The 55,487-nt window shown below is 65.4% G+C and carries 51 protein-coding genes and 1 pseudogene (2 of these 52 only partly in view); 24 read left to right on the top strand and 28 right to left on the bottom strand.

All coding sequences use genetic code 11. The features are described 5' to 3' along the window. The 3 genes from ACNJYD_RS19135 to ACNJYD_RS19125 form a co-directional block, all read left to right on the top strand. Positions 1–231, top strand: the end of a protein-coding gene (locus ACNJYD_RS19135; protein WP_212257103.1) for an ABC transporter ATP-binding protein. 870 nt of this gene lie to the left of the window's left edge; the window shows 231 of its 1,101 coding nt (coding positions 871–1,101); its start codon lies beyond the left edge, outside the window; the stop codon is at positions 229–231. Between the two features lie 30 nt (positions 232–261). Continuing rightward, positions 262–1,251 (top strand): hydroxyacid dehydrogenase, encoded by a 990-nt coding sequence (locus tag ACNJYD_RS19130; RefSeq protein WP_212257104.1) that lies wholly within the window; start codon positions 262–264, stop codon positions 1,249–1,251. A gap of 167 nt (positions 1,252–1,418) precedes the next feature. Beyond that, on the top strand, positions 1,419–1,910 hold the full coding sequence (locus ACNJYD_RS19125) for a hypothetical protein (RefSeq protein WP_212257105.1): 492 nt from the start codon (positions 1,419–1,421) through the stop codon (positions 1,908–1,910). A 140-nt stretch (positions 1,911–2,050) separates the two neighbouring features. On the opposite strand, the gene ACNJYD_RS19120 is transcribed toward ACNJYD_RS19125, so the two are convergent. Together ACNJYD_RS19120 and ACNJYD_RS19115 are read right to left on the bottom strand one after the other, a co-directional pair. Next, positions 2,051–3,679 (bottom strand): hypothetical protein, encoded by a 1,629-nt coding sequence (locus tag ACNJYD_RS19120; protein WP_439363002.1) that lies wholly within the window; start codon positions 3,677–3,679, stop codon positions 2,051–2,053. Next, entirely contained in the window at positions 3,676–4,185 is a 510-nt protein-coding gene (locus ACNJYD_RS19115; RefSeq protein ID WP_439367495.1) for a DUF1993 domain-containing protein, read from the bottom strand. The genes ACNJYD_RS19120 and ACNJYD_RS19115 overlap by 4 nt, the downstream gene beginning before the upstream one ends. A 116-nt stretch (positions 4,186–4,301) precedes the next feature. Between ACNJYD_RS19115 and ACNJYD_RS19110 the strand changes: the two genes are divergently transcribed. The 3 genes from ACNJYD_RS19110 (at position 4,302) to ACNJYD_RS19100 (ending at position 6,648) form a co-directional block, all read left to right on the top strand. Continuing rightward, positions 4,302–5,093 carry a transporter substrate-binding domain-containing protein gene (locus tag ACNJYD_RS19110; RefSeq protein WP_172789615.1) on the top strand — a complete coding sequence of 264 codons (792 nt, stop codon included), beginning with the start codon at positions 4,302–4,304 and terminating at the stop codon, positions 5,091–5,093. Positions 5,094–5,260: 167 nt separating this feature from the next. Then, positions 5,261–6,121: a DUF2147 domain-containing protein gene (locus ACNJYD_RS19105; RefSeq protein ID WP_439367409.1), complete on the top strand. Its 861-nt coding sequence runs from the start codon at positions 5,261–5,263 to the stop codon at positions 6,119–6,121. Positions 6,122–6,291: 170 nt separating this feature from the next. Next, positions 6,292–6,648, top strand: coding sequence for a hypothetical protein (locus ACNJYD_RS19100; protein WP_212257107.1), 357 nt, complete (start codon positions 6,292–6,294; stop codon positions 6,646–6,648). Positions 6,649–6,789: 141 nt separating this feature from the next. Here the strand turns inward: ACNJYD_RS19100 and ACNJYD_RS19095 are convergent, their stop codons facing one another. Together ACNJYD_RS19095 and ACNJYD_RS19090 are read right to left on the bottom strand one after the other, a co-directional pair. Beyond that, the gene (locus ACNJYD_RS19095) at positions 6,790–7,194 is read right to left on the bottom strand and encodes a (R)-mandelonitrile lyase (protein WP_212257108.1); all 405 of its coding nucleotides are present in this window, start codon (positions 7,192–7,194) and stop codon (positions 6,790–6,792) included. Between the two features lie 23 nt (positions 7,195–7,217). Continuing rightward, entirely contained in the window at positions 7,218–7,916 is a 699-nt protein-coding gene (locus tag ACNJYD_RS19090; RefSeq protein WP_028136365.1) for a ribonuclease activity regulator RraA, read from the bottom strand. Between the two features lie 258 nt (positions 7,917–8,174). Between ACNJYD_RS19090 and pxpB the strand changes: the two genes are divergently transcribed. Genes pxpB through ACNJYD_RS19075 form a run of 3 tightly spaced genes read left to right on the top strand, consistent with a single transcriptional unit; the run spans position 8,175 to position 10,743 of the window. Next, complete coding sequence (pxpB, locus tag ACNJYD_RS19085) at positions 8,175–8,906, top strand: 5-oxoprolinase subunit PxpB (RefSeq protein ID WP_439367408.1); 732 nt, start codon at positions 8,175–8,177, stop codon at positions 8,904–8,906. Then, complete coding sequence (locus tag ACNJYD_RS19080; RefSeq protein ID WP_212257110.1) at positions 8,903–9,940, top strand: biotin-dependent carboxyltransferase family protein; 1,038 nt, start codon at positions 8,903–8,905, stop codon at positions 9,938–9,940. Before pxpB ends, ACNJYD_RS19080 begins: the two co-directional genes overlap by 4 nt. Positions 9,941–9,972: 32 nt before the next feature. Then, positions 9,973–10,743, top strand: a complete 771-nt coding sequence (locus ACNJYD_RS19075; protein ID WP_212257111.1) for a LamB/YcsF family protein — start codon at positions 9,973–9,975, stop codon at positions 10,741–10,743. A 108-nt stretch (positions 10,744–10,851) separates the two neighbouring features. Here the strand turns inward: ACNJYD_RS19075 and ACNJYD_RS19070 are convergent, their stop codons facing one another. The 7 genes from ACNJYD_RS19070 to ACNJYD_RS19040 form a co-directional block, all read right to left on the bottom strand. After that, entirely contained in the window at positions 10,852–11,004 is a 153-nt protein-coding gene (locus ACNJYD_RS19070) for a hypothetical protein (RefSeq protein ID WP_036028094.1), read from the bottom strand. 144 nt (positions 11,005–11,148) lie between these two features. Beyond that, a complete protein-coding gene (locus ACNJYD_RS19065; protein WP_439367407.1) occupies positions 11,149–12,375 on the bottom strand; it encodes an IS110 family transposase in 1,227 nt (408 codons plus the stop codon). A gap of 338 nt (positions 12,376–12,713) precedes the next feature. Further along, a complete protein-coding gene (locus ACNJYD_RS19060; RefSeq protein WP_172783777.1) occupies positions 12,714–14,318 on the bottom strand; it encodes a sulfite reductase subunit alpha in 1,605 nt (534 codons plus the stop codon). Next, entirely contained in the window at positions 14,315–16,096 is a 1,782-nt protein-coding gene (locus tag ACNJYD_RS19055; protein ID WP_439367406.1) for a NirA family protein, read from the bottom strand. The genes ACNJYD_RS19060 and ACNJYD_RS19055 overlap by 4 nt, the downstream gene beginning before the upstream one ends. Positions 16,097–16,429: 333 nt before the next feature. Continuing rightward, positions 16,430–17,593 (bottom strand): CmpA/NrtA family ABC transporter substrate-binding protein, encoded by a 1,164-nt coding sequence (locus ACNJYD_RS19050; RefSeq protein WP_212257113.1) that lies wholly within the window; start codon positions 17,591–17,593, stop codon positions 16,430–16,432. Then, a complete protein-coding gene (locus ACNJYD_RS19045) occupies positions 17,590–18,180 on the bottom strand; it encodes an ANTAR domain-containing response regulator (protein ID WP_036012463.1) in 591 nt (196 codons plus the stop codon). The genes ACNJYD_RS19050 and ACNJYD_RS19045 overlap by 4 nt, the downstream gene beginning before the upstream one ends. A gap of 232 nt (positions 18,181–18,412) precedes the next feature. Further along, entirely contained in the window at positions 18,413–18,976 is a 564-nt protein-coding gene (locus ACNJYD_RS19040) for a hypothetical protein (protein WP_439367494.1), read from the bottom strand. Between the two features lie 284 nt (positions 18,977–19,260). Between ACNJYD_RS19040 and rimO the strand changes: the two genes are divergently transcribed. Next, entirely contained in the window at positions 19,261–20,580 is a 1,320-nt protein-coding gene (gene rimO, locus ACNJYD_RS19035) for a 30S ribosomal protein S12 methylthiotransferase RimO (RefSeq protein ID WP_439367405.1), read from the top strand. Between the two features lie 98 nt (positions 20,581–20,678). On the opposite strand, the gene ACNJYD_RS19030 is transcribed toward rimO, so the two are convergent. The 3 genes from ACNJYD_RS19030 to ACNJYD_RS19020 all read right to left on the bottom strand — a co-directional run bounded on the left by ACNJYD_RS19030 (position 20,679) and on the right by ACNJYD_RS19020 (position 22,556). Beyond that, positions 20,679–21,074: a carboxymuconolactone decarboxylase family protein gene (locus tag ACNJYD_RS19030; RefSeq protein ID WP_212257115.1), complete on the bottom strand. Its 396-nt coding sequence runs from the start codon at positions 21,072–21,074 to the stop codon at positions 20,679–20,681. Continuing rightward, a complete protein-coding gene (locus ACNJYD_RS19025) occupies positions 21,007–21,438 on the bottom strand; it encodes a MerR family transcriptional regulator (protein WP_439367404.1) in 432 nt (143 codons plus the stop codon). Before ACNJYD_RS19025 ends, ACNJYD_RS19030 begins: the two co-directional genes overlap by 68 nt. 170 nt (positions 21,439–21,608) lie before the next feature. Further along, on the bottom strand, positions 21,609–22,556 hold the full coding sequence (locus tag ACNJYD_RS19020; protein ID WP_260379205.1) for a hypothetical protein: 948 nt from the start codon (positions 22,554–22,556) through the stop codon (positions 21,609–21,611). A 123-nt stretch (positions 22,557–22,679) separates the two neighbouring features. Here ACNJYD_RS19020 and ACNJYD_RS19015 point away from each other — a divergent pair, with 123 nt between their 5' ends. Further along, the gene (locus tag ACNJYD_RS19015; protein WP_439367403.1) at positions 22,680–23,633 is read left to right on the top strand and encodes a tetratricopeptide repeat protein; all 954 of its coding nucleotides are present in this window, start codon (positions 22,680–22,682) and stop codon (positions 23,631–23,633) included. Positions 23,634–24,010: 377 nt separating this feature from the next. Next, a complete protein-coding gene (locus ACNJYD_RS19010; RefSeq protein ID WP_439367402.1) occupies positions 24,011–25,201 on the top strand; it encodes an acetylornithine transaminase in 1,191 nt (396 codons plus the stop codon). A 115-nt stretch (positions 25,202–25,316) separates the two neighbouring features. Here the strand turns inward: ACNJYD_RS19010 and ACNJYD_RS19005 are convergent, their stop codons facing one another. From ACNJYD_RS19005 to pcsA, 3 genes are all read right to left on the bottom strand, one after another. Next, positions 25,317–26,291, bottom strand: coding sequence for a quinone oxidoreductase family protein (locus ACNJYD_RS19005; protein ID WP_439367401.1), 975 nt, complete (start codon positions 26,289–26,291; stop codon positions 25,317–25,319). A 75-nt stretch (positions 26,292–26,366) separates the two neighbouring features. Continuing rightward, positions 26,367–27,101 (bottom strand): TerC family protein, encoded by a 735-nt coding sequence (locus tag ACNJYD_RS19000; protein ID WP_172783767.1) that lies wholly within the window; start codon positions 27,099–27,101, stop codon positions 26,367–26,369. Continuing rightward, positions 27,098–27,877, bottom strand: coding sequence for a phosphatidylcholine synthase (gene pcsA, locus ACNJYD_RS18995; RefSeq protein ID WP_172783766.1), 780 nt, complete (start codon positions 27,875–27,877; stop codon positions 27,098–27,100). Before pcsA ends, ACNJYD_RS19000 begins: the two co-directional genes overlap by 4 nt. Positions 27,878–27,964: 87 nt before the next feature. Between pcsA and ACNJYD_RS18990 the strand changes: the two genes are divergently transcribed. Next, positions 27,965–29,149 carry a UbiH/UbiF family hydroxylase gene (locus tag ACNJYD_RS18990; protein WP_439367400.1) on the top strand — a complete coding sequence of 395 codons (1,185 nt, stop codon included), beginning with the start codon at positions 27,965–27,967 and terminating at the stop codon, positions 29,147–29,149. 22 nt (positions 29,150–29,171) lie between these two features. Here ACNJYD_RS18990 and ACNJYD_RS18985 read toward each other — a convergent pair whose 3' ends face one another. Then, positions 29,172–30,125 carry an AEC family transporter gene (locus tag ACNJYD_RS18985; RefSeq protein ID WP_172783764.1) on the bottom strand — a complete coding sequence of 318 codons (954 nt, stop codon included), beginning with the start codon at positions 30,123–30,125 and terminating at the stop codon, positions 29,172–29,174. Positions 30,126–30,231: 106 nt separating this feature from the next. Between ACNJYD_RS18985 and hspQ the strand changes: the two genes are divergently transcribed. Continuing rightward, the gene (gene hspQ, locus ACNJYD_RS18980) at positions 30,232–30,564 is read left to right on the top strand and encodes a heat shock protein HspQ (RefSeq protein ID WP_008564941.1); all 333 of its coding nucleotides are present in this window, start codon (positions 30,232–30,234) and stop codon (positions 30,562–30,564) included. A 74-nt stretch (positions 30,565–30,638) separates the two neighbouring features. Here hspQ and ACNJYD_RS18975 read toward each other — a convergent pair whose 3' ends face one another. Next, entirely contained in the window at positions 30,639–31,466 is an 828-nt protein-coding gene (locus tag ACNJYD_RS18975; protein ID WP_439367399.1) for an invasion associated locus B family protein, read from the bottom strand. Between the two features lie 260 nt (positions 31,467–31,726). Here ACNJYD_RS18975 and ACNJYD_RS18970 point away from each other — a divergent pair, with 260 nt between their 5' ends. From ACNJYD_RS18970 to ACNJYD_RS18960, 3 genes are all read left to right on the top strand, one after another. Further along, complete coding sequence (locus ACNJYD_RS18970) at positions 31,727–33,571, top strand: extracellular solute-binding protein (RefSeq protein WP_439367493.1); 1,845 nt, start codon at positions 31,727–31,729, stop codon at positions 33,569–33,571. A 4-nt stretch (positions 33,572–33,575) separates the two neighbouring features. Further along, positions 33,576–35,078 carry a class I adenylate-forming enzyme family protein gene (locus tag ACNJYD_RS18965; RefSeq protein ID WP_271506866.1) on the top strand — a complete coding sequence of 501 codons (1,503 nt, stop codon included), beginning with the start codon at positions 33,576–33,578 and terminating at the stop codon, positions 35,076–35,078. A gap of 86 nt (positions 35,079–35,164) precedes the next feature. Next, on the top strand, positions 35,165–36,388 hold the full coding sequence (locus ACNJYD_RS18960) for a GGDEF domain-containing protein (protein WP_439367398.1): 1,224 nt from the start codon (positions 35,165–35,167) through the stop codon (positions 36,386–36,388). A gap of 130 nt (positions 36,389–36,518) precedes the next feature. On the opposite strand, the gene mfd is transcribed toward ACNJYD_RS18960, so the two are convergent. Together mfd and ACNJYD_RS18950 are read right to left on the bottom strand one after the other, a co-directional pair. Continuing rightward, positions 36,519–40,037, bottom strand: a complete 3,519-nt coding sequence (gene mfd / locus ACNJYD_RS18955) for a transcription-repair coupling factor (protein WP_439367397.1) — start codon at positions 40,035–40,037, stop codon at positions 36,519–36,521. Further along, the gene (locus ACNJYD_RS18950) at positions 40,034–40,324 is read right to left on the bottom strand and encodes a succinate dehydrogenase assembly factor 2 (RefSeq protein WP_212257125.1); all 291 of its coding nucleotides are present in this window, start codon (positions 40,322–40,324) and stop codon (positions 40,034–40,036) included. The genes mfd and ACNJYD_RS18950 overlap by 4 nt, the downstream gene beginning before the upstream one ends. A gap of 395 nt (positions 40,325–40,719) precedes the next feature. On the opposite strand from ACNJYD_RS18950, the gene ACNJYD_RS18945 reads away from it, so the two are divergent. From ACNJYD_RS18945 to recG, 3 genes are all read left to right on the top strand, one after another. Next, positions 40,720–41,910, top strand: a complete 1,191-nt coding sequence (locus ACNJYD_RS18945) for an RNA ligase RtcB family protein (protein WP_439367396.1) — start codon at positions 40,720–40,722, stop codon at positions 41,908–41,910. Beyond that, entirely contained in the window at positions 41,907–42,530 is a 624-nt protein-coding gene (prfH, locus tag ACNJYD_RS18940; RefSeq protein WP_439367395.1) for a peptide chain release factor H, read from the top strand. Before ACNJYD_RS18945 ends, prfH begins: the two co-directional genes overlap by 4 nt. Positions 42,531–42,659: 129 nt before the next feature. Then, a complete protein-coding gene (gene recG / locus ACNJYD_RS18935; protein WP_212257128.1) occupies positions 42,660–44,768 on the top strand; it encodes an ATP-dependent DNA helicase RecG in 2,109 nt (702 codons plus the stop codon). Positions 44,769–44,838: 70 nt separating this feature from the next. Here recG and ACNJYD_RS18930 read toward each other — a convergent pair whose 3' ends face one another. The 5 genes and pseudogenes from ACNJYD_RS18930 to glmS form a co-directional block, all read right to left on the bottom strand. Further along, a complete protein-coding gene (locus ACNJYD_RS18930) occupies positions 44,839–45,210 on the bottom strand; it encodes a VOC family protein (protein WP_439367394.1) in 372 nt (123 codons plus the stop codon). A 95-nt stretch (positions 45,211–45,305) separates the two neighbouring features. Next, positions 45,306–45,995: a helix-turn-helix transcriptional regulator gene (locus ACNJYD_RS18925; protein WP_439367393.1), complete on the bottom strand. Its 690-nt coding sequence runs from the start codon at positions 45,993–45,995 to the stop codon at positions 45,306–45,308. Positions 45,996–46,061: 66 nt separating this feature from the next. Continuing rightward, a pseudogene (locus tag ACNJYD_RS18920) lies at positions 46,062–46,918 on the bottom strand (DUF1932 domain-containing protein). A gap of 103 nt (positions 46,919–47,021) precedes the next feature. Beyond that, positions 47,022–47,792, bottom strand: a complete 771-nt coding sequence (locus ACNJYD_RS18915) for a DUF502 domain-containing protein (protein ID WP_172783754.1) — start codon at positions 47,790–47,792, stop codon at positions 47,022–47,024. An 84-nt stretch (positions 47,793–47,876) separates the two neighbouring features. Then, positions 47,877–49,703: a glutamine--fructose-6-phosphate transaminase (isomerizing) gene (gene glmS, locus ACNJYD_RS18910; RefSeq protein WP_439367392.1), complete on the bottom strand. Its 1,827-nt coding sequence runs from the start codon at positions 49,701–49,703 to the stop codon at positions 47,877–47,879. A 224-nt stretch (positions 49,704–49,927) separates the two neighbouring features. Here glmS and ACNJYD_RS18905 point away from each other — a divergent pair, with 224 nt between their 5' ends. Continuing rightward, positions 49,928–50,146 (top strand): hypothetical protein, encoded by a 219-nt coding sequence (locus ACNJYD_RS18905; RefSeq protein WP_212257132.1) that lies wholly within the window; start codon positions 49,928–49,930, stop codon positions 50,144–50,146. 33 nt (positions 50,147–50,179) lie between these two features. Here ACNJYD_RS18905 and ACNJYD_RS18900 read toward each other — a convergent pair whose 3' ends face one another. Then, entirely contained in the window at positions 50,180–51,193 is a 1,014-nt protein-coding gene (locus tag ACNJYD_RS18900) for a zinc-dependent alcohol dehydrogenase family protein (protein ID WP_439367391.1), read from the bottom strand. A gap of 112 nt (positions 51,194–51,305) precedes the next feature. Here ACNJYD_RS18900 and ACNJYD_RS18895 point away from each other — a divergent pair, with 112 nt between their 5' ends. Beyond that, a complete protein-coding gene (locus tag ACNJYD_RS18895; protein ID WP_439367390.1) occupies positions 51,306–52,229 on the top strand; it encodes a LysR substrate-binding domain-containing protein in 924 nt (307 codons plus the stop codon). Between the two features lie 73 nt (positions 52,230–52,302). Here the strand turns inward: ACNJYD_RS18895 and glmU are convergent, their stop codons facing one another. Further along, a complete protein-coding gene (gene glmU, locus ACNJYD_RS18890) occupies positions 52,303–53,658 on the bottom strand; it encodes a bifunctional UDP-N-acetylglucosamine diphosphorylase/glucosamine-1-phosphate N-acetyltransferase GlmU (RefSeq protein WP_439367389.1) in 1,356 nt (451 codons plus the stop codon). A gap of 175 nt (positions 53,659–53,833) precedes the next feature. On the opposite strand from glmU, the gene ACNJYD_RS18885 reads away from it, so the two are divergent. Together ACNJYD_RS18885 and ACNJYD_RS18880 are read left to right on the top strand one after the other, a co-directional pair. Then, positions 53,834–55,210, top strand: coding sequence for a hypothetical protein (locus ACNJYD_RS18885; protein ID WP_439367388.1), 1,377 nt, complete (start codon positions 53,834–53,836; stop codon positions 55,208–55,210). Positions 55,211–55,322: 112 nt separating this feature from the next. Continuing rightward, positions 55,323–55,487: the 5' end (the start) of an MgtC/SapB family protein gene (locus tag ACNJYD_RS18880; RefSeq protein WP_439367387.1), read on the top strand. It continues 276 nt past the right edge of the window; 165 of the gene's 441 nt are visible here — the first part of the coding sequence; the start codon lies at positions 55,323–55,325; its stop codon lies off the right edge, out of view.

Genomic DNA, 55,487 nt, shown 5'->3' with positions numbered 1-55,487 from the left:
CTCACGGAGTCGCACGCGCATCTGGGCCCAGGGGTCGAGACCTTCGACACCGTGCTCGACGTTACCGAACCGATGGGCATGGAGACGCTGGTCTATTTCGGGCTCGACGGCACGCCGGTCTGCGGCCGTGTCGATCCCAATGCCGGCGCCAAGGACGGGGCACCCATGCGCCTGGCGATGGACCTCAACAACATGCACCTGCTAAATGAGGAGACCGGCGTCGTGCTGTGACGCCGCCTCAAAAAGCGCAGGCAGGGGGCGATGGCGACCAACAAGAAGAAGATTTTCGTTACACAAACCTTATCGCAAGGGGCACGTGCCCTCCTCACCCAGCGGGATGATATCGAGCTCATCGAGTTTCCGAACCTGATCTCGGCGAGGGATTTCGAGGCCTTGCTAAAGAGCCATGCGCCGGTTCATGGCGTGGCACTCGGCGCCACCGCCTTCGGCGAGACCGAGCTCGAGGCCGCCCGCGACATGAAGGTGGTGACCCGCATCGGCGTCGGCTACGACGCCGTCGACGTGCCCGCCCTCTCCCGCCGCAAGGTGCCGCTGATGGTCGCCGGCAGCGCCAACTCGCCCTCGGTTGCGGAGGCGGCGCTGTTCATGATGCTGACGCTGGCCAAGCGCGCACAGGAGCTGCATTCCTGCGTCAAGGAGGGCACCTGGGCTGATCGCCTCGGCATGCTGCCGTTCGACCTCTACGGCAAGACCGTGCTGATCATCGGCTTCGGCCGCATCGGCAGCCGCACCGCCAAGCGCTGCCTGGCGTTCGAGATGAAGGTGCAGGTCTACGATCCCTACAAGGCAGCCGCCGACATCAAGGCCGCCGCATGCGAGCCGGTCACCGACCTCGACGCCGCACTGCCACACGCCGATTTCGTCACCATCCACTGCCCGAAGACGCCGGAGACCGTCGGCCTGTTCGATGCCGACAGGATCGGCCGCATGAAGCATAGATCCTACCTCATCAATACCGCGCGCGGCGGCATCGTGAAGGAAAAGGCGCTCTATGACGCACTGAAATCCGGAAAGCTCGCCGGCGCCGGAATCGACGTGTTCGAGGTGGAGCCGCCGCCGGTCAGCAACGCGCTGTTCGCGTTGCCCAACGTCATCATGGCCCCGCACGTCGCCGGCGTCACGGTCGAAGCGGTGAGCCGCATGAGCGAGCAGACCGCGCGCAATATCCTGAGCGTGCTGGACGGCGATCCTATCAGGCAGAACGTCATCAACCAGGATGTGCTGGGCTGACGTCGCGATGGCGGGCGGCTCATCCGCCCGCCTTCGGAACGCCAGAAAGCGTCCCATTTTGGTGCAGATCGAGCCCCAACTCAGCCTTAATCAAACGCGCGTAATGGGCTTGAAACGCGGCGGCGGTGGGACAGACTGGCCGGCGCGGCGAGCTGGAGGATGGACCCTTGTCAGAGATCGACCCGACCGACCACGCGTTGGCGACCATCGCCAGCATTCTGGAGAACCCCGAGCCCGTTCTCGTCATTCGCCAGACCGAGACCGAAATCGTGGTCGCCGGAGAGCGTGAGCACGTCGCCTCTGACGAGCCGCCGATCGTGGACGAGCATCCGGTGATCGACGAGCATCCCGTGGTCGAAGAGCAGCCGCTGGTGCCGGAGCACACCGATGCCGACGGCTACAGCAAGGTCGGTCCGGGGCCCATGGTCGCGATCCGTCTGAAGTGGACGGTCCATCGCGGCGATGACGGGCAGTACTACGTCCACGAGACCATCGGCGAGCAGTCCGCGCCCGTGGTCAGCGGTCCCATGACAAGCGAGGCCGCGGTGCGTTTCGTCGACACCCAGGAAGACGAGGCGCAGCGGCGCTTCGAAGAGCTGCGCAGCGAGATCGCCGGCCGCAGCTCGCTTGCCGACTACGAGCGCAAGGGCGAAGCGTAGCTGCACCTAGAAGACCTTAAGCATTTGCCTCTTGTGAGGAGCGCTCCTGAGATAACGTGGGCGCACGTGATCCATCTGCAATGCGCACAGTCGCCTCGTTGCCGAAAGCCCCTTCGGGACGGCACCCGACCACGGGGACGTCAAATGAGGCTTCCAAATATGGCTCGGTCCTCTATGGCGAAACTTGGGATGTCCCAGTCTCCAAGCGCTGACGCGATATGAGAGACGGCCTCCAACGGATCGTCCCTAGTCCACCTGTGAAACGACGAGACAGCTTCGAGCTTGCAATCGACGGATACACAGAGACTCGCGGCAGCGGCATCGGCTAACAAACGCAAATCTCCACCTAGCAGGGGCAGAAACCCGTCAACGGCCATGAGTTTGCGAACCTGAGCACTCTTAGCATCCGACACACAAGGTAGCCCACGCTCCCCATATATTCCTTCCACTAATCGTTCGAGTTCGCGGTACGCATGAGTTCGCTCAATTGTAAGCCGCTCGTCTTCCATCGCCCGTGCAAGCATGGCTTGCGATGACTGCATAAGGTGCGCTCTGGATTTGGCGTGTACACGCGAAGTACGCAGTCGATCCGGAACCTCCGTACTGCTAAGCTGCCAGGAATCGAGCAAGTCGCCTCCCGAGCTTACAAAGCCAAACATACCGTACTCGGCCGTATCAACCATCAGATCAACTTCGAGCTGGCCCTTCCACCCATCCTCAAGCTGCTCCGGCGCTTTCGTGCTGAACAGCCGCCTCCCATTCTCTTGAAAATTGAGCCGGCGCTCCACGACTTCGCCATCGACGCTCACGTGGCCCAGATTGATTGTCGACCAGAATTGCAGGGTCTCAAGGTCCATCCTGACCAGAGCTCGCTCCATTTCGTCCTCGGGCCAGTCGTTGAAGAGCTCTCCGTATAGGGTTTGGAGCATTTCTCGCCCCTTCGCCGCCTCCGTCGACGTATCGTCAAATTCATCATAGTGGAACTGAAGATCCCCAAGTGAAGCACTGCACCTTATCAGTTGCTTACCTGCCAAGCCGCGGCGCTCAAACTCTTCAGCCTGTTGTTGCCGTCGTCCGTCTGTCGCAAATGAGATCAGCCTCAATTGGATCTGCTCCGAAATCGGTCCAAGCGCACCAACTCCGTGCCAATCTCGATCTAGCAGTCGAGCTACAAGCACCCAATCATCATAAAAGTAGGAACGCACGAACTGAAGATAGAAGTCGGTGTCCGCGAAGTGGCTACAGTTCAATTGCAGGGAGTTCTGTAGCCACAAGTTCTTGATGAGCAGGTAACCAGGCAAATATCCGCCGTCGGCGGTCGAAAATGGCTGCATCAGGAGGTCAGCCTTACGCCTGATCTGAGATGTTGTGAGCCGCGCTCCGGAAAGCACGAGAGGGAGTTTTCCCCACACAGGCTCGCTACGCACCGCCAGTCCGCGGGCGAACAATGTACCCGTTAGCATCATCGGCTCGGAGATGATCTCCGTGAAACCCGTGCAGGCGTCATGCTCAGCGAACAGGGCAATACCCTCCGCCAGAGGACGCATCATCCCTTGGGCGAAATCATACCGGATGACAGCGTCCAACACATCGTAGAGTTTGTCGCCACCTCCTTGCCCCTTCTTGAGAAAATGGCGCATCGCCTCGCGGCGAGCCCGAAAAAATAACAGCAACGATGCAAAACCAACGGGCGAGGTAAAGCACCAATGATGAGTGGCCTCGTGGAGGAACGTCGGCAAGCAGGCGAGCGGGATAGTGGAAGAACTCAAAAAAGCTTCGCATTACGCCCCAGATAATCCTTCTTCACCAGCTCAACGCCGGCGTGCCGCAAAAGGTCATAGGCCGTGGTGACGTGGAAGAAGAATTGCGGGACGCTGAACGTCAGCAGCAGCGCCCGCCCGGTGAAGGGCAGCTCGGTGCCGTTCTTCAATCTGAAAAAGACATTCCGTTCCGCCGCCGCATCGATCTCCGCGCGCGGCAGGCTCTCGATGAACTCGATCGACGTTGCGATGCGCGCCTGCAGCCCGGCCATGTCGTGCTCCAGCGCCGGCAGCGCCACCGGCTCGCACTGCGCCAGCAGAGCCGGCGCGACCGTGGCATGGCGGCAGGCCTCGCCGACCTGCTGCGCCAGATCGTACATGTTGGGCGCAAGGCGCATGCCGAGCAGAATCGCCGGATCGAACTTGCGGGCCTGGGCATAAGCGACGCCCTTGTCGAGCAGTGCCGACAGGTTGCGCAAATTGGGCACGAACAGGCCGACGGAGACCTCGTACATCGAAATCGTCACCTCAAGGATTCCCTTCGATTTCTGCCTCGCCAGCGACGGGCATCTGGTCTAAATCCACGTCCGAACGGCTGTACAATGACAGCTCGCGCAGGGGTGGAAAAGAGATGATGGTCCGAATATCCGTTCGAGTCTTGGCGGCCTTGGCCGTGATGTTGCTGGCGAGCCTTTCGGCCCAAGCGCAGCAGGCGCCCTCGCGTCTCGACGAGATCGTCAAGCGCGGCAGCTTGCGCGTCGGCATGACCGGCGACTACAAGCCGTTCACCTATCTGGACAAGACCACGCAGCGTTTCTCCGGCTTCGACGTCGACATGGCGGAAGCGCTCGGTAAGGCGCTCGGGGTCAAGGTCGAATTCGTGCCGACGGCCTGGCCGAAGCTGATGAAGGATTTCGAATCCGACCAGTTCGACATCGCCATGGGCGGCGTGTCGGTGACGCTCGATCGCCAGAAGAAAGGCCTCTTCTCCACACCGATCATGCGCGAGGGCAAGACGCCGATCGCGCGCTGCGCCGATGTCGGCAAGTACCAGACGCTGCCCGACATCGACAAGAAGGGCACCCGCATCATCGTCAATCCCGGCGGCACCAACGAACGCTTCGCCCGCGCCAACATCAAGGAGGCCGAGATCACCGTCTTCCCAGACAATACCGTGATCTTCGACGAGATCGCCAAGGGCAATGCCGATCTGATGATGACGGACGCCTCCGAGACACGCTACCAGCAGAAGCAGCACGCCGGCGTGCTCTGCGCGGTGCATCCGGAAAAGCCGTTCGATTTTTCGGAGAAGGCCTATTGGATCCAGCGCGACATGGCGCTCAAGGCCTTCGTCGACCAGTGGCTGCACATTGCGATGGAAGACGGCACCTACAAGAAGATCTACGCGGCCTGGTTCGATTAGGCGCGTCCTCCTGTCGCTTGCCCGGCCAAACTTTGGACCCGCTCCGGGCCTATTGAACCCGGAACCGCCGGAAGACGACTCACAGCAACGACAGTGATCTAGATCACTTTTTGCAAGCGAGCCGGCGCGTAAGCGTCGGTGCGGGACCACCTGTTCAGGAGACGGAAATGAGGAAGCTGTTGGCCACGGCCGCATTCCTTTTGGCGAGCACCGCCGCGCAGGCACAGTACACGTTCGAATATGGCGGGCACACCATCCGCATCGATCCCGATCGCGGCACGGTGCAGATCCCCGGCGTCTACGACAACACCGGCCAGAGCAAGCCCAAGAAGGCCAAGAAGAACGAGACGGCGCCGCAGCAGGCCACGGTCGACCCGCAAGCGCCGGCTGCTCCGGCACCAGCTCCCGCTCCTGCTGCGCCGCCCGCAGCCGTACAGGCGCCCGCTTCTGCCGCCGTCGCACCGCCTCCTGCCCCGCCGGCTCCCCCGCCGGCCACGACCGCCGCCACCACGCCGGCCCAAACCGCCGTTGCGCCGCCGCCTGTCCCGCCTCCGGCCCCTGCTCCGGCCGAGCAGCAGGCCGCGCCCGCCGTGGCCCCGCCGCCCGCCCCGACCGTGGCTGCCGCTCCGCCGGCGCCGCCTCCGCCGCCCGCCGCGGCGCCTGCCCCCGCTCCCGTTCAGGCTGCCGTCGCGCCCCCTGCTCCGGCGGCTGCGCCGACGCGCGACCTCAATTCGCCGGTCGGCATGTGGCTTACCGAGGAGAAGGAAGGCAAGGTCCGCATCGAGCAATGCGGCACCAACCTCTGCGGCTATTCGGTCGACAGCAAGTCGAACCAGAACGGCGAGCAGGTGCTGATCAACATGAAGCCCGGCAAGGACCAGAAATGGTCCGGCCGCATCCTCGATCCCAACTCGGGCTCGACCTACGATTCGACGATTGCCATGAAGGGCACCGACCGGCTACGCGTTCAGGGCTGCGCCTTCGGCGGCATGTTCTGCGGCGGCCAGACCTGGACGCGGGTGAACTGAGTTCGGCTCCGGCGCGCTGACCAAAAAAGGGGCCCGCGATCCGGGCCCCTTTGCTTTGTCCGCGGCGACGTGCGCTATCTCACAGAGCCTGCTGCTCGCGTGACAGCCCTCACATCGCCGGTTCCTCGTCGATGTCACGATCCCCGCATCATCAATCGCAGGGGCGTGTCATGACGGGATTTCGCAAGGGCCTTCTCGCTACCATTGTCGCCATCGTCTTCCCGCTCACACAGGCAGGCGCTGCGACGAGCAGCTTCGACGGCGCATGGAATGTCCGCATTGTCTCATCGAGCCAGGCTTGCGGCAACGGCGCGACGGTCGCGATCGGGATCAACAACGGTCAGATCGCATCGAGCAATGGCGCAGTGACAGCGTCGGGCCGCGTTGCCGCGGCCGGCAGCATCAACGTCACCTTGAGCACCGGCATCAAGCGTGCCGTCGGCTTCGGCCGGCTCAGCGGCGCGTCCGGCTCGGGCACCTGGCGCGGCGCGATGTGCACGGGCACCTGGACGGCGGAGCGCATGTAGGTGCCGTGTCCCGGACGCGGTGCAGCGTGTAACGCTGCGCCGCTGAGCCGGGACCCAGCATCTCAGTCGCTGGAAGACTCTGGGTCCCGGCTCGGCGACGCATCACCTTGCGCGATGCGTCTTGTCCGGGACACGAGAGCGTCAGCCGATAGCCGCGCCGTACTCCGCGTCCGTGACCGGCTCCAGCCAGGTCGAATAGACGCCGTCGAGCGCTTCCTGCATGGCAATGTGGCACATGCCGTTGGTCGGCGAGGCACCGTGCCAGTGCACTTCACCCGGCGGAATCCAGACGGTGTCGCCGGGACGGATTTCCTGGACCGGGCCGCCCTTGGTCTGAACGCGGCCGACGCCCGAGATGACGTAGAGCGTCTGCCCGAGCGGATGGTGGTGCCAGTTGGTGCGTGCGCCCGGCTCGAATGCGACGCGCGAGACGTTCAGCCGCGCAGGCGCCGGGGCCATGTTGATGGGGTCCTGCCACACGGTGCCGGTGAAGTTTTCCTTGGGCGCGCGGCGGGTCGGCCGCGTGCCGGCGAGCGTGATGTCCATGAGGGTCCTCGTTTCCTTGTCCGTTACTTCTTGCTGGCGGCGTAGCGCGCCTTGGTTTCGGCGTTCATGGGATAGAGGCCGGGCAGCACCGCGCCGTTGTTCACCTCATTCACGATCCAGGCTTCCATCCGCTCCTGCTCGACGCCCTCATTGAGGACGTGTTCGAGCATCGCCTGCGGGATCAGCACGCAGCCGTCCTGGTCGGCGACCACGATGTCGTTCGGGAAAACGGCAACGCCGCCGCAGCCGATCGGCTCGCCCCAGCCGACGAAGGTCAGGCCCGCAACCGAAGGTGGCGCTGCATAGCCGTCGCACCACACCGGCAAATTGGTGCCGAGTACGCCCTCGACGTCGCGCACCACGCCGTCGGTGACGAGCGCGGTGACGCCGCGCTTGACCATGCGGGCGCAGAGAATGTCGCCGAAGATGCCGGCGTCGGTGATGCCCATGGCATCGACCACGGCGATGCAGCCTTCCGGCATCGCCTCGATCGCGGTGCGGGTCGAGATCGGCGACGACCAGGATTCCGGCGTCGCCAGATCCTCGCGCGCCGGCACGAAGCGCAGCGTGAAGGCCGGTCCCACCAGCCGCGGCAAACCGGGGCGCAGCGGACGCGCGCCGCGCATCCACACATTGCGCAGGCCCTTCTTCAGCAGGACCGTGGTGATGGTGGCGGTGGTGATGCCGGCGAGGGTCTTGCGGGCTTCGGGGGACAGCGACATGGACGAGAACGAGCTCCGAGGTGCGGGAAAGAACGCGCGCATCTTGCGAGCCGCGAGCTTTGCGTCAAGGGCCAAGAGGCTGGCAATTACGCAAGGCGCGCCGAGCTGTTATGCGACGCGATAACAAGGGTTTATCGCGCGCCCTTGGATTAATTTATTGGACTTGCGGGCACATTTACGCGAAGCAGGGACAAGCGGAACTCAAGGTCGAGCCCGCGTTCCTGAGAAGCCCGATACCGACAGCGCACTGACAGCTCAATGGCCGCGACGCTTCCCCCGCCCCGCCTTCTGCCCAGTGGCGACAGTGCCGTCACGGTCGAGTTCAGCCGCACCATCGACGACGATGCCAACCAGCGCGTCCTGGCGCTCGACAAGGCCCTGCTAGCTGCGCCCATCGACGGCATCACCGAGACCGTGCCGACTTACCGCTCGCTGCTGGTCCACTACGATCCCGGCAAGATCGGCTTCGATGCGCTTGGCGAAAAGATCCTCCCCATCGCCACCCGGCCGCTGCCGCCGGTCACCAAAGCGCGCCGCTGGCGCGTGCCCGTCGCCTATGGCGGCGAGCACGGCATCGACCTCGAGGACGTCGCCAAGACGCTGGGCACCACGCCGGATGACATCGTCATCAGGCATTCGGGCGGCGATTACAAGGTTGCCATGATCGGCTTCACGCCGGGCTGGTCCTATCTCAGCGGCCTCGACAAATTCCTGCACATGTCGCGGCGGCAGTCGCCGCGGCTGCTGACGCCGGCCGGCACGATCTCGATCGGCGGCATCCAGGCCGGCATCCAGTGCCTCGCCGCCCCGAGCGGCTGGCACCTGCTCGGCCGCACCCCGGTCCGAACCTATCAGCTCCACCGCGATCCGACCTTCCTCACCGAGCCCGGTGACCGCGTCACGTTCTACGCCATCGACCACAAGACGTTCGAGGACATGGACCGCGCCGCGGAAGCCGGCGAGATCGTCGCCGAGCAGGTGGACGCATGAGCCGGCTCGTCGTTGCCAGCATCGGCCCTGCCAGCTCGGTCCAGGACGGCGGTCGCCACGGCGCGCAGCGCTATGGCTTGACGGTGAGCGGGGCGATGGACCGGTTGTCGCTTGCGGCGGCGAACACGCTGGTCGGCAACGAGCCGTTCGCGGCCGCCATCGAGATCGGCCCGTTCGGCGCCTCCTTCACCGCCCGCGACGGCGCCGTGCGCGTGGCGATATCGGGCGCGCCGCGCAATGCGGACGTCGCCGGCAGCCCGGTCGCGATGGACACCTCGGTGACACTGAAGGACGGCCAGACGCTGACGCTCGGCTTCGCCCGCGGCGGCGCCTTCACCTATCTGGCGATCGAAGGCGCCATCAGAGGCGAGAAGGTGTTCGGCAGTCTCGCGGTGAACGCCCGCGCCGGCCTCGGCAGCCCCTACCCGCGCCCACTCCAGGCCGGTGACGAGTTCACTGTCGATGCCGCGAGCGGTGCACCGGAGCTGCGCATCGAGCTGCCGCAGCCGGCGGCAGGTCCGATCCGCGTGCTGCTGGGTCCTCAGGACGACGAGTTCGACGACGCCAACAAGGCGCTGTTCTTAAGTAGCGAGTGGAAGATCTCGGCGACCTCAGACCGCATGGGCTACCGGCTCGAGGGCCCCGCGATCAAGCATCTGCACGGCCACAACATCGTCTCCGACGGCACGGTGAACGGCAGCATCCAGGTGCCCGGCAACGGCGCGCCGATCGCGCTGATGATGGATCGCGGCACCTCCGGCGGCTATCCGAAGATCGCCACCGTGATCACGGCCGACATCGGCCGCCTCGCCCAGACCTCGGCAGGAACCGCGTTCCGCTTCAAGGCGGTCAGCATGGCCGAAGCGCAGGACGAAGCGCGCAAGTTCGCGCAAGCGATCCGCAGCCTGCCCGATCGCCTGCGCTCTTCCGACACCGTTGCGCTCAACATTGAGGCGCTCAGCGATGCTAACGTGGCCGGCTATGCGGTCAGCGCGGTCGATGCCGGGACGTGGCAGGTCACGGCGGAGCCGTAAGCGACAACAAGAGCAGAGGCGGAGAGCAACCCATGAAAACAGTCGATCTGAATTGCGACCTCGGCGAAGGGTTTGGCGCCTGGGAGATGGGCAACGACGCCGCCATGATCGAGCTCGCAAGCTCGGTCAACGTTGCCTGCGGCTTCCATGCCGGCGACCCCGACATCATGCGCCGGACGGTGGAACTGGCGAAGGCGCGCGGCGTCTCGGTCGGCGCGCATCCCGGCTATCGCGACCTGCACGGCTTCGGCCGGCATCCGATCGCAGGGCTCAAGGCCGCCGAGATCGAGAACCTCGTCGCCTACCAGATCGGCGCGCTGCAGGCGATCGCGACCGTGGCCGGCCACAAGGTCACCCACGTGAAGGCGCACGGCGCGCTCTCCAACGTCGCCTGCGAGGACGACATGACGGCGAAGGCGATCGCCGCCGGCATCAAGGCGGTGGATCCCAGCCTGATCTTCGTCGTGCTCGCCAATTCGAAGCTGGTGAAGGCCGGCGAAGAGGCCAACCTGCCGATGGTGCACGAGGTGTTCGCCGATCGCGCCTATGAGGACGACGGCAACCTGGTCTCGCGCAAGAAGCCCGGCGCGGTGCTGCACGACGCCAAGGCGATCGCCGACCGCGTGGTGCGCATGGTGCAGGACGGCGCGGTGGTGTCGGTGTCCGGCAAGGTCATCAAGATGCGCACGGACACGGTCTGCATCCACGGCGATACGCCCGGCGCGGTCGAGATCGCGCGCGGTGTGCGTCAGGCGTTGAAGGCTGCGGGGATTGAGGTGGCGCCGTTCAAGCGCGGGGCGTGAGCGGGCTCGGTGTTGTAGGGTGGATTAGCGAAGCGTAATCCACCTCTTCTGCTGCAGCCATACAAGTGGTGGGTTACGCCTTCGGCTAACCCACCCTACGCAGACACGTTAAAACGGATGCACCGAGAGCGTCCCGAACACGATCGCCGCGATCACTGCAAACGCGCTGTACATCGCAACGTGGTGCATGCTCGCCCCGGTCCGGCGCGAGAGCGAGCGCGCGTAGAAGTGCAGCCTGGCTTCCGCCGATAGTTCGCGCATGGTCGATCTCCAACGCCCCATTTGCGGGAGTATGAAGGATCAACCAGGGCGGGAGGCAAGATGGCGGCGGAAATAGCGATGCGCCTTCTCTGATGGCGCCACATCGCAGATGCAAATTCTCTTTGGGTGCTGGTTCCGAGAATCCTATTCGTTCAAATCCGAGCCAGTTGGAACCGGCTCGGATGACGCCGGGATGACAGCTCTCGTAGCAACCATTGAAGCGGCGCCCGATTGCCTTGAGCATGACGCCGCGCTTGCGACCGTCAAGGCGTGGCCTGGCGGCAGCGGATGTGAGGCGAGATTTGAGCGACGGCCAGCCTTGACGGCCGCCGCGCGCGGCGTCGTTGTGGCGGCAGGTCGGGACGAAGAAACGGTCGCCTGATCGAACAAAGAAACGCGGTCAGACGGCGGGCAGCTAGGCGCGTGAGGCACCTCGGCCACCCAGGGAGTTCCGCGGGCGACGACGGCGTTGATGGTGACGAGCAGCTTTCTGGCGCAGGCGATGCGCGCGCATTTGTGGCGTTTGCCGGCTGCGATCAGGCGGGCGTACAGAGCCTTGAGCTGCGGATTCCAGCGGAAGGATGCCGCGAGAGCCGCGTTGTAGAGCGCCCGGCGCAGGCGTTCGCGGCCACCCTCGATGTGACGGGCGCCGGTGTGATTGCCGCTGTCGTCGTCATAAGGCGCCAGCCCGCCGAGAGCTGCAGCGGGCCCGCGCGTGATGTTGCCGACCTCGGGCATCCTGACCAGGACGGCAACGGCGGTCGGCAGGCCGCAGCCGGCGACGCTATAGATCAGATCGAGCCGTGCGGCCAGATCAGGGTGCTGGCGGATCGCCGCCAGCAGCGCTTTGAGTTCGGCTCGTTTGGACTTGGCCAGGAGCGCGATCTGCGCCTTCCAAATCCCTTGAATCCGCGTGTCGCGGCAACTCTCGAGCCGGTTCTTCAGTCTTGCGATGTCCTCCGTGATCTGGTCGATCATCGTCAGATGCTCGGCAAAGGGCTGCAGGCGCGGATCCGGAGCGGGATGGATCGTCTTGACCGCAGCAGTGCACATCGCGATCAGCGCCGCGTCGATCTTGTCGTTCTTGGCCAGCAGCTGATGGAACGTGGCATAGGCACAGACCTGCTTCGGCTGAAACAGGATGACGACGAACCGCTTGCGCCGCAGCTCGGCGACCACCGCCTGCTCGTAGCCTCCACTGGCCTCGATCCCTATCCGCTTGACCTTGCGGCGCTTCAGCCACTCCACCAGCGCCTGGTGGCCTTCTACCGTGTTGTCGACCTGCCATTGCTCCGAGCTGCCGTCGACCGCCACGTCGAGCTTAGCTTTGCCGGTATCGATCCCGGCACAGATCGTGATACGCTTGGCCATCTTCCTCGACCCTCCCTTGTGAATGCGAACCTGAAGTTCGTTCAACCATGCGGGTCCCGATGAAGTGCCGACCGCGATCTTGCTACGAAACGCAGCCCTTCAAGGCTTCGGTGGGCATCGATCCGATCGATCGGCGGCCCAGCTCGGGCGGCCACCCGGGCTGGGCCATCCCTCACGGAACGGGGCCATCCTAACCCGGCGCGCTAATACAAGGGTGGGCAAAGCGAAGCGTGCCCACCATGGGACTGTGGGCACGGCGCGCGTAGGGCGCGCCTTTGCCCACCCTACAGAACCGAGCAAAATCGAAACGAATTTCCTCGTCCTGATCGAGCTGAAGCTCAGTACACGTCAGCCTGGAAGCGGCCGGTCTTCTTGAGCTCGGCGACGAAGCTGACGGCCTCATCGGTCGACCGGGCCCCGAACTGCGCGACGATGTCGACCAGCGCGCGCTCGACGTCCTTGGCCATGCGCTTGGCATCGCCGCAGATATAGAGATGTGCGCCTTCGGCGAGCCAGGTCCACAATTCGCGGCCGACTTCGCGCATGCGGTCCTGCACGTAGAACTTCTTCTCGCCGTCGCGCGACCAGGCCAGCGACAGTCGCGTCAGCAGACCCGAGGTCTTCATGGCGTTGAGCTCGTCCTGGTAGAAGAAGTCGCAATCGCTGCGCTGATGGCCGAAGAACAGCCAGTTCTTGCCGGGCGCGCCGGTCGCCTTGCGGTCGAACAGGAAGGCGCGGAACGGCGCGATGCCGGTGCCGGGACCGACCATGATGATCGGCGTCTTCGGATCCTGCGGCAGGCCGAAATTGTGCGCCTTCTGCACATAGACCTTGAGCTTCTCGCCCTCGTTGATCCGCTCGCCGAGGAAGGTCGAGGCGACGCCGAGCCGCTTGCGCTTGCCGATGACGTAGCGCACCGAGTCCACCGTGAGTGACAGCTTTCCCGGCGTCGCATTGTGCGAGGACGAGATCGAGTAGAGCCGCGGCTGCAGCGGCTCCAGCGCCTCGACGAAGGCCTCGGGATGCGGCCGCGTGCCGGAAAACTTCTGCAGCGCCGCCATCACGTCGAGGGTCGCGGAATCGCCATCGGGATCCTCGCCTTGCGCCAGCGCCCGCGCCTTCTCGCGGGCCGCGCCGCCGGTGATGAAGGAGATCAGCTCGAACAGCGTGTCGGGCGCCGGCGACAGCGAGACGTCGTCGATCAGCACCTCGCGCAGCGTCTTGCCATTGACTTTGGTCGTGTGGGAGGCACCGAGCAGCGCGATGACCTGGTCGACGAGGCCGACGTCGTTGCGCGGGAAGACGCCGAAGCTGTCACCAACGACATAGTCGAGCTTGCTCTCGGAGAGATCGAACTCGATGTGATAGGTTTCCTTCTCCGACTTGCCCTTGTTGAGAAGACGGCGCGACAGGAAGGTCGCCTGGATCGGATTGTCGCGCGAGCGGCCGGGCTCTGCGATCGTCACGGTCACGGCCGGCGCCGGAGCATCGGGCTTGTCGGCGGTTTTGGCGGCAGGCGCCTTGTCGAGCTCCTCGTACAGCGACTTCAGCATCCGCGCGGTTTCCTTGCCGCCGGGGACGCAGAGATTGAGCCGCGCTTCGCTGCGGCTCGCGATCGCCTCGGAATAGTCGTGGCAATTGTAGCCGCACTGGCCGCAATCCTGCTGTGCCATCGCCGCCATCATCTTGCGGCGCAGGGGACGGCCTTCCGCAAGCTTCATCCGCTCGGCGATCGGCATGGTCTGGTCGTGCCACGGCGCTTCGCCGTCGTCGCCGTCGCCGGCCGGCATGACGGCGGCGCCCTGCTCTGCTGACAGCGGCGTCGCGACATCAGGCGAGAGCAGTCCGGCAAAGAAGCCGTTGAGCCAGGAGCGCTGCGCGTCGGAGAACGGCGCGCTGGCGGGAATGATGTCGAGTTTCGGCGGAGGCGTGATCTGGTTCATGCGGACACCTGTGCATCGGCAAGCTTGCGCAGCGTTTCGCCGTCGTGGCGGCGCGCGAAGGCGAGGAAGGCTTCATCGGGCGAGGCGCGATGGGCGAGATAGGCCTTGAGCAGCGCCTCGACCGTCTTCGGCGCGTCCTCGGCCTTGAGGTCGTGATAGACCTCCTGCCCGACATCTGCGTCAGGGCCGAACCCGCCGCCGGTGAAGAGGTGATAGCCCTCGACCGTGTCCTCCTCGTTCACGGGCACGCGTGCGCCGATCAGGCCGATGTCGCTGATGTAATGCTGCGCGCAGGAATGATGGCAGCCGGTCAAATGGATGTTGACCGGCTTGTCCATGGCGACGCGCGGTTCGCACCAGTCACCGATCTCGGCGGCATTGCGCTTGGTGTTGGACGCCGCGAAACGGCACCCGGCATTGCCGGTACACGCAATCAGGCCGGCGCGGATATGCGAGGCCTCGACCGCGAGCCCGATCTGCTTGATCGCGGCAATGGCGAGCTCGACATTCTCGTCGCGCACGCCTGATATCAAGAGGTTCTGCCAGACCGTGAGCCGGATCTCGCCGTCACCGAGATCCTGCGCGACCTTGGCGAGGCCCCGCATCTGATCGGAGGTGAGCTTGCCGAGCGTCAGCGATACGCCGATCCAGTTGAGGCCGTCCTGCTTCTGCTTGTGCACGCCGATATGGGCCATGCGGTCCGCGGCAGGGCGCGGCGCGAAAGCCTCTTCCGGCACGCGCGTGAATGGCGTCTTCAACCGCTCCTCGACCAGTTTGAGGAAGCCGTCATGGCCCATCGCGTCGAGCACGTATTTCAGCCGTGCCTTGTTGCGGTTGGTGCGGTCGCCATGCTCGATGAACACGCGCACGATGGCGTCGGCAATTGCGGTCGCCTGCTCCGGCCTGACGATGATGCCGGAATATTTCGCAAAATCCTTGTGGCCGGTGATGCCGCCGAGGCCGAGCCGAAACCAGACGCCCGGCTCGACGCCGAAGCCGTCCTTCACCTCATAGGCCGTGAAGGCGATATCGTTGGTCTCTTCCAGCACCGCAATCCTGCCGGCGCCGTCGAAGGCGACGTTGAACTTGCGCGGCAAGCCGTAGAGCGAGCGATCGTTGAGGATGTGGTAGTGCCACTCGCGGGCATAGGGCCGCGTGTCGATGATCTCCTGCGGATCGATGCCGGCGGTCGGCGTTCCCGTCACGTTGCGGATGTTGTCGGCGCCGGAGCCGCGCGAGCACAGGCCGAGCTCCTGGATGCCCTCGATCATTCTGATCGCGTGCTTCGGCGGAATCTCGCGCAGCTGGAGATTGGCGCGCGTCGTGACGTGGCTGTAGGGGCCGCAGAGCTCGTCGGCGAGATCGGCAAGGCCCGACAGCTGCCAATGCTTCATGATGCCGTTCGGGATGCGCAGGCGGCACATGTAGGAGTCCTGCGTCGGGGCAACGTAGAAGATGCCGTAATAGCGCCAGCGGAAATTGTCCGCCGGGCTCGGCGGGGTGTTGTCGAGGGCCTGCTGGCGCAGCCGCGGATAGGCATCGAAGGGATGCTCGTCGCGCTTGAACTTCTCCTGGTCGGCGAGCTTCTTGCCCGACGCGATGACCTTGTCCTGCGCCTTGAGGTGCGCGGCATCGGGACCAACAGGCTCGGCATTCGCCTTGCTGCTGCTGCCACCAAGGCCGCGGCCGACGCGGCTGATCTGCAGGCCGGTCGTGAAGCCTTCGAGATAGCGTTTCTGCTCGTCGGTAAAGTCGACTGAGAGCGTATCGATTTTCATGGTCGGTAACGAAGCTCCTGCGGCCACCTTCGGTGGCTTCGACGGATTGCGCGACCCGCGAGGAACATCAGGCTGGCTCAGGAGCCGGCTTCGTCACCCACGGTCCGATCAGCTTCGTTGCTGCGGGACTTGGCTCAGCAGGCACCTATGACAAGCTGGCCGCAGTGCAACATTCAAGTTGCGTGCCAGCTTGGCGGAAATCGAAAATCATGAATTTTCAGATGGTTATAACGAGGGACGGCAAATGCCGGCGCGGGAACTCACCCGAAATTCGAGCACTCAGCTCAAACATTAGCCAACCAACTCACATGCTCAAAACCGAAGCAATTCGAATCAGGCTTTCCAGCGTCCGACCCCGAAGGCCTCGAGATGTCCGCGGATATCGGCCGGGTCGAAAGTCGGCCCGGCGAAGGCGCCGAACGCTGCGGGAGCCTCGGCCGGCGCCTTGTTGCCGAGCGCCGCGTCGTAGAGATCGGGCCTGAACACCGCCATCGCCGTCTTGACGCCGTCGGGGGTGAGCGCCGTCTGGCCCCAGCGCACCATCTGCGCATAGAGCCAGGCGGCCTGGACCGGATCGGGCCGCCCTGCCCCTTCGCGTCCGACCAGCAGGTAGCGGCTGCTTTCGCGGAAGGTGCCATCGGGCGAGATCTTCAGGCGCCCGGTGAGAGTGCGCTGGATGACCTCGGCGTCGACGCCGATCCGTTCCGGCTGCGCCAGGATTTGCGCCGCCTCGGTCCGGTTCTCGGGATGCTCGATGAACTCGGCGGCCTTCACGGCGGCCCGCACCAACGCTGCGACCACATCCGGGTTCTTGTCGGCCCAGGTCTGGCGGACCGCCAGCACCTTCTCCGCTGCCCGGACCAGGATGTCGGAGACGAAGTGCAGGATGTGGCCGATGCCGAGATCGACCGCGACCGAGTTCCAGGGCGCGCCGACGCAGAACGCATCGACATGGCCGTTCTTGAGACTGTCGACCATATAGGGCGGCGGCAGCACCACGAGGCGCACATCCTCGTCGGGATCGACGCCCGCCGCAGCCATCCAGAACCGCAATTGATAATTGTGGGTGGAGAACGGGAAGGTCATGCCGAAGGTCAGCGGCTCCGCACCGGCCTTCCGGCGCTTGGCAACGACCTTCGCCAGCGCTTTCGCCGTCGCCATCGGATCGAAGCGATCGCCGTCGATCTCCTCCATCAGCGCGGCATGAAGCGCAGGCGACACCGTGATGGCGTTGCCGTTGATGCCGAGATTGAAGGGTGCGGCGATCGGCACCTTGACGTGACCGAGCCCGAGCGAGGACGCGATCGCGACCGGCGCCAGCAGATGCGCCGCATCGAACAGGCCGATATTGAGCTTGTCGCGGACGTTCGACCAGGAGACCTCGCGCACCAGCTCGACATCGAGCCCTTCAGTGGCGGCAAAGCCCTTGTCGACGGCGACGATCAGCGCGGCAGCATCGACCAGCGGAATGAACCCGATGCGGAGGGTAGCAGTCATTTCAGCATCTCCGACGCGGTGATGATCGACTGCGCGATCTCGCCGATTTTCTTCTTCTCGCGCATCGCGGTGGAACGCAGCAGCACATAGGCCTCGTCCTCGGTCAGGCCCTTCACCTTCATCAGGATGCCCTTGGCGCGTTCAATGATCTTGCGGTCCTCGAGTTGCGATTTGGTGCGCTCCAGCTCCTCCTGGAGCTTGGCGAAGGCGTTGAAGCGGGATACGCAGAGGTCGAGGATCGGCTTGATGCGCTCCTTCTTCAGCCCGTCGACGATATAGGCCGACACCCCCGCCTCGACCGAGGCCTGGATCGAGGCTGAATCGCTCTGGTCGACGAACATCGCGACCGGCCGCTTCACCGCGCGGCTGACCTGGAACATCGCCTCCAGCACGTCGCGGCTGGGGTTTTCGAGATCGATCACGATGATGTCGGGGTCCGCCGCATAAATACGGGCCAAGAGGCTCTGCATCTCGCTGATATGGACGACCTGGGTGAATCCGGCTTCGCGCAACCCCTCCTCCAGGATCGCGGCCCGGATCGGGCTTTCGTCGACGATCACGATTTTGGGCGACTGTTCGGCGCTCATGGCTCACTCACGGCAGGTGATTCATCCATAGCACGCCCGCGAACCATGCAAAGGGTTGTAATTATGGGCAATTGGAACTAGCACAGGCCGGTCCATCAGGCAGATCAGATAGGATCAGACGGCTGCGCCCAAGGTCAGCTTCGTGTCACTCGGGTGCGCGTGAGGCAACGAATGCAAACTTTCGAGGCCGCCGACTCCCGCCCGACGGCAGCTGCCATCTCCGCTTACGCTCTCACGGAATCTTCGCGCCAGCGATCATCTTTTCGATAAGTGGCACGGCGGCCAGCACCGCCGTCTCGTTGCGGCCGGAGACCGCTAGCCGCACGACGTAGGAATTGCCGTCCTGGTCGAGATCGGCGTAATGCGCGATCACTTCAACCGGCTGGTCCTTCAGGGACGGATTGTCGTAGCGGTTGATGATGACCTTGGGGTTGACCGAGGGAAGCGTGGCGATCTTGGCATTCTTGCCGGATGTCGTCGCCCAATCCTTATCGCTCGTTGCGACCCATTGAACCAATTCGGTCTGCTCCTTGTTGTAGCGGCCTTCGGCATAGATGATCACTTCGGCCTTGCCGAAAGTCTTCCCGTTGGGCACGAACATCGAGGCGCCGTACTTGAGGCTCGCGGCCTCGTCCCTCCTCCACCCATCGGGGACCTTCACGCGTGGCCTGAATTCCGGGCACAATCGTTCTTGCCGATCGCAGACATGGATGATCTTGTCGACTTCAGCTCGCGCCGGGAACATCGCACAATAGGAAACGGTAACGAATGCCATGCCGAGGATGAAAAGACGCATCGCGGTTAAGCTCCGTGAAATCAAGCAAGAAAGAGAATAACAACCAAAACGGGCACGTTCGAGCAATTCACCTCGGATCCCTCCACGCGGCTCGATCTCAATGAGCTTCCAGCCTAGGAACCCTTGGTCAGTCCATACCTTCCCTGGTGACTGGCCGATCACGCCAAATACGCGCGAGGACCTGCTTTAGCAGCGCGCCGCATACGTTAGTTATTGAATTTCGCCATCGGTTCAATTACTTGGATCGCAAATCCAGACAATTCAGATAGGCTCCAGGCGATTACATGGACAGAGCGCCGCGCATTTCATTCACGTCACTCGGCTGCCCCAAGGCCTTGGTGGATTCCGAGCGCATCATTACGCGCCTGCGCGCGGAGGGCTACGAGCTCGCCCGCAAGCATGACGGGGCGGACATCGTCATCGTCAACACCTGCGGCTTCCTCGACAGCGCCAAGCACGAATCCCTCTCGGCGATCGGCGAGGCCATGGCCGAGAACGGCAGGGTGATCGTGACAGGTTGCATGGGCGCGGAACCGCAAGCGATCGAGCAGGCCTATCCGGGGGTGCTCTCCATCACCGGCCCGCAGCAATATGAGAGCGTGCTCGATGCCGTGCACCGCGCGCTGCCGCCGGCGCACAATCCGCATCTGGACTTGGTGCCGCCGCAGGGCATCAAGCTGACGCCGCGCCACTACGCGTACCTGAAGATCTCCGAGGGCTGCAACAACCGCTGCACCTTCTGCATCATCCCGAAGCTGCGCGGCGACCTGGTCTCGCGCCCCGCCAACGACGTGCTGCGCGAGGCCGAGCGGCTGGTCGGCGCCGGCGTCAAGGAGCTGCTGGTGATCTCGCAGGACACCTCGGCCTACGGCGTCGATCTGAAATACGCCGAGAGCCCATGGAAGGACCGCCAGGTCCGCGCCAAATTTCTCGACCTCGCGCGCGAGCTCGGCGAGTTGGGAGCCTGGGTCCGGCTGCAATATGTTTATCCCTACCCGCATGTCGACGAGGTCATCGCGCTGATGAACGAGGGCAAGGTGCTGCCCTATCTCGACATCCCGTTCCAGCATGCGAGCCCCGAGGTGCTGAAGGCGATGAAGCGTCCGGCCGCGCAGGACAAGACGCTGGCGCGGATCAAGCGCTGGCGCGAGGAATGTCCCGATCTCGCCTTGCGCTCGACCTTCATCGTCGGCTTCCCCGGCGAGACCGATGCCGACTTCACCTATCTGCTGGACTGGCTCGATGAGGCCGAGATCGACCGCGTTGGCTGCTTCAAATACGAGCCGGTCGCCGGCGCCACCTCGAACGCGATCGAGAACCCGGTACCGGAAGAGGTCAAGCAGGAGCGCTACAACGCGCTGATGGCCCGGCAGCAGAAGATCTCGGCGCGCCGGCTGAAGCGCAAGGTCGGCACGCGCCAGCAGATCATCATCGACGAGGTTGGTCCGACCGTAGCGAAGGGCCGCTCCAAGGCCGATGCGCCCGAGATCGACGGTGCCGTCTATCTCTCCAGCCGCCGCCCGCTCCGTGTCGGCGAGATCGTCACCGCGAAAATCGAGCGGGCGGATCAGTACGACCTGCACGGCAGCGTCGCGGGGTTCTGACTCTTCCGTCATTGCGAGCGCAGCGAAGCAATCCAGAATCCCTCCGCGGAGACAGTCTGGATTGCTTCGCTACGCTCGCAATGACGATAGGGATGCAGTCAGGCCTCACGCGCGGAAAACACCTCCTTGGCTGCGAACAGCCCGTTCACAGCCGCCGGGAAGCCCGCATAGACGGCCATCTGCATGATGATCTCCACGATCTCGTCGCGAGACAGCCCGACGTTCAGGCCCGCCTCGATGTGCACTTTGAGCTGAGGCGCGGCATTTCCGAGCGCCGTCAGCGCGGCGATCGTTGCGATCTCCCGATCGCGCAGCCCGAGGTCCGGGCGGCTGTAAATGTCGCCGAAGGGAAACTCGATCACGTATCGTGCGAAATCCGGAGCGATGTCGGCGAGTGAGGCGACCACCTTCTCGCCGGCTCTGCCGTCAATGCGCGACAGGGCCCGCTGGCCTCGATCGAAGCGGCTTTCGGCCTGTGTTTGGGCGTGCGTCATTTTTCTTCGTCCTCTGTTCATCGCTGGCATAGCCGGCGATCTTGGTATCAAGGACGAGCAGGCATTCCCTGAGTTCGGCAAGCTGCGTGCGAACCCGTTCCCGGTGGATTTCCAGCATCTGCCGTCGGGCTGCCCCGGTGGCTTCGCCTTCATCACGAAGCGCCGCATAGCGCAACATGTCCCGGATCGGCATTCCCGTGGTCTTGAGCCGACCGATGAATGAGATCCATGTGAGGATCGATGCGTCAAAGTCACGCTGGCCCGAACGATCCCGGTCTGCGTATGGCAGCAGCCCGATGCGCTCGTAATAGCGCAACGTGTGAGCCGACAGGCCGGTTCGCTTTGCGAGATCGCCGATCTTCATGTGTGCCCGTTCTCGTACTGACGCACGTACAGATACCCCTTCGAGCGCACTCTAAGTCAAGGGGGATCGCAATCGAGATCGAAAGGTGCCATTCCTGCGAGGTCGGCATGGCACGACAGGAGAAGATTTCGGGGCGCCGGCTGGGCACAATAACACTCGGATCCCGAGCTTCAGGATTCCGTCAGCCATTTCGGCACCCAGCGCTCCGGGCGCGGAGCGCGGGCGAGATCGGCCTGAGCCTCGGACAATTTCGCAGGTTCGCCGGCGACTGTCGGGCGCGCATCGTATTCGAAGCTCGGCATGACGCGACCATCGGCGTAGAGTCCGAACCTCATCGCATACCATAACCCGAGCTCAGGCTGAGCCTTCCACATCTGTTCGCGCAGCTCGCGCAGCAGAGATTCGATCGATGTGGCTTCCTCGAACGGCTGCGCCCCCTGCTTGAGGATTCGCGCCTGGTATTGCTTGCCGACGATCGCGACCTCGAAACGCGTATTATCCCAGGCATTCTTGCCCTTGGGCAGATGGGCAGCCAGCCGCCAGCCGAGTTCGGCCATCATGCGATGGTTAGCCCAATAGTCCTCGCGGTCCCGGCTCCATTTTTCCATGAAGCCGCGGAAGTCGGGCAGCTCCGATGCATCCTCGTCCGGCGCAGCCGCCTCGCCCGTCGGCCGTTCGGCGAGCCATTGCGCCAGCTCGACGGTCTGGCACTCGACCTCGTCGTGCGGCTTGAGATCGCGCCAGGCCTTGTCGAAAGCTTGCGACGTCAGCTTGGCAAGCAGCCCGTCGAGGCTTGGCGCCAGCAATTCGTAATCGCCCTCGGATCCCAGTCCGACGATCGGCGGGTTGTCACGGTCAAGGCCGGCGCCATACCAGCCGCCGACGGCCGAGCCGTCCGGCAGCCGCATGAACAGCGAAAACCTTTCGCGCAAGGGACTGCCGTCGACGATCGGCGCGGAATCCGAGAATTGGCCCTGCAGCGAGAAGCAGCCGACGCTGCCCCAGGGACGCCCCTTGAGCCAGGCCGCAAAGTCGACCAGCAGCGGCGGCGCCTCGATGCCAGGCGGAAACGCGCCGCGGATGCTGTCGAGGTCGATCGGATAGGGCGTATCGGACAAGGCTTTGAGCTATCTGGTTGGTCCCGCCTTCTTGGTCTGGGCGGTGGTGCATTCGGTTCGAACCAAGTCGCGTCCTTCGATCACAAACACGCTAGAGGCGCAATGGTTTCGACGCAGGAAACAATGAAACACGATGAAACGTCAGGGATTTTCCTCAAGCTGTCCGCAATCGTCCTGACGATGGCCCTGCTCGCGCTGCCGGCCCCCGCCAACGCGCGATCGCCATCGCCCGCGCAGGCCCGCCAGTGGTGCTTCGCCGACGATGGCGGAGGCAGCGACGAGCGGCGCTTCGCCGGCTGCTCGGCCCTGCTCAAGGCCAATCCAGACGATGTGCATGCGCTCGCCAATCGCGGCGAAATGTTTCGGCGACGTGGCGAGGCCGAGCGCGCCGTGGCCGACTTCAGCCGCGCCATCGACCTCGATGCCAGGGATCCCGACCTCCTGTACAATCGCGGCATCGCCTTCAGCAACCACGGCGACGATGCGAGAGCACTTGCGGACTTCGATCTGTCGATCAAGTTCGACCCGAACTACGGGCCAGCCTACGGCAACCGCGCCCGCATCTATCGCGACCGCGGCGACCGCCCCCGAGCGCTGGCCGATTTCGCCAGATCGATCGATCTCAGTCCGAACAACGACCGCGACTTCTATGCGCGCGCGAACATGTATTTCGATACGCACGATTATGCGCTGGCGCTCGACGATTACGACCGCTCAATCAGAGCGAATGCGAACCGTGCGGACGTGTTCAATTCGCGCTGCTTCACCCGCGCGATCGTCGGCCGCCTGCAAGAGGCGCTGGCCGATTGCGAACAGTCGCTGAAGATGGCTCCCAACGATGCCGAGACGCTGGACAGCCGCGCCCTCGCCCATCTCAAGCTCGGCAACATCGACGCGGCGATTGCCGACTACGACGCCGCGCTGAGCATCAAGCCGGGACTCGATGGCTCGCTCTACGGCCGCGGGCTGGCGAAGCGCAAGAAGGGTGACAGTGACGGCGCCGAGCGCGACATCGCGGCCGCCAAGGCAATCAACGCCGGCATCGCCGATGTGTTCTCGCATTACGGCGTCGAGTAATCGTCACGCAGGGATGTGGCACTTTAATCCATTCACGCAGGGGTCACCGCGATTGCGGATGCGGATTGGGGCGACGACGAGGCCGAGGAAGCCGCGCACCCGACCTGAGCGATGCACGCTCGGCGAGCATCTTGCAAAAGCCTGCTTGACAAGTCCTGCCGTTCGGCTGTACGGACGCGCCCCATGATCAACGCCCGGACCAACCAGCGCACCGAAATGCTCCGCCGTCGCTCCCGCGACGACGAGAGGGTGCGCCATGTCCGAGGACGCCGCTGAACCACTGAATTCAGCCAGTTTTCGAGAAAGGCCGCACCCGCAAGGTGCGGCCTTTCTGCTTTTTGCGCCCCTTTTTCCACCCGCCTCCAGAGGAGTACGACATGACCACGCATCCGTATGACGCGCTGATGGACATCACCGCACGGCCCAAGGCCGTGTTCGTCCGCGGCGCCGGCTCCTACCTCTGGGACGACGGCCGCAAGCGCTATCTCGATTTCGTGCAGGGCTGGGCCGTGAACTGCCTCGGCCACTCCCCGCCCACGATCGCCGATGCGCTCGCCGCTCAAGCCAAGCGGCTGCTGACGCCGAGCCCGGCCTTCTACAACGAGCCGAGCCTCAAGCTTGCGCAGGCGCTGGTCGAGAACAGTGCCTTCGATCAAGTGTTCTTCGCCAATTCCGGCGCGGAAGCCAATGAGGGTGCGATCAAGCTCGCGCGCAAATATGGCAGCCTGCACAAAGGCGGCGCGTTCGAGATCATCAGCTTCGAAGGCGGCTTCCACGGAAGAACGTTGGCGACGATGTCGGCCTCGGGCAAGAAGGCGTTCGAGCCGCTGTTCGAGCCGAAAGTATCAGGCTTCAAGAAGGCGAAGCTGAACGACATCGCCTCGGTGGAAAGGCTGATCAACGCCAACACCGTCGCCGTGATGCTCGAGCCGATCCAGGGGGAATCCGGCGTATGGCCCGCGACCGATCGGTTCCTGCAGCAGCTGCGCGCGTTGACCGAGGCGCATGGCCTCTTGCTCATCTTCGACGAGATCCAGACCGGCATGGGCCGGACCGGAAAGCTCTTCCACTACGAGCATACAGGCATCGCGCCCGACATCATGACGCTCGGCAAGGGCATCGGCGGCGGCGTGCCGCTCGCGGCCCTGCTCGCGACCGAACGCGCCTCCTGCTTCGAGCACGGCGACCAGGGCGGCACGTTCAACGGCAACCCGATCATGAGCGCGGCGGGACTTGCGGTGCTCGAGGAGGTCAATAAGCCCGACTTCCTGAAGGCGGTCACCGAGACCGGCCTCCTGCTCGAAAGCGAGCTGCAGAAGGTCTCGGCCCGGCATGGGCTCGGCGGCGTCCGGGGACGCGGCCTGTTGCTCGCGCTCGATCTCAAGCTGCCGATCGCACCGGGCATCGTCGCGCAGGCGTTCGAGGCCGGCGTGCTGCTCAACGCCCCGCAAGTCGACAGCTTGCGCTTCATGCCGGCGCTGAACGTCACGAAGAGCGAGATCGCCGAGATGATCGAATGTCTCGACGCGATCTTGACCAAGGCCGGCGCGGCAAGACGGGTGGCGTAGGTGCCGCAGGGTGGGCAAAGCGAAGCGTGCCCACCATTTCTCACCGCAAAGAAAAATGGTGGGCACGGCGCTCCGCGCCTTTGCCCACCCTACGAAACCGTCGATTCCGGAAGAGTTACGGCTTCAAGATCGAAGCCCCCGTGGTCTTGCGGCTTTCGAGATCGATATGCGCCTTGGCGGCGTCCTTGAGCGCGTAGGCGTGGTTGATCGGCACGTGCAGCTTGCCGTTGATGACCGCGGCGAACAGCGTGTCGGCACCTTCGAGCAGTTCCTTGCGCGTGCCGACATAATCGTTGAGCTTCGGCCGCGTCGCGAACAGCGAGCCGTGATTGTTGAGCTCGGCGATCGCGAACGGCGGCACGGGGCCCGAGGCATTGCCGAACGAGACGAACATGCCGCGCGGCTTCAGGCAGGAGAGCGAGCCCGGGAACGTCGCCTTGCCGACGCCGTCATAGACGACGTCGCAGCCCTCGTTGCGGCTGATCTGCTTCACGCGCGCGACGAAATCCTCCTCGTTGTAGAGGATGACGTGATCGCAGCCATTGGCCTCCGCAAGCTCGGCCTTCTCGCGCGAGCCGACCGTGCCGATGACATGCGCGCCGAGCGCCCTCGCCCATTGGCAGGCGAGCAGGCCGATGCCGCCGGCGGCGGCATGGACCAGCACGCGATGATGCGGCTCGACCTTGAAGGTCTTGTGCAGCAGGTACCAGACCGTCAGCCCCTTCAACATCAGCACGGCGCCCTGCTCGTAGGTGATGTGATCGGGCAGCTTGACCAGCTTCTCCCAGGGCAGGTTGCGCTCGCCGGTATAGGCCCCGAGATTGTGGTAGTAGGCAACGCGGTCGCCGGGATGAAAATGCGTAACGCCAGGCCCGACCGCGACAACCTCGCCCGAAGCCTCGTTGCCGGCGATGAAGGGCAATCCCGGCGCCTTGTAGAGGCCGGTGCGGTAATAGACGTCGATGAAGTTGAGGCCCACCGCATGCTGGCGGATGCGCACCTCGCCCGGCCCGGGCGCCGGCACATCGACGCTCTCATAGACCAGGGCTTCGGGGCCTCCGACCTTGTGCACACGGATGGCTTTGGTCATCACCTGACCTCCTCTTCTTGCGGCTGAGCGAAAGCCATCGCGCCCGCGTTGTCAACTCGACGCCCGCAGGACCGGCTAGGCCGACGGCTTGCTCGCCTTCTTGCGGTTGCGCTTGGCCAGCACGTTGAAGAACTCCACCGCCGCCGAGAACGCAATTGCGAAATAGATGTAGCCGCGCGGAATGTGGAAGTGGAATCCGTCCGCGACCAGCGCGACGCCGATCAGCACCAGGAAGGCCAGTGCCAGCATCTTGGTGGTCGGATGCTCCGCGACGAATCGCGACACCGGCCCCGACGAAATGTACATGATCAGGCAGGCGATCACGACTGCCGCGACCATGATCTCGATGTCCTGGGCCATGCCGATCGCGGTGATGATCGAGTCCAGCGAGAACACGATGTCGATGATCACGATCTGGACGATCACCCAGAAGAAGGCGTTGCCCGCGGACCTCTCCTCGCCCTCGCCCTCATCGGCTTCGACCTCGCCGTGAATCTCGTGCGTCGCCTTGGCGATCAGGAACAGTCCACCGCCGATCAGGATCAGGTCGCGCCAGGAGAAGTCGAACCCCGCAAACGAAAACACCGGTGCGGTCAGGCCGATCAGCCAGACCAGCACGCTGAGCAGGATGATGCGGAAGACCAGCGCCAGCGCCAGCCCGATCTGGCGGGCGCGATGCGCCTGCTGCTTGGGGATGCGTGCGACGATCACCGAGATGAAGATGACGTTGTCGATCCCGAGCACGATCTCGAGCGCCGTCAAGGTGAGCAGCGCGGCCCAGGCTTCCGGGCTGGTCAACAGGTGCATCACACCAAGGATCTCGCCAGGGATCTTGCCAGGCGGATCAAGGCGTCGCTGAAGCTGATCCAGAGCGCGATGGCGCAGAGCACGAGGGTCACCCCGGCGCCGACGCGAAAATCCATCTGCAGCGTGTAGAAGGCGAGCACCGCCCAGATCGCGATCAGCGACATCGTCAGCCAGCGCAGCCGGACGACGCGGACCGGATGCAGCACATGGAACGGCACGAACGTCAGCACGACCAGCGCGGCGACCAGCAGCGTCGCCCACAGCGGCGGCCAATGCAGCAGGAACAGATAGAACGCGGCCGCATTCCACAGCGCCGGGAAGCCGCGGAAATGATTGTCGTCGGCCTTCATGCGCTGGTCGGCGAAATACAACGCGCTGGTGACGATGATGGCAATGCCCAGCAAGGGAGCCGCGACCGGCAGCAACATGCCGCTGGCGACGATCGCATAGGCCGGCACGAACACATAGGTGACGAAGTCGACCACGAGATCGAGCACGTCACCCGACCAGTTGGGCTGCACGTTCTTGACGTCGAGCCGGCGCGCGATCGGCCCGTCGACCGCATCGATGATCAGCGCGACGCCCAGCCATTGAAACATCGCCGCCCAGTGCTCGCGCACGGCCTCCAGCATCGCCAGGAGCGCGATCGCCGCGCCGAACGCGGTGAAGATGTGCACGGAGAAGGCCGCGGCGCGGATCGCCGGTCTCGGCTTCAGGGAATCCTGCTGAATATCCATGGCTTCTGCTATCAGAATGCGACCGGTTTGCACATCCGCCATTGCGGCGCACGATCGCACAATTCGCCATAAAATCAGGGAAATATAGGTGGGCTTGAATTTGCCGCCCGGCGTGTCAAATGTCGCTCCATGACAGATGCATCGACACTCCATGACGCGGCCGTGGTCGGCGGTGGACCGGCCGGACTTGCCGCGGCGATCGCCCTGGCGCAGGCGGGTGCCCGGACCGCACTGGTGGCGCGCCGCGTTCCCTATGCCGACAATCGCACCACCGCATTGCTCGGTGCCTCCATCGATCTATTGGAAAGCCTCGACGTCTGGTCGCGCTGCCGGGACAAGGCTGCTGCGCTGGAAGTCATGCGCCTCGTCGACGACACCGGCCGGCTGTTCCGCGCGCCGGAGGTGCGCTTCTCCTGTCACGAAATCGGCCTCGACGCGTTCGGCTACAACATCGACAACCGCTCGCTGATGCTGGCGCTGGAAGCGCGCGCGGCCGAGCTGCCCAATCTGGTCCGCTTCGACGACGAGGCCGAAAGCGTGGTCATCGAAGCCGACGACGTCGCATTGCGCACGGCGTCCGGACAGTTTCTCTCGGCTCGCCTCGTGGTCGGCGCCGACGGCCGGCACTCGCTGTGCCGCGAGGCCGCCGGCATCGAGGTGACGCGGCGCGAGCTGAGCCAGACCGCGCTGACCTTCAACGTCGGTCATAGCAGGCCCCACCGCAATGTCTCGACCGAGTTCCACACGCCGCACGGGCCTTGCGTGTTCGTGCCTCTGCCCGGCGACCGTTCGAGCATCGTCTGGGTTTCGGCGCCAGCAGAGGCCGAACGGCTGCGCGGCCTGAGCGACGAGGAGCTGTCGGCGGAGATCGAGAAGCAGTCGCATTCGATCCTGGGACGCACGAATGTCGAGCCCGGGCGCAACCTGTTCCCGCTCGCGATCGAGCGTCCGAAATCCTTCGGTCGCGACCGTATCGCGCTGGTCGGCGAAGCCGCCCATGTGGTGCCGCCGATCGGCGCGCAGGGCCTCAATCTCGGCCTGCGCGATGCCGCGGATATCGCCCGGCTCGCGGGCGATGCCATCGCCGCGGGACGGGATCCCGGCGCGGACGACGTGCTCAAGCGCTATGATCGCGCCCGCCGGCCGGACATCTTGAGCCGCACCTTTGCGATCGACATCGCCAACCGCTCCTTGCTCAACGACTTCCTGCCGCTCCAGCCCGTCCGCGCAGTCGGCATGCACCTCCTCGGCGCCATCGGCCCGCTCCGGCGCTTTGCGATGCGCGAAGGCCTGACGCCGACCTGGCGGCGGTAGGATTGGCGGCGGCCAAGCCCGCTTACGGAAACGCCAGCCGTCCCGTCTGGATCGCCCACATCACGCTGGTCAGCGTGACCACCGACGCGAAGGTGCCAAGCAGCACTGCGACGGAGGCGGATTCGATCCAGGCATCGTTCTGCCGGGCGATGACGAACACGTTGAGCGCCGGCGGCAGCGAGGCCATCAGCACGGCGGTGGCGGCCCAGGGCTGCGCGAACGGGCCGAACGCCAGCATCAGGGCGAACGCCGCGAGCGGATGGATCAGCAACTTGACCGCGATCACGCCCGGCACCTCCCACGGCACCCGATCGAACGGACGGAGCGCCACGGTCACGCCGAGCACGAACAGCGCGGTCGGCGCGGCCGCGTTCTGCAGGAATGTGATGGTGCGGTCGAGCGCGACCGGCAGCTCGATATGCAATGCGGCCACCGCCGCGCCGAAGCACGCTGACATGATCAGCGGATTGAGCACGATCTGCTTGAGCACGACGCCGAAGGCGTGGACGAACGAGGGATGGTCGCGGTCGGACAGCTCGATCAAGAGCGGCACGATCGTGAACAGGAAGATGCTGTCGCAGCAGAAGATCAGCGCGGTCGGCGCGGCCGCCTTCGGCCCGAGCACCGCGAGCGCGAGGCCCGGGCCCATGTAGCCGATATTGCCGTAGCCGCCGGAGAGGCCCGCAAGCGTCGCTTCGCGCAGCGTCAGCCGTCCGAAGAGCTTGCCGACAACCAGCGCCAGCGTGAATGCCGCAACCGTCGACAGCGTCGTCGCCACCAGGAACGGCGGATTGTTCAATTCCGAAAACGGCGTCTTCGACATGATCGCAAACAGCAGCGCCGGCAGCGACACGTAGAGCAGGAAGAAGTTCATCCAGGCGAGCCCCGATTCCGGGATGGACTTGACCTTGCCGCAGGCGAAACCGACGAAGATCAAGCCGAAATAAGGTAGCGCCAGATTGAGGATATCGACCATTGCTGAAGTTTTTTCTGAAGGCTTGGGGGCTATCCGTCCCGGAAACGAAGGTTAATTCCGGCTAAGGGCACTAGCATCGGCCACAATCCTGGTCTATCGACGGGGAATGATTAAAGCGCGGACCGCCAAATTCCAGATCGGACAGGTCGTTCGCCACCGGATCTTCTCGTTCCGGGGGGTGATCTTCGACATCGATCCGGAATTCAACAACACCGAGGAGTGGTGGCTGTCGATTCCCGAGGAGGTGCGGCCCCACAAGGACCAGCCGTTCTACCACCTGCTCGCGGAGAACGCTGAATCCGAATACGTCGCCTATGTCTCTGAGCAGAACCTGTTGCCGGATGATTCCGGCGAGCCGGTCCGGCATTCCCAGGTTGCGGAGATCTTCATCAAGGACAAGGCCGGCGGCTATCGTCCGCGCAATCCGTCGCTGAACTGATCGTCGCCGATCGGCGGCCAGCAAAAAAGGCGCTCGAACCGAGCGCCTTTTTCACGTCCGGGATTTGCTCCCGATTACTTCTGACCAGTCGGAGCCGCGCCGGGCGCGCCACCACCCTGCTGCTCGAGCTTCTTGCGCTGCTCGTCGGCCTTCTTCTGAAGCTCTTCCTGGAGCTTCTTCTGGGTTTCCTCGAACACCTTCGGATCGGTCGGCGGACCGTCATAGGCCTTCTGGAATTCGCCGGTGAGCGGCAGCGGCAAGGTCAGCGGCGCGCCGTTGGCGTTGATCGCCTGGACAACGAGATTCTGACCCTTCTTCATGTTGTTGATGAGCTCGGGCGTGGCCTCATAGTCGGACATGCAGCCGTTCTGGAAGCAGATCACATAGGGCTGCTGCAGCGGCGCGTTGCTGTCGACGATGATGCGGGTGCCGTGGACGAGCTGCATGCCGAGCGGCAGCGTCACGCGCAGGATCTTCTTCGGCTCGCCTTCCGGCTCGATGATCACGGCCGCGATGACCGGCTGGCCCGATTCGATGCGGCCGTCCTTGCCGGTGAAGCAGACCTGCTTGGCATTGGCGTCCTGGCCCTTGAGGCAGAACTTGGTCCAGGGCGCATAGATCAGCTGGATCTGCTGATCGGCGGGCTGGGCTGCGCCCTGCTGCGGGGCGCCTTGCTGCGCGGGAGCCTGCGGGGATGCTGCGGGCGCCGGAGCCTTGGGAGCTGCCTTGGGAGCCGCCTTCGGAGCCGGGGCCGGGGAGGCCTTGGGCGCAACGGGTGCGCCGGGGGCCGGCGCAGGGGTCTGGGCCTCGGCGGCAAACGGAACGGCCAACGCCGTCGCCGTCAACAGGGCGAGAAGCCGCCCGCGCGGCCGGACGGACGCGGCCAAGTAACGGAAATTCATTGCGGAAAACCCTTTCTGAACGGGAAGTGCCCGAACCGCTCCGAAGCGCCGAACCTGGCCGCCTTGGGCGCGGCTCTCTTCCCGTCAATTGAGGCGGATAAGTGACGGGCTCGACGCTCTTGCGCGATTGGGTGCCTTCTTAACGTGGCCGACGAAAAGATCAATGCCGACAAGCGTCTTTGGCCGGTCTGGTGCAAAAGCCCCATCAAATTCCCTGTGATAAGATTCGGGCCCGCCGGTCCTCGAATCACCGTGTGCCGATGTTCATGTTCCAGCGCCTCTTCGAGGGCCCCGGCCTCCGCCTCTGTGCGCTTGCCCTTGCGCTTGGCGGGGTGCTGTCGGCCGGCGCCGCCGCGGCCGAGGAGGCCCATGCGATCGCCATGCACGGCAAGCCGGCGAAGCCTGCCGATTTCAGCCACATGCCCTATGCCAACCCCGATGCCCCCAGGGGCGGCCGCCTGACCTGGGGTATTCTCGGCACCTTCGACAGCCTCAATCCCTTCATCGTCAGGGGATTGGCGGTGCAGCCGGTCCGCAACTACGTGGTCGAGAGCCTGCTGGCGCGCGGGCAGGACGAGCCGTTCACGCTTTACGGCCTGCTCGCCAGGACGGTCGAAACCAATGACGAGCGAAGCTTCGTCACCTTCCGTCTCGATCCCCGCGCCCGCTTCTCCGACGGCAAGCCGGTCACCGCCGAGGACGTGCTGTTCTCCTGGCTGCTGCTGCGCGACCGCGGCCGTCCCAATCACCGGCAGTATTACAGCAAGGTTGCGAAGGCGGAAGCGCCCGATCCTCTCACCGTCCGATTCGACTTAACCGGCGCCAACGACCGCGAGCTGCCGCTGATTCTCGGCCTGATGCCGATCCTGCCCAAGCACGCGATCGACGTCGCGACCTTCGAGGAAACGACGCTGACGGCGCCGCTCGGCTCGGGCCCCTATCGGGTCACGGCGGTGAAGCCGGGCGCCAGCGTGACGCTCACGCGCAATCCCGATTATTGGGGCCGCGACCTCGCCATCAATCGCGGGCTCTACAATTTCGACGAGATCAGGCTCGACTATTTTCGCGAGGCGAACGGCCAGTTCGAGGCATTCAAACGCGGCCTCTACGATTTCCGCGTCGAGCACGAGCCCTTGCGCTGGCACGACGGCTATGACTTTCCGGCCGCCAGAAGCGGCGAGGTGATCCGCGACACCGTCAAGCCCGGCATGCCGCAGCCGTCCGAATTCCTGGTGTTCAACACCCGCCGTCCGATCTTCGCCGACATCCGCGTGCGGCAGGCCCTGACGCTGCTGTTCGATTTCGAGCTGGTCAACCGCAGCTATTTCTTCGGGCTCTATTCGCGCGAGGCCGGCTATTTCGCCGGCTCGGAGTTGTCGGCCTATGGCAGGCCTGCCGATGCGCGCGAGCGCGAGCTGCTCAAACCGTTCGCGGCGCAGATCCCGCCCGACATCCTCGAGGGCAGCTACCGCCTGCCGGTCACCGACGGATCAGGCCGCGACCGCACCACGCTGCGCGCCGCGCTGAAGCTGCTGTCTGAGGCCGGCTACGATCTCGACGGCACCGCGCTGCGCAACCGCGCGACCAAGGCCCCCTTCACCTTCGAGATCATGGTCACGACGCGCGACCAGGAGCGCATCGCGCTCGCCTTCCAGCGCGACCTCAGGCGCGCCGGCATCGAGGCCAGCGTGCGCTCGGTCGATCCCGTGCAATTTGACCAGCGCCGGCTCGCCTTTGAGTTCGACATGATCCAGAACCGCTGGGACCAGTCGCTGTCGCCCGGCAACGAGCAGTATTTCTATTGGGGCAGCGCGGCCGCGGACAATCCGGGCACCCGCAACTACATGGGCGCCAGGGATCCTGCCGTCGATGCCATGATCGCCGCCCTGCTCGAGGCCCGTGAACATACGGATTTCGTTTCGGCGGTGCGCGCGCTCGACCGCGTCCTGATCGCGGGCGTCTACACAATCCCGCTGTTTAACGTATCGGAGCAATGGATCGCGCGCTGGAATCGGATAGAACGGCCCAAGACCACCTCGCTCTCGGGCTATTTGCCGGAGACCTGGTGGTCGAAGGGGCAGCCGCAAGCTCATCAAGCGAAGTGACGCCGTGAACCAGCCAGCCGTATCGCCGACGCTCGACACATTGTTTCAGCGCACGCTGACGCGGCAGCCGCGGGCGACCGCCCTGCTCGATCCGCTCAACAAGGCGCGCATCACCGGGCACCAGCCGCGGCGGATGACCTATGCCGAGGCCGATACCGCCATCGAGGCGCTGTCGGCGCATTTCGTCGAATCGGGCCTGCCCGCCAATTCCGTCATCGCGATCCAGTTGCCCAACACGGTCGAGTTCGTGCTGACCGTGCTCGCCGCCCATCGCGCCGGCCTCGTCGTCGCGGTGCTGCCGCTGCTGTGGCGCCATGCGGAACTGACCGCCGCGCTCAACCGCACCGCCGCGCGGGCCATCGTCACCATGAGCACGGTCGATGGCGTCAGCTATGCCGATCTCGCCATGCACGCCGCGGCCGAGGCGTTCTCGATCCGGCACGTCTACGGCTTCGGAAGCGACCTGCCCGAAGGCATGGCTTCGCTCGACGACGTCCTGGCCCGCCCGCCCGGCACCACGCGCGCCGTGATCCAGGACGGCCGCAAGGCGGCCATGATCTCCTTCGATGTCACGGCTGAGGGCTTCCGGCCGGTGCCGCGCCCGCATTTCAGCCTGATCGCGGGCGGCCTTGCGATGTCGCTCGAAGCCGACATCAAGCAGGGCGCGACGGTGATGGCGGCGTTCACGCCGATGTCGTTCGCAGGGCTCGCCTCCTCGCTCGCGGTGTGGCTGCTCTCGGGCGGCACCCTGGCGCTGCATCATCCGTTCGAGAACGATGTGCTGGAGCAGCAGATCAACGAGCACGAATGCGAGGTGCTGATCGCGCCGGCGCAGCTCGCGCTGCGGCTCGGCGATGCCGACCTCGCGGCGCGGATGCCCACTTTGCGCAACGTCATCGGCCTGTGGCGCGCGCCCGAGCAGGTGGCGGCGAGCGATGCCTGGATCGCGCCGCACGCGCCGCTGACCGACGTCTATCTGTTCGGCGAGGCCGGTTTGTTCGGCGCCCGCCGCGGCGAGGACGGCATGCCGGTGCCGGTGATGCCGGGGCCGCACGGCGCCCCGCGCGAGCAGTCCGGCTCCTCCATCGCCGGCGAGATCCTGCTGACGCCGAAGGGCACGCTCGGCCTGCGCGGCGCGATGGTGCCGATCGCAGCCTACGCCCCGCCGCAGCCGGTCGGCGAGACGCTGACGGCGCAGCCGCCGCGCGACTATGTCGACACCGGCTATGCCGCGCGGCTCGACCGCCCGAGCGGCGCGATCTGCATCACCGCGCCGCCCTCCGGCATCATGGCCGTCGGCGGCTATCGCTTCCTGTCCAACGACCTGCAGGAATGGGCGCGCCGGCTCGGCCAGGGTGCCCTGCTCACGGCGCTGCCCGACCGGCTCTCGGGCCACCGGCTCGCCGGGCGCGCCCAGGACAATGCCCGCGCCCGCGAGGCGCTCAGCGAGCTCGGGCTTAACCCCCTGATGGTCGAGGCTTTTCGGGACCGCTCCGGGGCGGCCTAGGCGCGGTTTCAGCGCTTGCGTTGACGCAGCATTAAGGCGGCCAAACTAGATTGCGCGGCATCTGTTGCGTGATCTTGAGTGACTCGATGTCCCAGGCGGGCCCGATCCTGTTTGTGTCCGATGCCGAACGTCCCGCCTTCGTGGCGGCGCTGGACGAGGCCCGGCTCTTTCCCGTCGTCGACACCGACTGGACCAGCGCATCGCGCGCGGTCGACGAGGTGCAGCCGGCCGCGGTTCTCGCTGCGGTCCATGCCGGACACGAGCCGCATGTAACGCGGCTTGCTAAGAAGATCGCCGATCAATCGCCTTACCTGCCCTTCGTGGCCCTGGATGCGGCGGGCACGCTGCCGCTCAACGCGCTGCCCTTCTCCTCGCGCGGCGGCAATCCTGACCGGCTGATCGCGCGGCTCCGGGCTGCGCTGCGCGTGCGTACATTGCACGCAACGGTTCTGCGCCGGCTGCCCGAAGTGAAGTTCGCGCTGCCGCAAGGCGATCCCGCACGCGACGCCACCGTGCTCCTGATCGGCCGCGGCGCGGCCTATCCCGCGCTCTCCGTCGCGCTCGGCGAACGCATCGGCGTGGTCGGGGCGCTCTCGATCGAGGCCGCCGCAAAACACCTCAACACCCGCGACCTCGACGGCGTCGTGCTCGCCGAAGGTTTTACCGCGCGCGTGACCGATGCCTTCCTCACGGTGCTTACGGAGGACGCTCGATTTCGCAACCTGCCTGTGGTCGTCACCGCCCACCAGCTCACCCAAAGCTACGACCTGCCCAATCTCGAGCTGATCGCGGGCGAGCCGGCGAGGATCGCGGCTAACGCGCTGCCCCTGATCCACCAGCACGCCATGGAAGCGCAGCTGAGCCGCACCTTGCGCTCGATCGATGCCGGCGGCTGGCTCGATCCGCGCAGCGGCCTGCTCACGGTGGAAGCCTTCGCCCGTGATTTCGCCAAGGCAGTGGAGCAGACGCTCGCCCGCGGCGGCGGCCTCTCCGTCGCCCGCTTCGCCTTCGACCCCAACAATTCCCGCGCCCAGCTCGACGCCGCGCGCATTTTGAGCCGCCTGATGCGGCAGATGGATTTTGGCGCGGCGCAGAAGGACGGCTCGGTGATCGTGGTGTTCGCCGAGACCGACTTCCGCACCGCGCATCTGATCGCCCGCCGCTTGTCGGCGGTGATGCGGCACACCTCGAACGGCAAGCACGAGATGCGCAGCGATCCCGTGGTCAGCGTGGACTCGCTGTCGCCGTCGGATACGGCAAGGTCCTTGCTGGCGCGGCTGTCGGCGGACGCGTCACGGGCGGCGTCGTAGTTTTTCGCGAGCTGCCAGCAACAACCACCGTCATTGCGAGCGCAGCGAAGCAATCCAGACTCTCTCCGCGGAGAGACTCTGGATTGCTTCGTCGCAAGGGCTCCTCGCAATGACGTGGTGAGAGCCGGGCCTACGCCGCCTTCTTGCTCTCGGCGAGCTGCGCCAGCTGCCGCATGATCTCGGTCGTGCCGGCGAGGCGCTCTTCCGGCGTTTCCCAGTCCTGCAGGAACACCACCTTCATGTCGGGCCGCACTTTGGCGGCCTGGCCGTGGCTGCGGATGAAGGTGACGAGGCGATCGGGATGGGCGAAGGAATTGTCGCGGAAGACGATGACGGCGCCCTTCGGGCCGGCGTCGATCTTCTCGACATTGGCCCGGCGGCAGAACGCCTTGATCGCGGCGACCTTGAACAGGTAGCGGACTTCGTCCGGCAGCACACCGAAGCGGTCGCGCATCTCGGCGCCGAAATTCTCGATCTCCTCCTCGGTGTCGAGATCGGCGAGGCGCCGGTACAGCGACAACCGCACCGAGAGGTCGCTGACATAGTCCTCCGGGATGAGCACGGGCATGCCGATGGTGATCGACGGCGACCAGCGGTCCGCGGCGGGCTCGGAGACGCCGGCCTTGAGATTGACGATCGCCTCCTCCAGCATCGATTGATAGAGCTCGAAGCCGACCTCCTTGATGTGGCCGGACTGCTCCTCGCCCAAGAGATTGCCGGCGCCGCGAATGTCGAGGTCGTGCGAGGCGAGCTGGAAGCCGGCGCCCAGCGTCTCCAGCGATTGCAGCACGGTGAGCCGGCGCTCGGCCTGCGCCGTGATCTTCTGCTGCGCCGGCAGCGTGAACAGCGCGTAGGCCCGCAGCTTGGAGCGGCCGACGCGGCCACGCAGCTGGTAGAGCTGGGCAAGGCCGAACATGTCGGCGCGATGCACGATCAGCGTGTTGGCGTTGGGGATGTCGAGGCCGGACTCGACGATCGTGGTCGACAAGAGAATGTCGAACTTGCCGTCGTAGAACGCGGTCATGATGTCCTCGATCACCGCAGGGGGCATCTGCCCGTGCGCGACCGCAACCTTCATCTCGGGCACGTTCTTGTCGAGGAAGTCCTTGACCTCGGCGAGATCGTCGATGCGCGGCACCACGTAGAACGCTTGGCCGCCGCGATAACGCTCGCGCAAGAGCGCCTCGCGGATCATCAAGGGATCGTGCGGGGCGACGAAGGTGCGCACCGCCAGGCGATCCACCGGGGGCGAGGCAATGATCGAGAGCTCGCGGACGCCGGTCAGTGCCAATTGCAGCGTGCGCGGGATCGGGGTTGCCGACAGCGTCAGCACATGCACCTCGGCACGGAGCGCCTTCAACCGCTCCTTGTGGCTGACGCCGAAATGCTGCTCTTCGTCGACGATGAGCAGGCCAAGGTCGCGGAACTTGATCGTCTTGCCGAGCAGCGCATGGGTGCCGACGACGATGTCGACCGAGCCGTCGGCGATACCCTTCTTGACCTCGTTGAGCTGCTTGGTCGGGATCAGGCGCGAGGCTTGCGCGACGTTGACAGGGAAGCCTTTGAAGCGCTCGGTGAAGGTCCGGTAATGCTGGCGCGCCAAGAGCGTGGTCGGCACCACGACCGCGACCTGCTTGCCGTCGAGCGCGACGGCAAAGGCGGCGCGTAGCGCTACCTCGGTCTTGCCGAAGCCAACGTCGCCGCAGATCAGGCGATCCATCGGGCGGCCCTTTTCGAGATCCTTCAGCGTGGACTCGATGGCGCCGAGCTGGTCCTCGGTCTCGTCATAGGGGAAGCGTGCGCAGAACTCGTCGTAGACGCCCTGCTGCACCGGCAGCTTCGGCGCCTCGTGCAGCATGCGTTCGGCCGCGATCTTGATCAGCTCGCCCGCGATCTCGCGGATGCGGTTCTTGAGCTTCGCCTTGCGTGTCTGCCACCCCGAGCCACCGAGCTTATCCAGCTCGACCGTGGTTTGATCAGAGCCGTAACGCGACAGCAGCTCGATGTTCTCGACCGGAAGGAACAGCTTGGTCTCGGCCGCATAGTGCAGCTCGAGACAGTCATGCGGCGCGCCGGCAACGTCCAGCGTCTGCAGGCCGATGAACCGGCCGATGCCGTGATCGACGTGGACGACGATGTCGCCAGCGGTGAGGCTCGTCACCTCCGAGATGAAATTGTCGAGCTTGCGGCTGGCCTTGCGCGGCCGCACCAGGCGGTCGCCGAGAATATCCTGCTCGCTGATGACGGCGATCTCGTCGGTCTCGAAGCCGCTTTCGAGGCCGAGCACGGCGAGCATGGTCTCGTTGCGCGGCGTCGCCTGCACCGTCCGCCAGGAGTCGACGCTGGTGGTATGGGCGAGCTTGTGGTCGCGCAGCATCGAATTCATGCGGTCGCGCGAGCCCTCCGTCCACAGCGCGATCACGACCTTCTTGCGCTGCGCCTGCAGCGCCATGACGTGGCTGACGACGGACTCGAACACGTTGACATTGCTGTCGTTGCGCTCCGGCGCAAAGTCGCGGCCCTTGCGCGCGCCGGCATCGACGACTCCGGTACCGTCGGTCGGCACCGAGAACGGCGTCAGCCGCGCCAGCGGGATCTCGCCGAGGCGCTTGCCCCATTCCTCCTCGGTCAGATACAGCCGGTCAGGCGGCAGCGGCTTGTAGATCGCGCCGCCGCCGGGATGCTCCATCGCCTCGCGCCTGGCCTCGTAATAATCGAGGATCTGCTTGAAGCGCTCGCGCACGGCGTCCTCGGCCTGCGGCTCGATCGCGACGGATGCGCCTTGCAGGTAGTCGAACAGCGTATCCATCCGGTCCTGGAACAGCGGCAGCCAGTGCTCCATGCCGGGATGGCGACGGCCCTCGCTGACCGCTTCATACAGCGCATCGTCGCGCTCGGGCGCGCCGAACTCGGCGACATAGCCCATGCGGAATCTGCGGATGGTGTCGGTGACGAGCTGGAACTCCGAGACCGGCACGAGGTCGAGCGAGCGCATGTCGAGCAGCGTGCGCTGGGTCTCAGCATCGAAAGAGCGGATCGATTCCAGGCTGTCGCCGAAAAAGTCGAAGCGCACCGGCTGCTCGAGGCCGGCCGGAAACAGGTCCAGAATGCCGCCGCGCACGGCGTATTCGCCGGGCTCGCGCACGGTGGAGGAACGGTTGTAGCCGTTGTGCTCGAGCCAGGCCACGACGGTGTCCATCGGCACGACGTTGCCCGGCGCGACCGAGAGCGCCTGCGCCGCGACGAGCTCGCGCGCGGGCACGCGCTGCACCACCGCGTTCACCGTGGTCAGCACGATCAGCGGCTTGTCGCTACCGGTGAGCGAGGCCAGCCGCGCCAGCGTGGTCAGGCGCTGCGCGAGAATGCCGCCATGTGGCGAGACACGGTCATAGGGTTGGCAATCCCAGGCCGGGAAGGTCAGCACCGGCAGATCGGGCGCGAAGAACCGCAGGGCCCGCTCGAGCGACTGCATGCGCCCGCCGTCGCGGCAGATGACCGCAAGGCTGACGGCCGGCTTCTTCGGCCGCGCCGCGATGGCACGGGCGAGATCGGAGACGACGAGGCCTTCGGCACCTTCCGCGACATTGGCAAGCGTCAGCGCGCGGCCGGGCGCGAGCAGCTCGGCCGGAGATTTCATCCCCTGCTTCATGCGTTGCCGTCCGCGATCGGAAACCCCTTGATGCGGGCAAACAGCGCGCCGGTGACGTCGGCCGGCAGCACCTTGTCGCCGGTGATGGCGGCGTAGAGATCGGGATCGTTGACCTCGAGCAGGCGCTCGAGCTCGCCGAGCTCGGCGTCGGACAAATTGCCGATCTCGGCATCCGCGAAGCGGCCGAGGATCAGGTCCATCTCGCGCGTGCCGCGATGCCAGCAGCGGAACAGAAGCCGCTTGCGGCGGTCATCCAGCCCGCTGCTCGATCGTGTCGTTCCCGTCATGTCTCAAATCCAGTCAAACGCAGAAAGCCCGGACGTGCCGGGCGGGGGTGATATAGGCCCTGCCCCCTGGAAAGTCAGCAGTTTTCCCCGCGAGGATCCGTGCAAAAATGCCGGGTGTGGCCTGCAGGTCCGATCGCCGGACCCACTCGCAACGGAAGGGCCGCGCCACCGCCACGCAGCAACTGTGACTTGCGGCCTTGCAATTTCGCCGCTATGTGTCTCGCCCGATCCGGCGCCCTTCTGGCGCGATCATCTCTGGGAGAAGGCTCGATGACGATCATGTCTCGCCGCCCCGTCGAGGGCATCGCCTAAACTGCGCGTGCGTTGGCCGCGCCGTTAGGGAAACCACGCGCGTCTCGCGCGTGTCGACGATCCCTATCTCCTGAAAGCTTTCAATGGGCACTTTTCCCAACGTGGACGGCCGCGCGCCGATCCACCTCTTCGCCTCGTCCAAATCGTGGATCGAAGGCAACGCCACACTGCAACTGGAACAGGTCGCAGGTCTGCCCGGAGTCCGCGCGGTCGCGGCCATGCCCGATCTGCATCCCGGCAAGTATGGCCCCGTCGGCTGCGCCATTCTGTCCGAGCGTATCCACCCGCAACTGGTCGGCTCCGACATCGGCTGCGGCATGGGCCTGTTCGAGCTCGACGTCGCAGCGCGCAAACTGCGGCTCGATCATCTTGCCGAGCGCATGCACGCGCTCGACCAGCCCTGGGACGGCGGCGTCGAGACCGCGCTTGCCGACGCTGAGCTCGGCGCCACCGCCTTCGATGCCGCGCTCGGCAGCATCGGCGGCGGCAATCATTTCTGCGAGCTCCAGGCCCTCGATGAGATCCTGGCGCCGGACGCCGCTGCACGCGCCGGCCTCGACCGGAACCTGGCCTATGTCCTGGTTCACTCGGGCTCGCGGGGTCTCGGTTTCTCGATCCTGGAGCGGGCCTTGCAGGGCGGACAGGGGTCGCTGTCCATTGGCAGCGACGCGGCAAATGCCTATCTGGCGGACCACGATCACGCGGTGCGATGGGCGAAGCTCAATCGCCGCATCATTGCAGAGCGGACCGGAGTTGCCGCGCGGGCCAGTCTGCGTCCGGTGAGCGACCTCGCGCACAACATGGTCGAGTGCCGGCATGACGCCGCCGGTGACGTTCTGGCGCTGCATCGCAAGGGAGCGGCGGCCGCCGATCGCGGACTGGTGCCGGTGCCGGGGTCGCGCGGAACGCTGTCGTATCTGGTCGAGCCTTTGGCGGACATGCAGGCCGAGGCGCTTGCATCGCTCGCGCACGGGGCGGGGCGCAAATACGACCGCGCGTCCATGCATGGCCGCGTCCGGGTCAAGAAGTCGGACGTCGCAAAGTTGGAACGCAACCCGTTCGGCGGCATCGTCGTCTGCGGCGATCGCGGCCTGCTCGCGGAGGAAGCGCCGGACGCCTACAAGAGCATCGAGCGCGTCATCGCCGATCTCGTGGAGTTCGGTCTCGTGCGCGTGGTGGCCACGTTCCGGCCGCTGCTGACCTTCAAGAAGGGCCAGTCCACCGCCGCGGCGAGCGGCAAGCGCGACAGGAGCTGGAAGGAGGATCGCCGATGATCCGGCTCCTGTTCACCAGCGGACGCGGTCCGGCGGAATGCCGGATCGCGGTCGCGAACGCCGTTGCAGCGCTCATCACCGAAGCGACCGCGCTCGGCTTCGATACCGACCATCTCGAAGGCCCCAGCCCCGACAAGCACGGTCCGGCATCGGCGGTCGTTGTCGTCCATGGCGATGGCGCGGCTGCCTTTGCGCGGCCGTGGATCGGCGCGATCCAATGGACGGCGCAGAGCCCGCTGAGGCCGCATCACAAGCGCAAGAACTGGTTCATCGGAATTGTCGAGCTTCCTGCGCTGCCGGACGCGCCGAAGGCGATCAGCGCCGGGGACGTTCGCTTTGAAGCTTTCCGTGCCGGCGGCCCGGGCGGCCAGCACCAGAACAAGACCGAAAGCGCCGTGCGGGCCGTCCACCTTCCGAGCGGGCTTGCGGTCGTGGCGCGCGAAGAACGTTCGCAGCATCGGAACAAGGCGCTGGCACTGGACCGGTTGGCGGCCTTGCTCGGGCTGCAAGGCGAGCTGGCCGCGATCGCCGCCCGGACCGAGGCGCACGCGGCACACGACCAGCTCGAGCGCGGCCGGCCGGTCAAGCGGTTCAAAGGCGCGGCGTTTCGCGCCGCGTAGCATGATCGCGCCTGGACCGGCAGCATTCCGCCGGTCCAGGCAGGCCCGTCATGGCCAGGCCGGAATAAAGCCGTGGACGTCCCGCACAAAACTGGCCATCACGACAGCGAACGGTTCTAGATTCCACAAATGCGCCCCAGCCTGCTCAATCCGCTGTTTGCTCCCGTGACCAGCCTGCCCGGCGTCGGTCCGAAGCAGGACAAGCTGTTGCAGTACCTGCTCAGCCGCAGCGAGACGCCGCGGCTGGTCGATCTGCTCTTGCATCTGCCGAGCCAGGTCATCGACCGCCGCGCCCGGCCGAAGATCCGAGACGCGGCCGTTGGAACCATGGTGACGCTGGAGGTCACCGTCGATCGCCACCGCCCGCCACCGCCGCGCAACGCGCGCGCGCCGTATCTGGTCTATGCCAGCGACGATACCGGCGACGTGGTGCTGACCTTCTTCCGCGCCAAGCCGGGCTATGTCGAGAAGCTGCTGCCGATGGGCGCGAAGCGCTACGTCTCCGGCACGCTGCAGATGTATGACGGCATCCCGCAGATCGTGCATCCCGACCGCGTGCTCGACGAGGAGGCGATCTCGAAGCTGTCGGGGATCGACCCGGTCTATCCGCTGACGGAAGGGCTCGCGCTGGGCTCGCTCCGCCGCGCGATCGCGCAGGCGCTGCAAAAGCTTCCCGCTTTGCCGGAATGGATCAGCCCGGAGGTGCTGCGCCGCTGCGACTTCCCGCCGATCGCGGAAGCGCTCAATCGCGTGCACCAGCCGGTCGAGCTGACCGACATCTTGCCCGACCGGCCGTTCTGGTCGCGCCTCGCCTTCGACGAGCTCTTGGCCGGCCAGCTCGCGCTTGCCCTGATCCGCGCGCAGCTGCGCCGCCCCGCCGGCGTGCGCAATGCCGGCGACGGGCATCTGCGCAACAAGATCATCGACGCCCTGCCTTACGCGCTGACACCCTCCCAGCGCAGCGCTGCGGCGGCGATCGCCGAAGACCTGAAGCAGCCGGTGCGCATGCTGCGCCTGCTGCAGGGTGACGTCGGCTCCGGCAAGACCGTGGTGGCGCTGCTCGCTGCCGCCGCGGTCGCCGAGGTCGGCAAGCAGGCCGCGCTGATGGCCCCGACCGAAATCCTGGCGCGCCAGCACATCAAGACCATCGCCCCACTCGCGGAGCGCGCGGGATTGCGCGTTGCCATTCTCACCGGCCGCGAGAAGGGCAAGGAACGGCGCGAGATCATCACTGAGCTCGCCGCGGGCGAGATCGACCTGCTCGTCGGCACCCATGCGCTGATCCAGGACGATGTCGTCTTCAGGGATCTCGCGCTCGCCATCGTCGACGAACAGCACCGTTTCGGCGTGCGCGAGCGCCTTGCGCTGACATCCAAGGGCGAGGCCGTCGACGTGCTGGTGCTGAGCGCAACCCCGATCCCGCGCACGCTGGTGCTGACCTATTTCGGCGACATGGACATTTCCGAGCTGCGTGAAAAGCCGGCCGGCCGCCAGCCGATCGATACCCGCGCCGTGCCGATGAGCCGGATCAGCGAGGTCATGGAAGGCGTCGGCCGCGCGCTCGAAGCCGGCAAGCTGGTCTACTGGATCTGCCCGCTGGTCGAGGAATCCGAGGCCGAGGGCACCGAGCATCTCACCAACGCGACCAAGCGGTTCGAGACCCTGCAAAAGCGTTTCCGCGACCGCGTCGGTCTCGTCCACGGCCAGATGAAGGGCACGGAGAAGGACCGCGTCATGAGCCAGTTCGCCGCGCACGAGATCGGCCTCCTGGTCGCGACCACCGTGGTCGAGGTCGGCGTCGACGTCCCGGCCGCGACCATCATGGTGATCGAGAACGCCGAGCGTTTCGGCCTTGCCCAGCTGCACCAGCTCCGCGGCCGCATCGGACGCGGCTCGGAGGCGTCAACTTGCATCCTGCTCTATGGCGAGCCGCTCGGCGAAATGTCGAAGGCGCGCCTGAAAGTGATCCGCGAGACCACCGACGGCTTCCGCATCGCCGAGGAAGATTTGAAGCTGCGCGGCGAAGGCGACGTGCTGGGCGTGCGCCAGAGCGGCCTGCCCGGCTACCGCATCGCGCGCCCGGAGGTGCACGGCCAGCTGATCGCCCAAGCCAGAGACGAGGCGCTTCGGATCCTCAAAGAGGATCCGAAGCTGAAAGGCGAGCGCGGCGAGGCGCTGCGCTGCCTGCTGTATCTGTACGAACGGGACGAAGCGATCCCGTTGATCGGGGCGGGTTAGGCCACGAAGCCTTGGGCCCGGCCGACGCGCACATGCCCGGCCGAGGCGACGGCGATCCAGCTCCGCGGGCTCATGCGGCCTCCGGCGCGAATACGCGCAAGCGGTGACCATCCGGATCGAGCGCGACGAAGGTCGTGCCGAAGTCCATCCGGGTCGGCGCCTGGGCGATCGCAAGTCCGCCCCTTTTCCAGGCCGTGTGTGTTTCCTCCACGGCGGCCGCGTCGCTGACCGTAAACGCCACCTCGCTGCTGCCGGGCTGTCCCGCGGTGTTCGGTACGACGGTGGCGCGCGACCACAATCCGAGCATCACGCCGTCACGCAACGGCAGCATGGCGAATGTCGGCGACTGCTCGATGATGGGGATATTCAGCAGCTCGTTATAGAACCTGGCGCTTGCCGCCGGGCTTTCGACATGGAGCAACAGGAAGCTGAAGTCTGGCATGTGAGGTCTCCTCGTTCGGCGCTCGGTGACGGGAGCGCGACGAAGAGACCTATAGCTCGGCATGCTGTCAGTTTATGTCAGCAGCGTCGAGGCCATCACTGCTCCGGCACGCCCTCCAGAGCGCGCCATTCCTTCAACAGCGCGGCGCGCCGTCGTGGATAGCGTTTGGCCGTCGACTTCAGCGCCGTGATGCGGTCCGTCCGGAAGTGCCGGTAGCCGTCACGAAGCTCGCACCAGGCGACGACGACGCGCACGCGATCGAAAAAGGCCAGAGCGAACGGCCAGATCGTGCGCCGCGATGGACTTCCCTTGCCGTCGGCATAGGCGATCTGCATCTTGCGCTCGGCACGGATCGCATCGCGGATCGATGCGAGTTCGGTATCACCGGCCGCGAGCGCTTCACCCGGGCCGATCAGCAAGCTCGACGCATCGAGGCCAGCGCGCAAGTCGTCCGGAAGCACCGCTCCGATCTTGGCGAGCGCGTTGCGGGCGGCGTCGCCGAGTGGCTGATCGGCGCGTTCCGCCACCCATCGTGAGCCGAGCACCAGCGCCTCGATCTCCTCCTCGCTGAACATCAGCGGCGGCAGCATGAAGCCGGGCCGCAGCACGTAGCCGACCCCGGCCTCGCCGTCGATGTGCGCGCCTTGCGCCTTCAAGGTCTCGATGTCGCGGTAGAGCGTGCGGAGCGACACGCCGACCTCGTCGGCGAGCGCGGCGCCCGCGACCGGCCGTCGATGCCGGCGCAGCACCTGAATCAGATCGAGCAGTCGTTGCGAGCGGGACATCGGCGAGCCTCGGGCGAGGCATACTACGTCGTGCTGCCAGGACATGGCAGCATGAGAGTACGCGCCCTAAGTGTTCTTCCGCGCGATGCTCGCCGCGAAGGCCTTCATCAACGCGGCGTCCGCCGCCTCCCCCTTCTCATCCTCCGCGAGGTGCTCGAACCACCTCGCAAAGCCCTCGTAGACCTGGCTGGCCGGATGATCGGGCCCGAGGAATCCGGAAATCTCCCGCATCTCGGCAACCCAGCGGTAGGCCTTCGGGATCATGTCGGGCAGCGCGACTTCGAGCCGCGCCAAAATGGCCGGCTGGCTCAGCGCAAGCTCGTCGCGCAGCGCATCAGCCGCACCCGCTTTTGTCGCCGCGATGACCATCGCCGAGCCGATGCCGGCAAGACCCTTGACGATGCCGGCATAGGACATTTTCAACGGGACGCCGCACCGACCGGGCCTTCGACGATCCGCACGTCGAGACCGAGATCCCCAAGCACGGCGATATCCTTGGCGTGCTCGCCGGACATGTAGAAGGCCGGGCTCTTGCCCCCTCGCTGCGGCGGAAACCCGATGATGCCGGCATCGACGAACGGCGCCTGCGCCGAGCCGATGATCTCCTCGATTCTTTGCACGGTATCGACATTGACGGCATTGCAATCGACCACGATCGGCTTCTTCTCGCGCCTGACGATCAGCGCGGCCAGCCGTTCGGCCAGCGCCACGGCTTCGCCCGGCGGCACGATCGAGAGGATGATGTCGGCATCCGCGATCGCGTCGTCCTCGGCGCCGATCATGCCAGCATCCGCCGCGCGTTTCAGCGTCGCCTCGCTCCGCCCCTTCAAGGACGTCAGCACGCGCGCACCGTTGTCGCTGAGGCGGCGGGCCACGGCGCTGCCCATGGCGCCGGGGGCGAGGATCGCAATGGTTTTGGACATCATGCACTCCAGCTCGAACGCCGAGCGGCACGCCCGGTCGACCTGAGACTAGCAGAGGACGAATGCGCCGACGTGAACGCGACCATCCCGCGGCGGAATGGCCCTACTCCGCCTTCGCAGGCTCGGGCCGGAGCGTGGAGGCATTGGCGATCCGCGCGGCATTCGCCATGCCCGCAAGCGCGGCCGCCTTCTTCGGATCGGGCGCCGAGCCCGGCTGCACCACGCCGGCCGACATGATCAGCGTCGCGGCGTCTTCGGCGGTGAGATCGACCTCGATGATCTTGCTCTTGGGGACATAGAAGAAGAAGCCGGTGGTCGGGTTCGGCGAGCACGGCAGGAATACCGAGACATGCTCCTCCTGCCCCGGCAGGCTGCGCGAGATGTCCTCGTTCGGCGATTGCGAGATCAGCACGATCGACCACATGCCCGGCGAAGGAAACTCGACAAGGCCGACTTTCCGGAAGCTCGAGCCCTTGCCCGAGAACAGCGTCTCGAACACCTGCTTCAGGCCGCGATAGATCGCGCGCACCGCCGGGATCCGGCCGAGAAAGGTCTCGCCGACATCGACCAGCGTGCGGCCGATCAGATTGGCCGCGAGGAAGCCGACCAGCGTCAGCGTGAAGAATGCGACAATCAGTCCCCAGCCGGGAACGACGTAAGGGAGATAGGTTTCCGGGCGATAGGCCAGCGGCACGAACGGCCGCACCACGCCGTCGACCCAGGTGACGAACCACCAGACCAGATAGAGGGTGATCGCAATCGGCCCCGTCACCACGAGGCCGGTCAGGAAATAATTGCGGAAGCGGCCCATCAGGCCGGTATGCGGTTCCGGGAGGGGATCAAGAGGCGCAGGCGCGTCGTCGCGGGGGGTCATTCGGGTTCCAGGTCGGTCGCTACCAACAAGCTAGGGTCTTCTAGCAGGTTTTGGAAGACTGCGGCCGACCGATATCCCGATTGCCTATTCGACAGTCACTGATTTCGCGAGATTGCGCGGCTGATCGACATCGGTCCCCATCACGACAGCCGTGTGATAGGCGAGCAGCTGCACCGGGACGGCATAGACCATCGGCGTGAAGGCTGCCGCCATGTCGGGCATGACGATGGTGACGAGCGATTCGACGGTCGCCTCCGCCGCGCCCTTGGCGTCGGTCATCAGGATGATGTTGCCGCCGCGCGCGGCGACCTCCTGCATGTTGGAGACGGTCTTCTCGAACACGCGGTCGTGGGGTGCGATGACGACGACCGGCATGGTCTCGTCGATCAGCGCGATCGGCCCGTGCTTGAGCTCGCCGGCGGCATAGCCCTCGGCGTGGATGTAGGAGATCTCCTTCAGCTTCAGCGCGCCTTCGAGCGCCAGCGGGAAGCTGGTGCCGCGGCCGAGATAGAGCACGTCGCGCGACTTGGCGATCCGGTACGCCAGCTTCTCGATCTGGAGTTCGGTGGTGAGCGCGTCCGCCATCAATCGCGGGACCTCGACGAGCCCGTGGACGAGCTTGGTCTCGTCCTCATCCGACAATTCGCCGCGCGCCTTGCCCGCCGCGATCGCAAGGTTTGCCAGCACCATGAGCTGGCACGTGAAGGCCTTGGTCGACGCGACGCCGATCTCGGGTCCCGCCAGCGTCTGCAGCACGGTCTCGCTCTCGCGCGCGATCGTCGAGGTCGGCACGTTGACGACGGCGATCGTGTGCACACCCTCGGCCTTGGCATAGCGCAGCGCCGCCAGCGTGTCGGCAGTCTCGCCGGACTGCGAGATGAAGATGGCGAGATCGCCCTTGCGCAAGGGTGCCTCGCGGTAGCGGAATTCGGAGGCGACATCGACCTCGACCGGCACGCGCGCAAAGCGCTCGAACCAGTATTTTGCGACGAAGCCGGCATAGCTCGCGGTGCCGCAGGCGGTGATGTTGATGCGCTGGATGTTCTTGAAATCGAACGGCAGCTTGACCGGCAGCGCGACGCGCTCGGTCGCCATATCGACGTAGCGCGCCAGGGTGTGGCCGACCACCTCCGGCTGCTCGTGAATCTCCTTGGCCATGAAGTGGCGGTAATTGGCCTTGTCGACCAGCGAGGTCGAGGCGGCGTGCCTGATCTTGTCGCGCTGGACGGCATGGCCGTCCTTGTCGAAGATCGTTGCACTCTTGCGGGTCAGCACCGCCCAGTCGCCGTCCTCGAGATAGCTGATCGTGTCGGTGAACGGGCCGAGCGCGATGGCGTCCGAGCCGAGATACATCTCGCCGTCGCCATAGCCGATCGCCAGCGGCGGGCCGTTGCGGGCGCCGATCATGAGGTCGTTGTCGCCGGCGAAGATGAAGCCGAGCGCGAAGGCGCCGCGCAGGCGCGCCAGCGTCAGCTTCACCGCTTCCACGGGTTTGTTGCCGCGCGTGAGCAAATCGTCGACGAGATGCAGCACGATCTCGGTGTCGGTCTCGGTGTGGAACACCGTGCCCTTCTTTTCGAGCTCCTCGCGCAGCTCGCGGAAATTCTCGATGATGCCGTTGTGGACCACGGCGACGCGCTCGGTCGCGTGCGGATGGGCGTTGTTGACGGTCGGCTTGCCGTGGGTGGCCCAGCGGGTGTGACCGATGCCGGTGGTGCCCTTGAGCGGCTCGGCCTCCAGCCGCTTCTCCAGGTTCTTCAGCTTGCCCTCGGCGCGGCGGCGCTCGAGGTGCTTGCCTTCGAGCGTGGCGACGCCCGCGGAATCGTAGCCGCGATATTCGAGACGTTTGAGCGAATCCACCAATTGCTCTGCAACCGGCTCGCGCCCGAGAATGCCGACAATCCCGCACATGCGGACCACTATCCCCCAAATCGTCGAAAAATCGCCTAAACGACGCGCTCGGTTTTTAGCGAAAATCCCAGGGAACCAGATACTCAATAATTATTGCTGATTGAGACAGCACTGGCCCGCGACCTCTGCTTTCGCCTGCGTCGAATTGGCCGGCCTTAAACCGCGCAGATTAACCTCTTGTCAACGAATTTGGCCAACGATTTCCGTCCAGGAGAGTAAAAGTCATGAAGGGCTCGTCCGACCGCAAAGGTTTGTCGTCGACGTATCTGCGCGCCAGCGAGACCACGGGCACGCACCTTGCGCATTGGCCGCCGCCGCTGCGCGGCAAAGAGAACAAGCCCCTTTTCATCAAGCATCCCGAAGGCGAGCCGGCGAAGCGCGCCAAGCCGCGCGGCTGGCGCCTGACCCGCGCGATCTTCTCCGAATTCGCCGACGACGAATAGCCTCTCGCAGCGTCCCGTGCATCGCCTGCTTGATCACCGTCCAACGGTGATGACGACTTTGCCAAACGGGCCCTGGGCGAAAACATCGAGGGCTGAGAGGAAGTCGGCGAACTCGAACTCGGCTTCGATCACCGGCTTCAGGCCGATCCGGTCAACCGCGCGCACCAAGTCCTGGAGCCCGCGCCGATGTCCCACGTAAATGGCCTGGATCGTCGCCTGCGCCAAGATGGCGGGCACTGAGGGAAAGCTGGAGTTGAAGCTGTCAATCACGCCAATCAAGGAGATGCGGCCTCCCGGCGCGATGGCCCTCACCGAATTTGCGAGGTTGTCGCCGCCAGCCATCTCCAGAATATGGTCGGCGCCCCGTCCGCCTGTGAGCTCCAACACTGCCGCGGCCCAGTCCGGACTCGTGGTTCGGTTTATTCCGTGCCGCGCCCCAAGTGCCTTGGCCCGCGCGAGCTTGGCGTCGCTGCTCGAGGTGACGATCACCTCTGCACCGGCGGCTGCGGCGAGTTGGATCGCGAAGATCGACATGCCACCCGTACCCTGAACCACCACGATCTCGCCAGGCCGTATTCGCCCAAGCTCCACAAGGCTGGTCCATGCGGTGAGCCCGCAGCACGGCAGGGTGCTCGCCTCTGCGTACGACAAGCTCTCGGGCGCCTTGACCAGCCAAGCCTCGGGGACGACCACGTACTCAGCCAGCACACCCGGCACCGGTCCCCCGAAGCTCGCCACCACGCCGGCGATGCGCGGGGGCGGACCGTCCATCCAGTCCGTGTTGAAATTGTTGATCACCCGCTCGCCCATGGTGAAGCGCGACACGCCAGCGCCCAAGGCCTCGATTTCTCCGGCAAGATCGGAGCAAGGCGTGAACGGCAGGCCGTGGCTCGCATAGCCGTTGTTGTCGATCGAGAGGCGATCTCGATAATTGAGTGACACAGCGTGCACGCGCACCAACACCTCGCCAGTACCGGGCGACGGCCTGGGGATCTCTGCAAGCTTCAGACAATCGCGTCCAGGCCCTCGAACCTGCCAAGTCTTCATCGCGCTCTCCAACCTGTCGCACGCTCCGAAGGTGATCTATATTGGGGTTCAGACGTCCGCATTGGCGGTCATTTGTCCGTTCAATGGCGATAGATCTTCTCCTGAGGCAGCCATGGTCGATCGTTTGAGCGGAATTTCCGTTTTCGTGCAGGTCGCGGATTCCGGCAGTTTCGCGCGCGCCTCTGAACAACTCGGTCTCACCAGATCAGCGGTCGGCAAGACGATCGCCCGCCTGGAGGAGCGGCTGGGCGTCCGCCTCTTCAACCGTACAACCCGCGCGCAAAGCCTGACCGACGAGGGCCAGAGCTTCTATGAGCGCTGCCAACGCATTCTGGCCGATATCCAAGCGGCCGAAGCGGCGTTGGGTGGCAGTGATCGCTCGCCAACAGGGGTGCTCCGCGTTAGCGCTCCAGTCTTGCTGGGTCGGCTCTGCGTCGCGCCCATCCTGGTCGGGCTGACCCGTCGGCACCCCTCCATGGAGCTTGATCTCCGGTTCGCCGACCATCTTGTCGATCTCGTCGAAGAACGGATCGATTTGGCCGTGCGGATCGGGCCTTTGCCCGACCGTGCCGGACTGATCGCGCGCAGCCTCGACGCATTCGACATGGCGGTGTGCGCAGCGCCGACCTACCTCGCGACGCGGGGCTGCCCATCCGATCTAAGCGAGCTCCCAAGCCACGATTGTCTACCCTATGCCCGTCGTGGCGGGCGCGCCGAGCCCTGGCGGTTCGCGACGAAGGACGGTGCCGTGATCGAATTTGCCGTCGGCGGCCGTATTCGGCTGGACGACCTGGAGGCCGTGGCCGAGGCTGCGGTGGATGGCGCTGGGATCGCTTGCCTTCCGACCTGGTTGGTCGACAGCCGTCTCCAATCAGGTCAACTCGTTAGGGTTCTCAATGACCACCGAGCTCTCGGCAACTCTGTCTACGCCGTGTGGTCCCAGGCGGCACATACGCCTTCAAGAGTCCGCGTGGCGGTGAACGAGCTGAGACAGTGCATGCCGGCCAGGCTAGCTCGGCCGGATGCAGCGCACTGAGCAGATCAAGCGCTCCTTGCAGTTCCGTGATCCAGCCCGCATTCCCTTAGTTAGAACTCCGTCTTGACGAGGATCACTTCTCCGGCTTCTTGCCGCCGGTCTTCAGCTCGCGATAGCGCGCCGCGCCGCCTTCGCGGATGGTCTGCTGGTTGCGCTCCAGCGCCATCGCGTCGTCGGGTACGTCCTTCGTGATCACCGAGCCCGAGCCGATATAGGCGCCCTTGCCGATCGTCACCGGAGCGACCAGCGAGGAGTTGGTGCCGACGAAGGCGCCCTGCCCGATCACCGTCTTGTGCTTCTTGAAGCCGTCGTAGTTGCAGGTGATGGTGCCGGCACCGATGTTGGAATTGGCGCCGACGGTGGCGTCGCCGATATAGGAGAGATGGTTGACCTTGACGCCGGCCTCCAGCGTCGCCGCCTTGGTCTCCACGAAATTGCCGATGCGCGCGCCGTCGCCGAGCGAGGTGCCGGGCCGCAATCGTGCATAGGGACCGATCGAGACCTTCTTGCCGAGCGTGGTCTCGACGATATGCGAGAACGAATGGATCACCGTGCCGTCCGCGATCGACACGCCGGGACCGATCACGACGAACGGCTCGATGGTGACGTCCTTGCCGAACACGGTGTCAGTGGACAGATACACCGTCTCGGGTGCGATCAGCGTGACGCCGGCCTCCATCGCCGCCTTGCGCAAGCGCGCCTGCATCACGCTTTCCGCTTCCGCGAGCTGCGCCTTGGTGTTGATGCCGCGCACTTCGTCCTCGCTGGTCTCGATCACCACGGCCTCCCATCCCTGCCTGCGGACGATTTCGACCGCATCCGTCAGATAATATTCGCCCTTGGAATTCGCATTGCCGATCTGCCCGAGAATGTCGAGCGCACGGCGGCCGTCGATCGCCATCACGCCGGCATTGCACAAATCGATCTTGCGCTCGTCCGCGCTGGCGTCGGCCTGCTCGCGGATCGCAACCAGGCGGTCGCCCTCGACGATGAAGCGGCCGTAGCCGGTCGGATCGGCGGCGCGAAAGCCGAGCGCGGCGATCGCGGCGCCGCGGGCGAGCGGCGCGCGCAGCCGCGCAAAGGTCTCGGCCGAGATCAGCGGCGTGTCGCCGAACGCGATCAGGAGATCGTCGACGCCGCGCCCGATCGCCTCGCGCGCCGCCAGCACCGCATGCGCGGTGCCGAGCCGCTCGGCTTGCACGAAGGTCAGCGCGTCGGGGCGGATACGCTTGGCCTCGTCGGCGACTGCCTGATGATCGGGGCCGATCACGACCGCGAGCGAGGTGCCGGTTCCCTTGGGTGCGGCGGCGAGCACATGGGCGAGCAAACTCTGGTGAGCGACCGGATGCAGCACCTTCGGCAGGCTCGATCGCATGCGCGTGCCTTCGCCGGCGGCGAGCACGATCGTAAGGCTGGAACGGGCGGTCATTGAAATCCTGACAGCTATGGCCGAATCAAAATTGGTGCGGACGGGCGGCGAGGCCCTCGGAAGCTATCGCCTAGCTACCCCCGCAAACGCCCGGAATTCAAGTGCGGCGCGCTTTTCCTGTTAATGTTCCCTGATTGATTCGGGGAAGCCGGACAGGGCTGGGCGCTTAACATTCATGGCAAAGGATTCCGACCCACTGGCGGATGCCTTCTCCACCAAGGAGACCGGCGGGCTGTTCTCCGGACTTTTGGCAGAGGAAAGCGCCTTCGACCGGCGCCTGATGTGGCGGCTGGGCTCGTGGGGCGTGGCGGCCGTCGGCGCCGTCGTCGTTGCCGTGATGGCCAACCAGGCCCAGCTCGGCTGGCGGCGCGACCAGGTTGCGTCCGCCGATCTCGTGCGCCAGGCCGACCGGCTGCAGCTGCTGACCAAGGAAAGCCAGAACGAAGCGCGCCGGCTCGCCGCCGCCATCGAAACGCTGAACAGCGACCGCGACCGGCTGTATTCGCGCGTCACGGTGCTGGAGCAAGGGCTCGATTCCGTCACCGGCGCCATTGCCAAACAGGCCGCCACACCGCCGGGCGCGAAGCCGCAGGACGCAGCACCAGCGCCCAGCATCGCGCCGGTCGCCTCGACGCCGGCGCCGGCGGGCGAGAAGCCGCGCACCGAAGCCGCCAAGGATGCTCAGAAGGATTCTCAGAAGGACACTCCGAAGGAAGCGTTGAAGGAGCCGCCGAGCATGCCGCCGCAGACCGCGGCCGCTGCCTCGCTCGTGCAGCAGAATCCAGTCACGAATTCGGCGCTGCCGACCATTCCGCTGGTGCCCGCCAAGTCGCTCATGGCCCCGCCGGATCAGGCCGCATCGAAACTGATTCAACCCGAGCCGGCTGAGAAGGCCGCCGAGAAGAAGACCGAGCCGGCACCCGCCGCGGCCGAAATCGTCGTGGCAACAACGAAAGCGCCGGACGCAGCCGAGACCGAAGCCCCTGCCATCGCGGTTCAGCAGACGCGCTTTGCGATCGATCTCGGCGGCGCCAATTCGATCGACGGCCTGCGCGCGCTCTGGCGCGGCGTGACCAAGTCCAACCCGGAAATCGCAGCGCTGCGGCCGATCATCATGATCAAGGAAGGCACCACCGGCCTCGGCATGCAGCTCCGCCTCGGTGCCGGCCCTCTGGTCAACGCCGCCGCCGCCGCAAAATTCTGCGCGAGCCTCGCCGAGAGCAGCGACCGTCACTGCGAGACCACCGTGTTCGACGGCCAGCGCCTGTCGATGCGCGGCTCGGAGAAGACGCCGGACAAGGGACCAGAGAAATCCCAAGATAGGGTTCAGGACAAGAGCTCCGAGAAGAACCAGGACGCCGCTCCGCAAGCCGAAACCGCGCCGGCGCCGAGTGCAAAGCCCGAGAAGCCGGACAAGCGCCGCCGCAGCTATTCGTCAAAGCGCTCCTCGAAGCGCGAGGAGCCCGCGCCCCCACCCGCGGCGCAGCCGGCGCCGGCCAAGCCGGAGACCGCGTCGGCGACATCGACGCTGTCGTCGTTCTTCAGGCGCTAGAACGCCCTGTCCGCGACGAAAGCCGCTTGCATGCGGCGATCGGACGCTGGCCTTTTGCAACGGGTTTGCGTTCTTTCACGGCGCCCCGCCTTTCCTAGCTTTGCGGAATTCGATGAACGAACTTGATGATGTGCTGAGGCTGCTCGTCGCCGCAGGTACGGGCCTCCTGATCGGCATCGACCGTGACATGAACGACAAGCCGGTGGGAATGCGAACCCTCGCGCTGGTCGCTCTCAGCTCCGCCCTGGTGTCGATCTCCGTGATCGAGTTCCAGAAT

This window comes from Bradyrhizobium sp. SPXBL-02 (assembly GCF_051853065.1).
In the GTDB taxonomy this organism is placed as follows: domain Bacteria; phylum Pseudomonadota; class Alphaproteobacteria; order Rhizobiales; family Xanthobacteraceae; genus Bradyrhizobium.
The sequence above is the reverse complement of the archived record's forward strand: the minus strand, read 5'-3'. Positions and strand labels throughout refer to the sequence as shown.

What these genes read in the sequence shown, in the direction of transcription:
- ACNJYD_RS19130 (WP_212257104.1), top strand. Translation starts at nt 262, where the DNA reads ATGGCGACCAACAAGAAGAAGATTTTCGTTACACAAACCTTATCGCAA.
- ACNJYD_RS19115 (WP_439367495.1), bottom strand. Translation starts at nt 4,185, where the DNA reads ATGTACGAGGTCTCCGTCGGCCTGTTCGTGCCCAATTTGCGCAACCTG.
- ACNJYD_RS19110 (WP_172789615.1), top strand. Translation starts at nt 4,302, where the DNA reads ATGATGGTCCGAATATCCGTTCGAGTCTTGGCGGCCTTGGCCGTGATG.
- ACNJYD_RS19105 (WP_439367409.1), top strand. Translation starts at nt 5,261, where the DNA reads ATGAGGAAGCTGTTGGCCACGGCCGCATTCCTTTTGGCGAGCACCGCC.
- ACNJYD_RS19100 (WP_212257107.1), top strand. Translation starts at nt 6,292, where the DNA reads ATGACGGGATTTCGCAAGGGCCTTCTCGCTACCATTGTCGCCATCGTC.
- ACNJYD_RS19095 (WP_212257108.1), bottom strand. Translation starts at nt 7,194, where the DNA reads ATGGACATCACGCTCGCCGGCACGCGGCCGACCCGCCGCGCGCCCAAG.
- ACNJYD_RS19090 (WP_028136365.1), bottom strand. Translation starts at nt 7,916, where the DNA reads ATGTCGCTGTCCCCCGAAGCCCGCAAGACCCTCGCCGGCATCACCACC.
- pxpB (WP_439367408.1), top strand. Translation starts at nt 8,175, where the DNA reads ATGGCCGCGACGCTTCCCCCGCCCCGCCTTCTGCCCAGTGGCGACAGT.
- ACNJYD_RS19080 (WP_212257110.1), top strand. Translation starts at nt 8,903, where the DNA reads ATGAGCCGGCTCGTCGTTGCCAGCATCGGCCCTGCCAGCTCGGTCCAG.
- ACNJYD_RS19075 (WP_212257111.1), top strand. Translation starts at nt 9,973, where the DNA reads ATGAAAACAGTCGATCTGAATTGCGACCTCGGCGAAGGGTTTGGCGCC.
- ACNJYD_RS19070 (WP_036028094.1), bottom strand. Translation starts at nt 11,004, where the DNA reads ATGCGCGAACTATCGGCGGAAGCCAGGCTGCACTTCTACGCGCGCTCG.
- ACNJYD_RS19065 (WP_439367407.1), bottom strand. Translation starts at nt 12,375, where the DNA reads ATGGCCAAGCGTATCACGATCTGTGCCGGGATCGATACCGGCAAAGCT.
- ACNJYD_RS19060 (WP_172783777.1), bottom strand. Translation starts at nt 14,318, where the DNA reads ATGAACCAGATCACGCCTCCGCCGAAACTCGACATCATTCCCGCCAGC.
- ACNJYD_RS19055 (WP_439367406.1), bottom strand. Translation starts at nt 16,096, where the DNA reads ATGAAAATCGATACGCTCTCAGTCGACTTTACCGACGAGCAGAAACGC.
- ACNJYD_RS19050 (WP_212257113.1), bottom strand. Translation starts at nt 17,593, where the DNA reads ATGACTGCTACCCTCCGCATCGGGTTCATTCCGCTGGTCGATGCTGCC.
- ACNJYD_RS19045 (WP_036012463.1), bottom strand. Translation starts at nt 18,180, where the DNA reads ATGAGCGCCGAACAGTCGCCCAAAATCGTGATCGTCGACGAAAGCCCG.
- ACNJYD_RS19040 (WP_439367494.1), bottom strand. Translation starts at nt 18,976, where the DNA reads ATGCGTCTTTTCATCCTCGGCATGGCATTCGTTACCGTTTCCTATTGT.
- rimO (WP_439367405.1), top strand. Translation starts at nt 19,261, where the DNA reads ATGGACAGAGCGCCGCGCATTTCATTCACGTCACTCGGCTGCCCCAAG.
- ACNJYD_RS19030 (WP_212257115.1), bottom strand. Translation starts at nt 21,074, where the DNA reads ATGACGCACGCCCAAACACAGGCCGAAAGCCGCTTCGATCGAGGCCAG.
- ACNJYD_RS19025 (WP_439367404.1), bottom strand. Translation starts at nt 21,438, where the DNA reads ATGAAGATCGGCGATCTCGCAAAGCGAACCGGCCTGTCGGCTCACACG.
- ACNJYD_RS19015 (WP_439367403.1), top strand. Translation starts at nt 22,680, where the DNA reads ATGAAACACGATGAAACGTCAGGGATTTTCCTCAAGCTGTCCGCAATC.
- ACNJYD_RS19010 (WP_439367402.1), top strand. Translation starts at nt 24,011, where the DNA reads ATGACCACGCATCCGTATGACGCGCTGATGGACATCACCGCACGGCCC.
- ACNJYD_RS19005 (WP_439367401.1), bottom strand. Translation starts at nt 26,291, where the DNA reads ATGACCAAAGCCATCCGTGTGCACAAGGTCGGAGGCCCCGAAGCCCTG.
- pcsA (WP_172783766.1), bottom strand. Translation starts at nt 27,877, where the DNA reads ATGGCGGATGTGCAAACCGGTCGCATTCTGATAGCAGAAGCCATGGAT.
- ACNJYD_RS18990 (WP_439367400.1), top strand. Translation starts at nt 27,965, where the DNA reads ATGACAGATGCATCGACACTCCATGACGCGGCCGTGGTCGGCGGTGGA.
- ACNJYD_RS18985 (WP_172783764.1), bottom strand. Translation starts at nt 30,125, where the DNA reads ATGGTCGATATCCTCAATCTGGCGCTACCTTATTTCGGCTTGATCTTC.
- hspQ (WP_008564941.1), top strand. Translation starts at nt 30,232, where the DNA reads ATGATTAAAGCGCGGACCGCCAAATTCCAGATCGGACAGGTCGTTCGC.
- ACNJYD_RS18975 (WP_439367399.1), bottom strand. Translation starts at nt 31,466, where the DNA reads ATGAATTTCCGTTACTTGGCCGCGTCCGTCCGGCCGCGCGGGCGGCTT.
- ACNJYD_RS18970 (WP_439367493.1), top strand. Translation starts at nt 31,727, where the DNA reads ATGTTCATGTTCCAGCGCCTCTTCGAGGGCCCCGGCCTCCGCCTCTGT.
- ACNJYD_RS18960 (WP_439367398.1), top strand. Translation starts at nt 35,165, where the DNA reads ATGTCCCAGGCGGGCCCGATCCTGTTTGTGTCCGATGCCGAACGTCCC.
- mfd (WP_439367397.1), bottom strand. Translation starts at nt 40,037, where the DNA reads ATGAAGCAGGGGATGAAATCTCCGGCCGAGCTGCTCGCGCCCGGCCGC.
- ACNJYD_RS18950 (WP_212257125.1), bottom strand. Translation starts at nt 40,324, where the DNA reads ATGACGGGAACGACACGATCGAGCAGCGGGCTGGATGACCGCCGCAAG.
- ACNJYD_RS18945 (WP_439367396.1), top strand. Translation starts at nt 40,720, where the DNA reads ATGGGCACTTTTCCCAACGTGGACGGCCGCGCGCCGATCCACCTCTTC.
- prfH (WP_439367395.1), top strand. Translation starts at nt 41,907, where the DNA reads ATGATCCGGCTCCTGTTCACCAGCGGACGCGGTCCGGCGGAATGCCGG.
- recG (WP_212257128.1), top strand. Translation starts at nt 42,660, where the DNA reads ATGCGCCCCAGCCTGCTCAATCCGCTGTTTGCTCCCGTGACCAGCCTG.
- ACNJYD_RS18930 (WP_439367394.1), bottom strand. Translation starts at nt 45,210, where the DNA reads ATGCCAGACTTCAGCTTCCTGTTGCTCCATGTCGAAAGCCCGGCGGCA.
- ACNJYD_RS18925 (WP_439367393.1), bottom strand. Translation starts at nt 45,995, where the DNA reads ATGTCCCGCTCGCAACGACTGCTCGATCTGATTCAGGTGCTGCGCCGG.
- ACNJYD_RS18915 (WP_172783754.1), bottom strand. Translation starts at nt 47,792, where the DNA reads ATGACCCCCCGCGACGACGCGCCTGCGCCTCTTGATCCCCTCCCGGAA.
- glmS (WP_439367392.1), bottom strand. Translation starts at nt 49,703, where the DNA reads ATGTGCGGGATTGTCGGCATTCTCGGGCGCGAGCCGGTTGCAGAGCAA.
- ACNJYD_RS18905 (WP_212257132.1), top strand. Translation starts at nt 49,928, where the DNA reads ATGAAGGGCTCGTCCGACCGCAAAGGTTTGTCGTCGACGTATCTGCGC.
- ACNJYD_RS18900 (WP_439367391.1), bottom strand. Translation starts at nt 51,193, where the DNA reads ATGAAGACTTGGCAGGTTCGAGGGCCTGGACGCGATTGTCTGAAGCTT.
- ACNJYD_RS18895 (WP_439367390.1), top strand. Translation starts at nt 51,306, where the DNA reads ATGGTCGATCGTTTGAGCGGAATTTCCGTTTTCGTGCAGGTCGCGGAT.
- glmU (WP_439367389.1), bottom strand. Translation starts at nt 53,658, where the DNA reads ATGACCGCCCGTTCCAGCCTTACGATCGTGCTCGCCGCCGGCGAAGGC.
- ACNJYD_RS18885 (WP_439367388.1), top strand. Translation starts at nt 53,834, where the DNA reads ATGGCAAAGGATTCCGACCCACTGGCGGATGCCTTCTCCACCAAGGAG.